This is a genomic window from Streptomyces sp. DSM 116795 (genome assembly GCF_055792905.1).
Genome location: NZ_CM147707.1, coordinates 3,147,607 through 3,205,277, shown reverse-complemented (window position 1 = coordinate 3,205,277; position 57,671 = coordinate 3,147,607). Strand labels below are relative to the sequence as shown.

Genomic DNA, 57,671 nt, shown 5'->3' with positions numbered 1-57,671 from the left:
AGATCGGCGGCGAGCTCGCCATCAAGGTGTGTCAGCTGCGTACGCAGGTCTCTTTCCCGTTTTTGCTTGTTGCTCTCGACCTTGGCCAGTTTTTGCTGATGTTCGCGGGTAATTCGCTGGCCTTTGTGGTCAGCTTGTGCTGCGCGTTTCTGCTCCGCCTCTTCGAAGGAGTTGCGCTCCCGGGAGAGCCGCTTTGTTGCCGCCTCTGGGTGCTGTGCCGCCCACTTCTGGTTCTTGAGCTCAAGCACCTGCTGCTTCAATTCACGGAATTCCGGCCGGGAGCGTTGCGCACTGCGGAAGAATGTCAACCCCGCCGAGGCCGACGCACAGGCCGGGATGATACCGACGGAGAGGATGTTCAGGGCAGCCAGCACGGGGACAGCAAGGGAAAGAAGTAACACCGGCAGGGCCAGCAGATCGCGGACTCTACGCCGGTGGTGAGTCCCTAGACGGTCGGGGGTAGGAGAGATCGTGCCAGAGGAGGAGTCGGGCGACCCAACGCGATCACGCAGCCAATCCGGTAGGCCGCTGCTGGTCGCTGCCCCGGCGCTCGTCGAATGTGATGCCGTACCGCTGCCGTTCACGCGGGTCGAGACGCGGGGTATGGCGTTCATCGGCACGGTGACGAGGTCCGCGATCTGCTGAGCCGACTTGGCAACGTCCGGGTTTGGGTGACTGAGGAGCCGTGCGAAGCGACGTGATACCGCCGGGGCCTTGTAATCGTCCTCAGACAGCAAGAGGTACTCGCCGGAAGGCTCATGAAGATTGGCCCAGAGTCCGGGATCTGCTGCCACGGCTTTGAGCGCGGCGCAGATGATCCAGCTGGAGAAGCGGTCCATGTCCGGGCCGAAATCCCCAGAGCCACGCAGAGGGGACTGGTAGTTGCGGTGCCCGTCTTCTGTGCCCTGTCTTCCGGCCAATGCGGGGACGTACATGCCGTCGTAGTCCACGAGGCGGAAGGTGAGGTCAGGAGCGACGAGGAGGTTGCCGTGCTGGAGGTCGCCGTGGGCGATGCCGTGGGTGTGCAAATCGTCGATCAGCGCTTCGAAACGCACCGCAAGCTGGCCCACTTGAGCGCTGTCACGGTGATGGTGGTCGAGCCAGGAGGCCAGGCCCTGCCCCTGGGCCCACTCCATTTTGAGGATTGGGTAGCGTTCACCGCTCACGAGGATCTCGTCGGCCAGGTACTCGAACCCGACGTTCCACGGCTGTGACAGACGGGACGCCGGAAGGCTCGTCAGTTGCCTGCTGATTGCCCGATAGCGATCGTTCTGGTCGGGGACATGGCGCGTAAAGCACTTCACGGCGTAGCGGTCTCCGTTGCCGGGTGCGGTCAGCGAGAAGACGCTGGCAAAATTGCCGGAGATTGCCTTGGGCAGGCCCAGGCCAGTGAGCGTCGGCTCGGCGCTGCGCAGATCTGGGTGCCGGAAGCACACCGTGGGGTTCTGCAGGGCTGTCGCGTACTCAGAGCCGGTTGGGTATCTGCGGAAGGCACCGGATGCATTCGTGGGCACCGAGCGTCACCGTCCCTGGGCCTCGATGTGGACCAGTGCCACGTCGTCGTTGCGGAGGGCGCCCCGGTCTCTCTGATCTTGCACCCAGGCCTCGAACCGCTCCCCCTGGCCAGGGTTGCGTGCGTGCTCGGTGAGCACGTCAACCGCCTTCCCCGGCCGGGGCTGAGTGAGGAACCAGGCGGCCAATGCGTCGGTGGCCAGCAGCACAATGTCACCACTGATGCAGGTGCCAACGAGGAACTGCGTCCGAGCGGCCAGGAGTTCCGTGTCGCGGTTATTGCTCCCAAACAGCTCAGGCCGGTTGCCGAAGTCGTCGGCGGTAGCAATGGGATGCGCGGTGAGGAGGCATCCGTCGCGGATGTGGAACAGGCAGGAGTCGCCCAACGCCGCGGCTTGCCATGTCCACTGGGCAAGGTCTGGGTCTGGGGTGAAGGCAGCAGTCAGGAGCGTCGCGTGGGCGCCGGCGTTCAGCTTCGTCTCCTCGTACCACTGCAACGGCTGCCCGCGGTCCGATCGCCGATCGGTGTACTCCTTCAGCCAGCCGGCCCACCCCTCCACGAGGTCGGCAGCGAAGACTTCGAACCGTGCCGGGGAGACGAACAGGCCGTCCGGCTGGGTGGCTGAGCGGGCTGCTTGACCAGCAAGCATCCGCGCCCACTCGCCGGACAGCAGGCTCTCGGTCGCACCATCGCACACTGCTGCTGTGACGACTCCCTCCATCAAGAAGTCGTACGGTTCGTGAGGCAGGACACAGAGAGCGTCCTCGCACTCGTCTCGGGTGATCCCGGCTTTGGGCACCACGAAACTAGTGACGTAGAGACCTTTGTGGCTCACCGCAGTTCGGTGGCACGGGTGCCGATGTCCAGGAACTGCACGACCGAGGTGATGTCGGCGTTGTACACAAACCCTCGGGTGTTCTCGCTGACCGAGTGTCCCTGTGATGCCGCGTAGGAGCGCATGTGGCTCGGCAGTGTGCTGGACATGGCGAAGAGTTGGCGCGCGTAGGCGTCTGGCAGTCCCGCCTCGGAGTCGGGGAAGACTGTCGGCTCGCCTCCGGAGTCGGATACGTGCAGGTTGAAGAGGAGAACACCGCCGTCAGCAGTAGCCTGGGAGCTGACCTCGCCGGCGCCTTCGGTGGGGTTGCCGTCGTTGGCTTCGCCGTCCGTGAGGTTGAGCACGATGGGAGGGAAACAGCCCGGATAGCGCTGCACCCAGTCTCGTGTCAACTGCGCCGCGTAGTGCAGAGCACGGTTCATGGGGGTGCCGCCGTGGGCCACTGGATCCATCCAGACAGGGAACTTCACCGGGGTCTCCACGAGTCCCCCGGCTCCGTCCGGCACCTTCTTGACCCGCTCTTCCATGCGGGCCGGGAAGTCCGCGACCTGGCTGAGCGGTACCAAGTCGCGCCCCGCGAGTTCGCCCGCGAAGGCGGAGCCGACCGTAGAGCCGTACCCGAGAACGGCCACGTGGAAGTAGTCGCGCACTCCCTCTTCCTTGGCGCACTTCACGGACAGCTCGGTCAGTAGGCGGTTGATGGCATCGGCGACGATGTCGGCCTTGCGCTGGGTGGTACTCCCGTCACCGATCGGGTCGCTCATGGAGGTGGACTGGTCCACGAGGAAGATGATCGCGGTGGGGTTGGCGCGGCTGATCTCGGCGGTGTAGGGCATAGCGGAGCTCCGTTGGATGCGGGACGTGGTGACGGGTGGCGAGGAAGAGCGACGATCGACCGGCACAGGGAGACGGCCTGACACCTCGGCCTGGGCATATTCCGCACTCGCGGCGAGAGGTTGCTCTGCCGATGAGATCGGGCTCACGATCCGCCTTTCCCTGTCAGGGCAAGGGTCGTGCTGACCACTGTGGAGATCAGCGTTGCGATGCCGCCGAGGCTGGCGAGGCCCGTCACTGGGCTGGCGAAAAGCTGTGCCGCGCAACTTCGAAGCCGGGGGTGCACGAAGAACGTACGCATACGCTGCCACTTGTGTTGCTGCAGGTGGCACCCGCGCATTACGCCTCTGGCGTTGTTGCGGCAAGGCATGCCCGCCGCACGAATCGGGGCACCGCATGGGTTGGGGGCCTGGAAGAGAAACCACAGCAGGCTTAGTGCTGAGAGCGTGGCTATCCCACCGCGTCCGAAGTCGGAGGTCAACCAGCCGGTTATTGCCAGGACTAACGCGATCAGGCCCCAGTAGGGAAGGATCTTTTTCCACATGATCGAGCAACGCTATAGCTGCCAATTCCCATACACAAGACTTCAATTGAGCGTTGTGTGCCAGTTCTGCCGAGAAGAGGCAACGACTCGCAGCGGTTTGCGGTTGGCTTGGCGTCTTGAGTGTGGATGTGAAGGTTGCCCTCGATGCCAACGGCGAATTCAAGCCAGGGCGGGGCGGGTGGACGCCGAGTTGCGGCCGATGGAAGCCTTGGACGGTCCCCCTGTGCCCACAGCTCGTGGACGGCGGTGCTTTGATGGCGCCTACGGGTCACGATCGCGTGGCGGGCCGCGGGATCTCGAGAGGCACGAGATCGTTGATTCGCTCTGCGTTGGCAAGGCGGCTACGGCGAGATGAGCGCAGCAGGTGCCGTCGCGAATGTGAGGAGTCAGCATCGGGGGTTTGGCCAGCCCCATCTCCAGTCAACACGCCTGGCGCGGCGCGGATGTCAGAGGTCGGTGCTCCAATGCCCTTTCACCGCAAGGAACTGTGCAGGACATCGACAGGAGAACGGCCATGTTGTTCGGAGGCGCCGCGCCTGGGGTGACCACCATACACACGCTCGTGGAGATCCGGGGCGGGCAGGATTGCTGGACGAGAGCCGAGGATGAGTTTGCCCGCCGCGGTTGGCGGGTCCACGAGCCGACGCGGCGCGAGCGGCACATCGCACGGCGTGCACACGGGGCACCTCGGGACGCACGCTTCCGCTGGGTGGACATATCGGTTCCGGGCTCGCGCTGGCGTGCTGACAAGGAGGCTGCCTCGAAGGTGGCAGACGCCGGCCGGAAGGCCGATGTCATCCTCTATGACAGGCGGTTCTGGCGCCTTGAAAGCGACCGGACCGTGCAGCCCACCTGGCGCGTCTACTCCACGCGACACCGGAGTCGCACCTTGCCGCCGGTCAACGCCTCGCGCTGGTCCCGCCCGCTGTGGTGGACACGCGGAGCGCTGTACCGAGCAGCGGTGGGTCTCGGTCTGTACGACCTGGACGGCGAGCGCGTGCACGGCAGTAAGGAAGCCGCGCTACACACCGCGCGGGAACTGTCGCCCGACGGTCCTCGCACCGATGTCGACGTCCGTCCGCTGGACGGACTTGGCCGCCCCGGCACGCCTCTGCACGGGGAGAACCTCACCAACCGGACCGCGACGGTTTTCGCCGCCACGCTGATCGCGGCCGGCCTCCTGCTGTGCGTCGCCCGTGAAGCACCTGCGGCGGGCATGGTGCTGTTTGGCGCACTGGCTCTCGGCTGCATTGCGATCGGCTGGTGGCGCGTGCTGGCGCTGCCGCTTGGCCGCACGCGCACCGAGACGGTGCTCGTTGCCGCGATCATCACCTTGCCGGTGCTCGCCAGCACCGTCGGCGCCCCGGGGCTGACCGGGGGGTACTCCCGAAGCCACGCCCTCGTATTGGGTCTGTCCGCCTACTACATCGCCGGGCTCATCCTGCTGGTCCAGCGCTGGCGCTGGCAGGCACTGCTTGTCGGCGCGTTCCCTGTGCTGGCTACTTTCGTCGTGTCTGCACTGCCCGTCACGCGAACGCTCCTGCACGACATGTATGCCGACGAACTGTCACTTACTCCGGCAGAGACCGCTGTCAGCACAATCTGGCAGCTCGCCGCGGCTGTCGAGCTGCTGTGGCCACTGCTCCTGGCGCTCCTGGGCGTCGGCGCGGGCTGGGGCCTTCTGAGGTACTTCCACTACGTACGCCGGCTTTGGCGTTCTCAACCTGCTGTGCGTGACAGCCATCGCGGTGCTTGCAGCGCTGCAGGCGTTCAACTACACACTCGACTCCCCGGCGCAGGCTTCGGCCGCCGTGAAGCGCGCTGCCGCACAACGAACAGTCGCGCCCGGGTACTTCGGGGTGAAGCCGGAGTGGACCTGCGTGACGCCGACCGTGCCGCAGCGCGAACTCAACGAGAAGGGTGGGGTGTTGAACTCGAGTCGTCCGTACCTCTCCTTCGGTGTCGTTGACGGAGACGCTGTCCTGTGGAACGTGAAGGCAGCGAAGCCCCTGCGCATACCTGGCAAGCAGGTACGGCTGACGCCCGCCGACGGCGGGGCACGTCCCCTGCGCACGTGCCCGGTGAACACGGCGGGCAAGAGCCCTGCCGAAGACGCCTCTCTGCGCCGAACACCCCTCGTCGCGTGAGGACATGCGCGCCGCCGGGTTGGCACGGCGCGCGTTACGGCTGGGCTGCGGATTCTGTGTGTCTGTGCTCTCCTGACGTGCAGCCGCATCCGTAGTCGCAACACACCCTCCCCAATGTTCGCCCTGCGGATCACCGCCCAGGGGCACCCGATCCGGATGGTGACGCACCGTCCGCTCACGCATCGCTCACGCATCGGCGCCCTCTCACCGGCGGGTTTAGCGGGGTCCCTCGGCCTCTCGGCGACGGCCAAACCGTGGAGCTCCACGGTTTGGCCCGTACTTGTCGCCGCGGAAGGCTCGCATCACCATCTAGAGCCGTCCGCGCTCCTTCAAGACGGTCAGCCAAACGGTCATGGAGGCGACGAACGCTGCTCCCCCCGTCTTGGCGGCCTCGACGGGCCTGTCCCCTCCCCAGCTCATCACGATGCCCGTCGCCAGCGCGATGGCGAGGGAGCAGAAGAGCGCTGCCAGCAACCAAGCAGACCGGGCACTCGAGGAATCCTGAGACGGTTCCGTGCTCAATCTCCCTGCTCCTTCCTCGCTGTCCCCGGCTGCACCACGGACGCCGCCCTCTGCAGGACGCACTCGGCGAGCGCCGTCCGCGAATGCTCGGCAGCCTCGGCGAACTCGCGGTGCGCGATGATCTGCTGGTCGTACGCCCTGAACTGGCCCCCGATACGGACCTGTTCGTCCACCGCCGGGAGCGGCACCGGAAGCCGGCCAAGCGCAGCGGCGCTGATGGACCCGATAGAGGTGGTGGCCGTGGAGCGGTTCCGGATCCATTCCTCGACAGCCGGCAGGGAAAGGAAAGCCAGCAGGTACTCCGGTAGGACCTCTTGCTCCGGATGCTCCGACGGACGGATGCGGAGCAGGTTGCTGCCAAGAATCCAGCCGTGCTGCGCGGGCTCCACCAGCGCTGAGGGACCCGTCGTGCCCGTGCGCACACACAGGATGTCGCCAGCGACGACCCGGTACGCCCGCAGGGTGCGCTCGGCATGCTTGCGCAGCACCATCACTTGACCCGGCGCGACGACTCGGCGGTCCCGCAGAAGCTTCGGCTGCACCACGGGCACGTCGCCGTCCTCCGAACGGGCTCGCTTAATGAGAGAGGGGGAGGGACCTGCCTGGATATCGCAGAGTTCGCCCAGCGGCCGCTCCTCCCACTGATTACTCCCGACAGCACCGTTCACGGAGTGCACGAACCCCTGCTCCCGCTGCACATTCGCTACCTGCCGGTCCGCCTCGAGCATGAGGTGCTGTGCACGACGCAGCATCAGGTCGCGCTGCCCGTACTCCGCTTCCAACTCGTCGGCGTCGCGCCCGGCAGACGCCGTTTGCACCACGTAGTCGGCCGGATTGAGCGAGTAGTCCCGCTCACCGATATCGGTCGCCTCAGCCGTCGCGGAGAGGACGGAGGTTTCCGGGGGCGGAGGGGAGTACTCCTGGTCTGTGTGCCAGGCCCCCACGGATTGCACGATCGCCGACGTGTCCTCCTCGGTGAGTACACGCCGGGTGCGCGAATCCATGACTCCTGTTCGACGCGCGTCGACGAACAGGACCTCCGGGCGCGGACTCGGCGTCTTCCTGAGGAGCCACACGGACACCGGGATGGTCGTACCGCGGAACAGCTTCGCCGGAAGCGCGATGACACACTCCAAGACCCCCTGCTCCACCAGGTTCCGCCGGATGTCACGCTCCTGCCAACTGGCAGAGGAGAGCGCATTGTTGGGCATCAGCATGGCAGCGCGTCCTCCAGGACCGAGCCTGCCGAGCACGTGCTGGACCCAGGCGAAGTATCCGCTCCCCGGGGGTGGTTGACCGTAGGGCCACTGCCCCGGCGAGCTGTCCCGCGGGGAGGATGCGTCCGCACTGAAGGGAGGATTGAGAAGGATCCGGTCCGCGGTCGCCGACGGCTGGTCCAGCTCGTTCCATGGTGCGGCGCCGCCCGTCTCGAGTCGTGCCTGCACGCCGTTCAACAGGAGGTGCATGCCGGCGAGCCGCAGGGTGTCCTCATGCGAGCCGGTACCGCGCACGGTCAACGAAGCGGTGGACCCTCCAACATCGCGCACCGACTCGACTGCGGCCGCGAGCAGTTCGCCGCCCCTCAGATACGGATCGCAGATTGTGAGCCGCTCGCCCCCCTCGCACACCAGCAGCTCGGCCATCATGCGGGCCACAGCACGCGGAGTGAAGAACTCACCGCTCTTCAGCCCAGCCTGCTCCTCGAAGTGCTCGAGCAGCAACGGGAAGTCATCGGCCCCCAGCTCGCCGGCAAGGCGGATGACCTGCTGGACGTCCGCGTACGAGCTGGGCCGGAGCCGGTCGAGGGAGCGCCCGACTCCCGGCAGGATCCCAAAGCCTCGCAACGCGTCATCAGCAGCGTCTCCAACGCGCTTGAGCAGCCGTCGGGCCTCATCCGGGCTCTGCCGCGGCGCGGCGGCGCGCAACAGTCCGCCCCACCGAGCCGGTCTGCACGCCCGGAGGACGGCGACGGACGCGAGCAGTGTCACATAGTCCGTCTGAGCGCCACCGTCGCCCTGAATCCTCTCCGACACCGGTCCTATGAGTTCAGCGACGGTCCGCCCGGAATCCTGCGCCTTCCGCGTGCCTGGAGCCGAGGGGACCGCGTTATGCCGCCGCAAACCGGCGGCCTCCCGACTGCGGCGCGCCCTGTCTCCGTAGGTGGTTCCGTGCTGTTCCCCGTCAGCCAGGAACCTGGGCGGGATCGCGCGGCCGTCGAGGAACGCCATGACCTGGCTAAGGGGGAAGCATTCCATGCCTCCCGAGTGGATGGCTGGGGGGAAGTCCTGATGGCGATGTTGCCAATTGCTAACAGCCGGGCGTCTCACGCCCGCAAGCCGCGCGACATCGGCGCCGGTGAGAAGTGGATCTGCGGTGTTCATGGCCACGACGGTAGGCAGTCAAGCCGAAGTGAACAAGTGCGCAGCACACTGCGCATCACCATTGCGGAGCGCAACACCGCGCATGCAACTGAGATCTCAGCTGGTAGATCTGATGCTGAACTGCATCTTTACCGAGGTGGAGGCTCCTGTCATCGATTGCGCATGAGTGTTTTCTGTTAACACCCCTTGTATGTCCGCGGGTGGTCGGTGGCCTGCACCCCCTCCGGGAGACAGCAAGACGCTAAGGATCCTGCGTCACACAAGGTGGGATCCGACCTCCAGGCGAGCACCTGAGAAGCCATCGTCTTTCCGGAAGTGATCACTTCGAGGCTGGCTGGTCGAGCAGCCCCGGGATCCCTCGGTGTCGCCGCCGTGCCAGTCACCGGCTCATGGCGGTGATCAACCACCACAGCAACATGGGTCTGTTGCAGGTTTGGGTGACAGGTTGACCTGCCCCACCGTTTGGGCTCCGGTCTCGGTGGCTAACTGGCAGCCGGGAGGGTGTCGTTGTCGGAGAGTAGTTCGTACTCGGTGGGGGTGCGGTAGCCGAGTGCTGAGTGTCGTCTCTGGCGGTTGTGGAAGATCTCGATGTACTCGAAGATCGCGTTGGCCAGTTCGACTCTGGTCTTCCATCGCCTGCGGTTGAGTAGCTCGATCTGCATCGAGGACCAGAAGCTCTCCATCATCGCGTTGTCCAGTCCGTCGCCGACCGTACCGAAGGAGGGCAGGAGGCCGGCGGAGCGGACCTTGTCGCCGAAGACCCAGGAGGTGAATTGCGTGCCGTGGTCGGCGTGGACGATGCCGCCGGGTTCGGGTCGGCGGTTGCGGATGGCCATGTCGAGGGCGTTGACCACGAGCGTGGAGTCCTGGCGGGAGTCGATGGACCAGCCGACGATTCTGCGGCTGTAGGCGTCGAGGACCGCGGCGCAGTAGAGCCACCCTTCCCGGGTCCGGTGCTGGGTGATGTCGGTGACCCACAGTTCGCCTGGCCGGATCCGGTGGAACTTGCGATTGACCAGGTCCTCGGCCGTGGCGACGCCACGCAGACGTCTGGCCCGGGTGGGCCCGGGCAGCCCGTGGATCCCGGTCTGCGTCATCAGGACCGAGACGGTCCGCTGGCACACCTGGATGCCCATGGCCATGGTGAGCTCGGCGTGGATCCTGCGGTAGCCGTAGGTGCCTCGGGAGGCGACGTGGACCTCGCGGATGAGGCCCGCCAGCCACTCGCGGCGCAGCTGCCTGGGCGTGCTGGGTGTGCGCTTGTGCTTGTAGTAGGACTGCCGCGCGACCCCGAGAATGCGGCAGCACCTGTCGAGGGGAGCCCCGGCATCGACGAGTTGGTCGATCACCGGGTAGAGCCTTTTGGGCGCGGCTCGTCCTCGCCCAGGAACTTCGCCGCCTGCCGGACGATCCCCAACTCAGTTTCCAGCTCACGGATCCGCCGACGAGCAGCCCGCAACTGTGCAGACTCACTCGACGGCGTTCCCGGTCGCCGCCCATTGTCGATGTCGTCCTGCCGCAACCCTTCGACAACGTGACGGGATGGATGCCGAGCTCGACCGCGGTCTGCTTGGCCTGCTTGCCGGCACGGACCAGCGCGATGGCACGCGCCCGGAACTCCGGCGGATAGGGACGAGGCATGACTGCCAGCCTTTCGTGAAGGACTGTCAGATAGCCACCAGAGCTGGAACCCCGGACGTGGGGCAGGTCAAGATGTCACCCGATCGTGCAGCAGACCCCTGTTCGGTGGCGCGCAGTCCATCCGCGACCTGCATGGCCCCCAGGCTGGCTCGTGACAGCGGCGGTGATCTGCGAGCCTTACTCAGTCAGGCTCCTGTCCCTCCACCGCGTCGTGAGGGGCGCGATCGGGCAAGTTGGAGGGGCCTCCAAGGCCAGTATCGTCGGCGCATGCCCAATACACACCTCATGATCATCAGTGACCACGGTGCATTGAGCTGGGTGGTAACCGAGCAGAAGATGGCCTTCCCCGCTGGCCGCTCCAGACTCGCCCAGTCCGTCAAGGAAGGCGACGAAGTCTTCCTCTATACGACCCGCGGGTGCTTCGGCAACCCAACTCGCGACCGCGGGCGCCTGATGGGGCTCGCAACCGTCTCGAGTCCGGTTCACGTGTTGCCTGAGCCGCTGCATCTCGGTGAACGTGTCTTCCCTGAGGGATGCGCCCTCGACATTCAGACTCTGGCCGACTGGCGTGAAGGGCTAGTGCTTAGCGACCTTGTGCCGCAGCTAGAGGTATTCCCCGACCCTAGGGCATGGAGCGTACGCATGCGCAGGGCTGTCCTCACGCTCCCAGTCGCTGATGCGAAGCTGCTCCGTACCACTGTCGCACCTCTACTTCGTCCATATCCCGAAGTAGCTGAAGCATACCGCCAAGCATAGAACTCCTGCTACTTGACGGTACTCAGCTCTAGTTGCGATGGGTTAGCTTGGCTACGCAGCTACTCGAGGATGTCCAAGGCCGGGAGCGAGTCGATAATCTTTACCGTCTTTACGCTTACCGTCACGATCCGCTTGAGGAGGTCGATGATGTAGCGCGGGTCGTCGGACCAGTCATTGGGATCGTTGGTAATTTCCGATGCCTTGTCGACCTTGACCTGGTACCGGTCGACGATCCACTCGATCGCGGAGCGGGCTCCGAGCTGGTAGCTGTACGCCTCCTCCGGGATGTTGGAGAGAGTCACGCGGTGGTTGTAGATGATCGTCGAACGGTCCTGCTGCCCCTTCACCTTGGGGATTCTCATTTTCGAGACTCGGTAGAGCTCACGCTGCGGGGTACCGGCTGCGTCACCGGATACGGTCTCGACGATGCCTGCATAGGGCTCGGCTTGCTCGTAATTGATGTGCAGGTCGGCGAGCTTGCGACCAGCCTGGGCGAAGCCACGGAAGTCGCGCACCTTGGGGATGCGAGGCAGGGACTTCTTTAGGTCAGCGGCGAAGGCTGTGCGGAAGTCGAGGGAGTGAAGCAGGCCGTAGCAGTAGAAGAAGAGGTCGTCCCTGGTGATCTCCGGGTCTCCGTACGTTTCCCGGTAGTCCCGGAGCGCAGCGTCGGTGATGTTGTCCACGTGCTCATAGCCCACCTCTTCGCCCAGGGCAGCGAAGAGGCCCTCATCACTACCGAGTTCACGGTAGGTGTAGCGAGGGAAGAATTGGCCATTGCTGGAACCCCAGTACGCCAGATCAGGAAGATGATCAACTGCGTGCACCGAGAAGGGTTTGTCTGACCCCACGCCGGTCACGTAGAAGCCAAAGTTCTCATGACCCGGAGTCGGGAACATCTGCGGCAGCTTGCCCGGTCGATGGTTCAAGTCCCGATCGAAGTAGACCGCGTGCCGATTGAAGGGCCGGTACATACCGGTGACCATGCGGCCCGAGTCGTATCCGATCGCCTTGCCTTGGGCCATCTTGGAGATCAGGCTTGACGACCAACTAATCCACTGGGGGGCGCGGTCGATGTACATCTCCGCATCGGAAGGTTTCGGATTGGCGATACCTTCCGTCTCGCAGTAATCACGGAAGCCCGTGCGCTGGGTATTGTAGAAGTCGATCATCGACTCCATATTTTCGCCGAGTTTCTGCTCGGAGTAGTTATATACCCAAGCATCCCTGTTTGTCTGAAGTCCCGGGGAGTAGCCTCCAAAGATGGCGGCCTGCCCACCCTTCACAACCTTGTCGCCCAACGCTCGAAAATCGCCGTACCGCTGGTCTCTCTGGTTAATCCAGTCTCCTTCGGCGTTCGGCGCCAGTTTCTTCCAATCCACCGTGTCGAGGGCTTGTGAGCCGAGGGTGCGGAGTTTGTTCTCGCGGGTGAGGTAATCCCCGATGTCGCGGTAATGCAAGGCACATCCAGCCTCCGCACCGTAGTTTCTGCCACACTTCACTAGAAGAAGGATCGCGACAGTGTTCCGACTGCCGGATCCGAAGATCTTGCCGCCTTCCTTCCGAGAGAGTTCGCCAGCTGTGCGCTGGTTGCCTCGCAGGTTGTAGCAGTAAATAGCGTCGAATTCATCGACCAGAGATTTGCGTAGTCCGTCGGCGGTGTTGCCATCGATATATCCGCCGTTGGAGACGAATGCAACGACACCCTCATCCTGAATTCGGTCGGAGGCCCAGCGGATGGCGCGGATATAAGAGTCGTACAGAGAGTTCTTGTTCGTAGCCGTCGAGAGAGTGGCGTACGTCTGCTGGATTCGCTCGTCAAGCACCTCGTACTTCACGTTTTGATTGTCGTCGTTCTGACTGTCTTGCCCCACCGAGTAGGGGGGGTTGCCGACAACTACGGTGATGCCTTGCTTCTGCTGCTTCTTGGCACGCTCGCTATTCCCCTCTAGGACGTCCATTCCGTCGAGTTTCGTCGTGCCCTCGGCGAGCTGGAATGTGTCGGTGAGGACGATGCCTTCGAAGGGCTGGTAGTCGCCGCCGGCGAGGTCATGGAAGGCGGCCTCGATGTTGACCGCGGCGATGTAGTAGGCGAGGAGCACGATCTCGTTGGCGTGCAGCTCACTCGTGTACTTGCGCAGCAGGTCTTCCGGCTTGATGACGCCGGACTGGAGGAGGCGTACTGGGAAGGTGCCTGTGCCGACGAAGGGGTCGATGATCTGGACGCCCTCGTCCGAGAGGGAGCGGCCGAGGTGCTTGGCCAGGGCCTGTTCGGTGGCGCGGATGATGAAGTCGACGACCTCAATGGGGGTATAGACGATGCCGAGCGAGTCGGCGGTTTTGGGCAGGGCGGTCTTAAAGAACTTGTCGTACAGCTCAACGATGACGCGCTGGCGGCCCTCATGGTTGTCGATGCCCTCGGCACGAACCTTCACCGAATTGTAGAAGCCCTCCAGGGTCTTGGCCTCGGCATCCAGGCCCTGGTCGTCAAGGATGTCGAGCATCCGCTGCATGGCTTTGGACACGGGGTTGTGCTCGGCGAATCCGTAGTCCTTGAACAGGGCGTCGAAGACCGGCTTGGTGACGATGTGCTGGGCGAGCATGTCGATGGCATCGGGGTCGGTGACGCCGGGGTTTATGGTCGCGCGCAGTTCGCCGACGAACTCTTGGAAGGCGGCCTGCTTCTCGGGAATCGCCAGAGCGGCCTTAATGCGAGTGACGTGGCGGTCGGCGATCTGGGCGATGTCCTTGGCCCAGTCTTCCCAGTAGTGGCGTTCGCCGACCTTGTCGACGATGCGAGCGTAGATGGCGTCCCGCCAGTCGCTGACGGAGAAGAGGGCGTCCTGGATGTGCTGGGCGCTCTGGGCTTCCTTGTCCTTGGCGGCCTGGGCGCTGTCGGCGGTGCTGGAGCCGTCCTGGTCGCCGATCGTCTCGTCGTTGGGCCCGATGCTGCCGATGCCGATTTTGTTGTCGGGCTTGTTCTTGTTGAGTTCGATCTGGTTGACGGTCGCATTGAAGCGGTCGTCATGGGCGCGCAGCGCCTGGAGGACCTGCCAGACAGTCTTGAAGCGCTCGTTCTTCTGGAGGGCCGCCTCCGGTGACATGCCCGCGGGGATAGCGACGGGCAGGATGATGTAGCCGTAATTCTTGCCGGGGGCCAGGCGCATCACGCGGCCGACGGACTGGACGACGTCGACCACCGAGTTGCGGGGGTGTAGGAAGAGGACGGCGTCCAGGCTCGGGACGTCGACGCCCTCGGAGAGGCAACGAGCGTTGGAGAGGATGCGGGCCTGGTTCTGCCCCGGGTCTTGCTTGAGCCAGTCCAGGAGCCTGTTGCGCTGCAGGGTGTTGAACGTGCCGTCGACGTGGTCGACCTCGCAGTGCAGCACGTCGTCGTCAGCGTCGTCGTAGGCGTCGACGACCTCGTTGAAGCGGGCGGCGATCGACTTGGAGTCGGCGATAGAGCGGGCGAAGGCCACCGCCCGCTTCATGGGGGCCTCCTCCTCGGCGAAGCCGGAGCCATCGGCGAAGGTGCCAGTGCGCTTAGCCATGGCGTTCCAGCAACCGATGATCTTCGCCGCGTCATTGAGGTTGAGCTCGGAGGATCCGCCGGCAATGCCCTGCTGGAGAGTCTCGGCGACGACGCCCTCGTCAATGGTGAGGATGAGGACCTTGTAGTCGGTGAGCAATCCCTGTTCGACAGCCTGACCAAAGCCGAGCCGGTGGAATTCGGGGCCGAACATCTGCTCGTTGTCCATCGAGGCTAGGACCGCATCAGCGTTCTTCGCGTCGGCCTTGGCGTCCTCGTTGTAGATGCGTGGTGTGGCCGTCATGTAGAGGCGGCGCTCCGCGCCGAGGTAGTCGTCGTTGTGGACACGAACGAAAGCCGACTCGTCGTGGCCGACCAGTGTGACGCCGGTTGTGCGATGTGCCTCGTCGCACAGGATGAGGTCGAAGCGGGGCAGTGCCTTCTTCTGTGCATCAGCGACGGCGGCGATCGAGTGGTAGGTAGAGAACACCACCGTCAGCCCTGGTGCCGCCTCCACCCTGGCCGTCTGTTTGATCAGCTGGTCGGGGTCCGTGGTGGCGGGCAGGGCCAGGTCGTGGGCGGCCATGTCCTCGTCGTCGCCCCTGGTCTGCTGCTTGCCGACCTTGGTGTCCGAGCACACAGCGAAGGAGCGCAACGGCACCTCTGCTTCGAACGACCATTCGCGCAGCGTCTGAGAGAGTAGAGCGATAGATGGCACCAGGAAGAGAACAGTGGTGTGCTCCCCCTCCCCAGCCTGTGCACGCTCCTGTTGGAGTCGTTCTGCGATCTTCAGGCCGGTGAAGGTCTTGCCTGTCCCGCAAGCCATGATCAGCTTGCCTCGATTGTGGCCTGCGAAGCCGGCGAAGACATCGTCGATCGCCGCGACTTGGTGCCTGCGAGGAGTTTTCTTGTCTTGCAGGGACAGCTCGAACGGTGCGTCCTGGGCCGGCAGGTGCCACTCGACAGGGCTGTTAGCGATGTCCGACAGACCGAGGCGGGTGACCGGGATCTGTTGGTCGGCTAGTGCGGCCTCGGCGTTGGACCCCCACTTCTCAGTCGTGGAGATGATCATTCGACGGGTGAAGCCGCCCTTGCCGGAGGCCGTGAAGAAGGAGTCAATATCCTCCTTCCGGATGGTGTGGTGCGGTTCATAGAATTTGCACTGGATCGCGCAGAATCCCCCTGTCTCTCGGTCCTGCGCCACCAAGTCGATACCGGTATCACGCTTGTCGTGCTCTGCGCCGGGCCAATCGGCCCACATCCATACCCGACTGAACTGCTCGTTCCACTGCGGGTCGGTACTGAGGTACTGGAGCATCAGCTCCTCGAAACGAGTCCCGCGTTCGCGGTTTTGTCCAATGGAGCCGTTACGGATGGCCCTGATGACGTCGTGCACCGATGTAGTCGTGCTCACTGCGCTTCGCTTCCCGTCACTGCCGGAGGCGGACGACGCCGCACACCGGGGAGATCACACACAAGGATGTTCCAGAACCCTAATGGCAGTCCGCGCCAGGTGCATTGGCCGATTGCGCGGTGGCGGAAACTGATCGTCCATGGAGGAGAGTTCACGGGGCCGCCGATCGGGCAACGTGACTCAGGGTTCGTGAATCGACCAGGCCAACTACTGTCCGCTGGCCCATCTCGTGGCAACGAGCGGCCCACAGTCCAAGGCACGGCGGGTGAATCAACCATGCTCGAATCGGTTCTTGGGAGTGCCCCGTTGGTTCATGACGAATGGTGATCCGTCTGCGTTGAGGCTTCTGCCAGCATCTCGATCTGGTCATCGCTGAAGAGGCCGAAGGGGATGCCCATGGCACACACTACGTGAGTGGCGCCGAGATGCTGCCAGGTGAGGAGGCGAGAACGGATCTCATCCGGCGTGCCGATCAGGCCGCGGCTGCGCCAGGCTTCAAAGGCCACGGCATCCAAGTGGCCAGCAGGTACCCATTGTTGGAGGCGCCGCCAGCGTCGCAGCAGGTCGTCTTCGTCCTTTCCAATAACCGTGGTCAGTCCAACCGACCGTAGCAGCGGCGCCTGGCTGTTCGGGCTTCGCTGTCCTGCGGCGCTGAGCACGGTATCCAGGCGTCGGGTGAAGTCATCGGGGCTTGGGTCCCAGGCCAGATTCCAGCCGTCAGCTACCCGGCCGGCGACGGAGAGGATGCCGGAGCGTTTGCCCCCGATCCAGATCGGCGGGGCCGAGTAACCCAGGCTGGTGCGAAGCAGGTTGGCCGTTGCCTCGACGGCTGCGAGGCGTGCAGTGCTGGACGGGAAGGGCACGTTCGCGTCTTCGAATTCGGCGGCGTGCCACCCTGCTCCGAGGCCCACGTCGATTCGCGGGCCTGCGATGTCCGACGCCGTGGCGATCTGGTGTGCCAGCAGGGCCGGTTCGCGCAGCGGTGCTGGGGTGACCAGCGAGCCGAGCCGGATGCGCTGGGTGACTGTGGCGAGGGCCGTGAGCAGGGTCCAGCAGTCGGGGGATCGCCTGCGGCGGCCGTCGCCTGCGTCGAGCCATAGGTGGTCGGAGACCCACAGCTCGTGGAATCCGGCAGCTTCGGCCCGTTCTGCGTAGGCGAGGGCGGCGCGTGTTCGGGCGCTGCCAGCGGTGTTGGGGTCGGGGAAGAGTCCGTCGTAGTGGGGTAGTGCGAGCCCGAGCGTGATCATGTGCGGCTCCCCGAACTCGGCTGCGGTGGCGCGAATGGGCTGAGCAGTGGGTGCGCCGTGTCGCGGATGAGGCGGATCGCTTCCCCGAGGAGTGGCGCGAGGAGATGCTTCCGGCCTGTGGTGGCGGAGTTGGGGATTTCCCGCAGTAGAAGCATCGCTGTGTGCCGTGCCAGGGCGGTGAGGTCCTGCTCGTGGTGGGTGGCGCTGGTCATGTGGGAGAAGGCATCGACGGTGGGAGCGGTCCAGGCTGTCGGAAGCGTCGTCCCGGGGGCCTCGTATTGCAAGGTGAGGGCGTTCGAGCCGAGTGTGGCGTCGCCGTGACGACGGCCGTGTCAGGGTCGATGCCACGGTCGGCGAGGATCGCGCCGAGCCGTTCGCCCAGGGCGCGGGCGGGGCGTGATTCCTGCAGGGTGGTGGTCACAGCTGACCTCCGTAGGCTTCCTCGACGTCGGCGGGGTCGGGGTTGGTCCACGGCTGGTGTTGCGACGGAGTCGACGGGGTGGCGTTCATGACCTCGTTGACCAGGCTGGGCAGCACGCCTGGGCTCAGCCCTTTGGTGCGAAGGCGCTCCAGCGCGGGGCGGATGTAGGCGGGGTCGAAGCCCTCATCCAGCAACTTGCGTATTGCCCGGCCGAGGTGCCCCAAGACATCGCGGGGCGGGCGGTGGGCACAGGCGGCGGTGTACTCGGCCAGGAGCTGCTGAGCCGAGATGGTCTTGGCGGCGGGGGCCGCGCCCCCCACCGGAGGTGATCCTAGATCCCTGTTCCTAGATCCAAGATCCGGACAGTGAGGACTCACTGAGCCCTCGGTGATGTCTCCCTGCGGCCTCACGGAGGACTCACTGTATGTGCTTTGACCTGTGGATTCGCGATTCACTGAGGCCTCGCTGCTGCCTCGTGAGTCCTCACTGAGCCTTCCGTGAGGGGGCAGTGAGGCGTGGGTGCCGTCTCCCTGCAGAGACCTGGAGGGCTCCAGCGGACGGTGGTCATCGTGGTGGGGGCAGGAGGGGTGGCGGACGCCGCTGGGTCGATTGATCTTCTGATGGAGGGAGAAGGTGACGATGTGCAGGTACCGCTTGCCGTCGTCTCCCTCGTACCGGCAGATCAGGTTTGCGCCGGAGAGCTGGGTGAGGTCGTCCTCCACTCCCATGGGCCCGTGTTCGGGTCGCAGGGACCACAACAGCCCGGCGATGACGGCTGCTTGGTCGCGGAAGCGTCCGTCGTCGTCGGCCTGCGTCAGTAGACCGAAGAAGGTCCGTTCGGCACTGATGCTCACCTCGGCGAGGGATTCAGAGGCGAACGCTTCGGGCTTGATGGTGCGTATCCGTGCCATGGTTACCGCCCCGCATTCGGATGCGGGAGATGGCAGATGGGGGATGCGGCTAGGACTGCGGGGGCAGTAGGATTGGCCATAAGTGTTCCTCATCGGTGGTCGATGGGCTGGTACCCACGGCTCACCATTCGTCGCGGAAGGGCGAATTGATAGGGGACTATCGGCTCCCGGCCTGCTACGCCGGGGGCCGATTCTTTGTTCGTGGGTGTCCAAGACAGCCACACCCACACGCACAAGTCCAGTGGTAGCCCTACCGTCAAAGGATTCCGGGCGGGAGTACCACTGTCCCTGGAGTCATTTGTAAGGGACGATTCCCGGTTGGCAAAAAAATCCGTCCACAGGTGGAGCCAGAAGGATCACATCGTGAAGTCGTTGCGCATCGGCGTCGACTGACGGTACGACTACGACGCAGTTCAGACACGGTGCGGACGGGGCGAGAGCACTCGATCGGCAGCTTGAGTGTCTGATTCGGTTCTCCATCGATCAAGCTGGCGTGCGCCTTTATAGCCGACGATCGCCGGTTCTCCAAACCGGGGATCGCACGCTACAACAGACGCATGGCCACCCGAACTTTGGGAATCGGCCCGGCGGGAATCCGGGCTGCCCGAACAATCGAAATTCTCCGCAAGCAGCGCGGCCTCGCCAGCGCCAGCTTGCCGAACGCGTCACCGCTCTCGGGCGTCCGACGTCCAACACGATGGTCTCCCGCATCGAACGCGCACAGCGGCGCTGCGATGTGGACGATCTCGTCGCCATCGCACGCGCCCTCCTCGTATCACCCGTCGCCCTTCTGCAGGAGTCGTCCCCTTCATGAGCCGGTTCACGCGTGCCGCTCGCCTTTTCGCGGACCAACACCAAGAGCGACGCCCAGAGTTGCCGGACTCGAACGCCCAGAGAGGAATCAACTTGCACCGATCTCCCACGCGCCTTGCCCTGACTGGCTTCGCCTTCCCACGTCATCTGGGAGGTGCACGATGACTGGCCACGAAGTCTCCCCGCACACGCCCGAGTTGCCGCGCCTCCACCGCCCCGAGGAAATCGCCGATGCTCTGGGTTGCTCTGCATGGTGGGTCAAAGACCGGGCTCGGCGCCGCCTGATCCCGTCCACTCGGGTCGGCCGGGCGTACCGGTTCACCGCCGAGCACTTCACGGAGATCATCCGTCTCCATGAGGAGTGGCCGGCTCAAGCGACGCAGCGTGCCGCACCTGGCGGCACACGCCGTTCGCTCACGTCGCACCCTGTCGCATCAGAGCGCCGGTCGCCTGCAAGGACAACACCGCGTTTGAAGGCCAGGCCGCCACGACGCTCCGTCCAGGGCCCGTACGAGACAGCTGCGTAGGACGTCGAAACGGGAGGGGAAGAAGAGTGGGCTTCGCGGAGAAGCGCGGCAACTACTGGCGCGGGCGCTACAAGACCGCACCCGGCAAGCACAACACGGTGGTTGACGACATGGGGAAAGCGATCAAGTTCGCGACCAAGCGCGAGGCGAAACGAGCCGCCGACGAGGCAGAGATCAAGTACCGACGCGGAGCGTGGCGCGACCCCGCCCTGGGGCAGGAGACCTTCGGCGAGTACGCGAACCGCTGGTACGACAGCCAGGACCTCGCCGCGTCAACCATGCAGAACTACCGCCGCCACATCGAAGAGCATCTGCTCCCCGAGTTCGATGACAGGGCGCTCGTCAGCATCCACCGCACCGATGTCGCGCTCTGGGAGAAGAAGGCCAAGGCCGAGTACGCCGCCTCCAGCGTGAAGACGTGGCGGGCGACGCTCCACCTCATCCTGGCCGACGCCGTTGACGAGGGCCTCATCGAAGCGAACCCCGCCACCAAGCGAAGGGGGAGGGGGAAGCGCGCCGGTCGTTCCAGTGACCGCGGCCCCGAGAAAGTCTTCACCGATCCTCTCGGCGCCTTGCTCATCGCTGAGCGGGCCGCCCTTCTCTCCGGCCGTGACGACGAGTTCGTCGCCGTGATCCTCAAGGCGTACACGGGCATGCGGTGGGGTGAAATCGTGGGCCTGGAGACCGAGTTCGTCCGGTCTCGCGCCGTCCGTGTCGAGTGGCAACTGTACGAACTCGACTCAGGCGAGATGGTGCGCTGCCCGCCCAAAGACGACAGTTACCGAACCATCGACATCCCCGGCTGGCTCTCGGCCCTGGTCGCCGACCACATCGCCCGCACCAAGCCGACCGCCTGCCCCTGCCATGGCGAGACGTATGTCTTCCGAGGCCAGGGCACGGCTCGCACCGGCGGGCACCAAGGCGCGAAACTCGTGGACGTCGCGCGCCGTGCCGGAGTCTCCGCTGGAACGGTGTCCAACGTCCTCAACCACCCCGACCGCGTAACCGAAGCCGTGCAGAGCGGGGTGGAAGAAGCGATCACGGAACTCGGCTTCATACGCGGCGGCGCTGCGATAGGCAGTGCGCCACATTGGCGCCGAAACGGCTTCGCCACCTGGCTGTTCGCGCCGGCTACCTCGGGTTGGTACCCGAAGAAGGCTCCGCAAGCCGCGCGACCGGTACCTCTGCTCGGGGAGCCATGGCCCGGCGTTCCGGTGCGAGGGCGGAACTCCCAGGGGCGGGCCGATGCCTGCTGGGCCCCGGTCGCGAAGGGACTCACCCCGCACGGTCTGCGCCATTGTCATCGGACCCACATGGAAGACGTCGGCACGGAGAGGGTCCTCATGAACGAGCGCATGGGGCACATCGACGGTTCCATCTCCGGGCGCTACGCCCACGTCACCCCTGGCATGCGCAAGCGCCTGCTCCTCAGCCTCACCGAGCAGTGGGAGGCTTCGCTCGACGCCCGTTTGGAGATGTGTTCTCGCTCGCCGGTGGGAGCACTTGACGCTCTTTTGCAGGCGCGCGTTTTGGCCCGTTCGTAGGCGGGGTGAAGGCTGTAGGGACGATGTGGTCTGCACCGTGCACCTCTGGGTGCCTGAAGTGGACACTGTCGCCGTCGGCACGGACGACCCCGCCTCTCCGCACTCCTCAACGCCCCTGCAGTGTAAGACCGATAGCGATGCTCCTCAGGCGGCTTCTCCGTGACCGGGTACGACGTCAACGAGTCTGAAGCTCTTCTAGCAGCTGAGCCGCTTCGAGTTGGGCGGGCTCCAGCCTGGGGTCCTCGGGTTGCGCGGAGGGCCGGCAATCTTCGAGCAGGCGAACAGCAGCATCACCTGGCCATCACGACTGTTCAGGTCGCTGCTGCGTTCAGCGCGGACGCGGGCGGCCAGCTCCGGCACTCCGAGCGACTGAGCCCACAACGACGCGGAGTCCAGCCCTCGGGGGGCCATTCCCCAGTCCTCCCAGTCGAACAGACAGAATTGAGGCCCAGTCACATTGGCCCAGTTCAGGTCCGCATGGGCTGCCGCCCACTGAGCAATGGCCGTATCCGGGGCATCAGGAAAGGCACTTCGGATGACCTCGGAGACGTGGGCCTGTGTGATGAAAACGGTGTCCGGCGTGGCGACGCGGTAGGTGGTCTGGCCTGCTAGCGCGTCCAGGGAAGCGTTCAGTTCTCGCCACCACTCACCCTGCAGCTTCGGATCGGCCGTCACTACCCCGGCAGGTTTCACCGGTTGATCGGGCAGGAGCCCGGTCTCATCGGCTCGCCACATCGCCGCCTCGTCCTCCCCTCGCCAGGACAGCCCCGAGTACCAGACGGGTTGGGCAACACCTTCCAGAAGCGCGGCCTGCTCGACGCCATTCCAGCCCTGTTCGCGGATCCGGCCCAACACTCGCCTCTCGACGCGCACCCATGTGCCTCGGTCTGTCCTCGCGCCAACCGAGCGGCGCTTACGTACGAGGGTGTCCCGGTCCAAGTGGCAATGAAGTGAGCGCTCCACGCGGTCCAAAACGTCATCGACCGCCTCAACCCGCAAATCGAGGGAGGCAGTAGAGGGGACCGAGAGCGACATGCCGTGACCGTAGCAGTGGACCCTGGGCTATTCCGCTGCCGGCTCTCCGCCGAAGCGCTCGCGGTAGATCTCCAGGTCCTCGTCCGTGATCTTCTGGAAGAGCACTGGCGGGACCGTGAATTCGGTACCCGCCGGCACGGACGACAGGGACCGTGCCTCTTCGGCGTTCACCCACAGAGCCGTGTCATCGGGCAGGGCGAAGGCGCTGCGCATGACCTTCGCCGTGGCAGGGATGAAGGGTTCGGAGACCACGGAGTAGAGGTGGATCAGCTTCATGGCGGTGTGCAGCGTCAGTGCGGCCGCGTCCTTGTCCGTCTTGATCTCCAGCCAGGGCGCCTTCTCCTCCAGGTACGCGTTCCCCGCGCTCCACAGCGCCCGAAGCGCGGCGGCCGCCTTGCGGAAATGGAGCGCGTCCATGTGCGCTTCGTACTCTGCGAGCAGGTTGACGATCTCCCGGCCCAACTTTGCCTCTGCCTCCCCAGGCTCCGCGCCTGCCGGCGCCGCGTCGCCGAAGCGCTTGCGGGAGAAGGACAGGACACGGTTGACGAAGTTGCCGAGCGTGTCCGCGAGGTCCTTGTTGACGACGGAGGAGAAGAACTCCCAGGTGAAGGATGCGTCGTCCGATTCGGGAGCGGCGGCCATCAGGAAGTACCGCCAGTAGTCGGCCGGGAGCAGCTCCAGGGCCGCGTCGGTGAAGATGCCGCGCTTCTGGGAGGTGGAGAACTTACCGCCGTAGTAGGTCAGCCAGTTGAACGATTTGACGAAGTCGACCTTCTTCCACGGTTCGCGGGTGCCCAGCTGGGTGGCCGGGAACATCACCGTGTGGAAGGGGACGTTGTCCTTGGCCATGAACTGCGTGTAGCGCAGGGCCTTGTCGGGCTCGTACCAGTAGGACTTCCAGTCGCGGCTGTCGGGTTGCTCGTCCGCCCACTCCTTGGTCGCGCCGATGTATTCGATCGGTGCGTCGAACCAGACGTAGAAGACCTTGCCCTCGGCTGCCAACTCCGGCCATGTGTCCGCAGGGACGGGAACGCCCCAGTCCAAGTCCCGGGTGATGGAGCGGTCCTGGAGTCCCTCTGTGAGCCACTTGTGGGCGATGGAGGAGGACAGCACCGGCCACTCGTCGGTGTGCGCGTCGACGAACGTCTGGACCTCGCCGGCCAGCTGCGACTGGAGCAGGAAGAGGTGCTTGGTCTCCCGCACCTCCAGGTCAGTGCCGCCGCTGATTGCCGACCGGGGCTCGATCAGATCGGTGGGGTCGAGAACGCGGGTGCAGTTCTCGCACTGATCGCCGCGGGCCTTGTCATAGCCGCAGTGCGGGCAGGCGCCGATGATGTAGCGGTCGGGCAGGAAACGCCCGTCCGTCTCGGAGTACATCTGCCGGACGGCCCGTTCTTCGATGAAGCCGTTCTTGTGCAGCTGTCGAGCGAAGCACTGAGTGATCTCGACGTTCTGTGGCGAGGAGCTGCGGCCGAAGTAGTCGAAGGCGAGGTCGAAGCCCTCATAGATCGCCCGCTGCTTTTCGTACTGCTGGGCGCAGAAGTCCGCGACGGGCAGGCCTGCTTCCTTCGCCGCCAGCTCGGCGGGGGTGCCGTGCTCATCTGTCGCGCAGATGTAGAGCACATCGTGGCCGCGCTGTCGCATGTAGCGCGCGTACACATCGGCCGGGAGCATCGACCCGACCATGTTCCCCAGGTGCTTGATTCCGTTGATGTACGGCAGCGCGCTGGTGATGAGGTGTCGAGCCATCCTCGGATGCTCCAATTGATCTTGCGGCCCCAGTGGGGGCCACGCCGGGTGCAGACAGACCGGCCACAAGGGCGCCATCCACGTCGCTGGTGCGTACGACACGTCCAACAGCCGAGCACTTCGTGATGACGCACTACTACGGGCCGCCTCGATGCTAACGACTGCCCGGCATACGCCGGAATTCGGTTTTCCGCGCGACGACGCCAATGGGAACGGCCGTCCGGAAGCAGGCGGCCAAGCGAGCTCCGGACGGCCGAAGAGCCACACGACGACTTGCGCCCCGTGACCCAGATCAGTCTAAGAGCGCTATCGGCGCCGCAACTGCCGGTGGCGCCACGGACCCCGGCTTCGGCGACGTTCCGCACCCACAAGCCCTCAGTGGCGGTTTCCACGACCTTTTCCCGGATGTCATTCGCCCCCAACCGCTCTGGTCCGCGCGAAGTGTTGAATCGCATCGGAAACACTGCTGATCGAAGCCGCTTCAAGCCCAACTCGACGGAGTCACGCTGGGCACGGCCGTGCGTCTACGACGGCAGCGTGAACTGCACCGAGCTGGGGCAACTCGTGAGGCGGGCGTCCAGCGCACCCAATGCCTCGGAGTCGTGCTGTCCGCTGGGACATTCGGCGGTTGGTCACTCAGCCAGACCGTTTGCCCAACTGCAGTCACTCGAGCCACGAGACGTCGCTGTGCGGGTTCGCTGCGGGGGCTGCAATGTCGTCGCGATGGCTGCATGTGCCCGCTCTGGGAGCCGACTCAAATGAGGTCGGCTCCCATATGGCTCCCAAAGCGGCCCTGGGAACGTCTCAGGGGCCCGACCCGCTGTGCGGATCAGGCCCCTGACCTGCGATCTCATCTGTCGGGGTGGCGGGATTTGAACCCACGACCTCTTCGTCCCGAACGAAGCGCGCTGCCAAGCTGCGCCACACCCCGATGCAACGCGCACCACTCTAGCCCAGCAGGGGGCTGAGGCGAAATCCGGATTCGGGGGGACGGGCCGCCCCGAGCAGGGGCGACCGCCCGGTTGTGCCGGGGCTCGGCGGCCGTTGCGCGCGACCGGTACGCCACCCGGCTGGGTACCCCGGTGACGCGCCGCGCGCTTCACCGTACGGAGCCCTCAGTCGCCGGCCGTGAGTGTCAGCAGCGTCGCCTCCGGCGGGCATGCGAAGCGCACCGGGGTGTAGCGGTTGGCGCCGCAGCCGGCCGAGACGTGGAGGTAGGAGCGGTTGCCGCCGGCGAGGTGGCTGGAGAGGCCCTTGACGCGGTCCGTGTCCAGGTCGCAGTTGGTGATGAGAGCCCCGTAGAACGGGACGCACAGCTGCCCCCCGTGGGTGTGCCCGGCGAGGATCAGCGGATAGCCGTCGGCGGTGAAGGCGTCCAGGGAGCGCAGATACGGGGCGTGGACGAGTGCGAGCGCGAGGTCGGCGTCCCGCTCGGGGCCGCCGATGACGGCGCTGTAGCGGTCCCGCCTGATGTGCGGGTCGTCCAGGCCGGTCAGGGCGATCTCCTGGCCGCCCTCCAGCTTGAGCCGGCCGCGGGTGTTGCTCAGGCCGACCCAGCCCGCCGCGTCGAAGGCGTCGCGCAGGCCCTCCCATGGGTTGTGGACGGCGCCGACGGCCGGTGCGTTGCCGTTGAGGCCGTGCCGGCCGCTGGCCTTCTCGATCAGGTAGCGGGCGGGGTTGCGCAGCTTCGGGCCGTAGTAGTCGTTGGAGCCGAAGACGTACGCCCCGGGGAAGTCCATGAGCGGGCCCAGGGCGTCCAGCACGTCGGGCACGGCCTCGGGGTCCGAGAGGTTGTCTCCCGTGTTGATCACGAAATCGGGGCGCAGGCCGGCGAGCGACCGGAGCCAGCGCTGCTTCTTGCGCTGCCCGCTCACCATGTGGACGTCCGAGATCTGCAAGGCGCGCAGCGGCTGCATACCGGGCGGCAGCACGGGGACCGTCACCCGTCGCAGGCGGAAGGACCGGGGCTCGACGAGCGTCGAATAGCCCACGCAGGCCGCGCCGAGAGCCGTCAGAGTGAGGGGGAGTCCGTATCGCGCGCGCATGAGCCCATGGTCGCAGACCCTGCGTTCCCCTCGCACTCCGTGCCCGCTGATGCACCCACCGATGCGGTGCCCTCCCGGGAGCGTGAGAGATGATGGGCGCCGGAATCTCTGGAGGACACGAAAACGCTATGACTACGCTCAAGTCCCGGCTGCAGGAAGACCTGACCGCAGCGATCAAGGAGCGTGACGAGCTGCGCTCCGCCACCCTCCGCATGACTCTGGCCGCGATCACCACGGAGGAGGTCTCCGGCAAGTCCGCTCGCGAACTGACGGACGACGAGGTGCAGAAGGTGATCACGCGGGAGGCGAAGAAGCGCCGCGAGGCAGCGGAGGCGTTCGCCGGCGGCGGCCGCGGCGAGCAGGCCGAACGGGAGCGTGCCGAGGGCGAAGTGCTCGCCGACTACCTGCCGAAGCAGCTGACGGACGAGGAACTGGACGCGCTCGTCGGGGAGTCCGTCGCTCAGGCGCAGGCCCAGGGAGCCGAGGGCCCCCGCGCGATGGGTGCCGTCATGAAGATCGTCAACCCGAAGGTGCAGGGGCGGGCCGAGGGCGGCCGCGTCGCCGCGGCGGTCAAGAAGCGGCTGGCGTCGGGCTAGCCGAGCGGGTCGCGACCTCCGCGACCTCCGCACTTCCGCTGCCTCCGCAGCGTCAACCGCCTCAACCGCGTCCGCAGCGTCAACCGCCTCCGACGCCCCGCCCCCGGCCTCCCGCACGGAACCCGCCTACGTACGAGTCGGCACCCGGTCATGCGCACAATCACGCCCTGAGGGCGCTCCCGACAGAGCGCCCTCTGCCGCGAGTTGGACGAATCGGCCGAGCCGGCTACGGGCCGAGCCGGTCCTGCCACCCGGGCCGAGCCGGCTACGGGCCGAACCGGTCCTGCCACCCGGGCCGAGTCCGGTCAGAAGCCCGCCCCGCCGAACCGGCCGCCAGAGCCGCCGCCCCGCCCGTTGTTGCCGTTGCCGCCCGTCTCCGTACCGGTGTTCGTGCCCGCGTCGGCGCCGCCGAGTGCGCCCGCGTCCGCGCCGCCGTCCTGGCCGAGGGTGGCGCCGGAGTCCGCGCCGCCGTTGCCGCCGCCGCCGATGAAGTCCGGCGGCAGGGTGATGTCCGGCCACGGGCTGTCGTCGTCCGGGGGCTTCGGCTTGTCCTTGCCCTTGTCGTCGTCGATCGGGACGAGGTTGAAGCGCGGCGCGGGCTCGCCGTCCAGGGCGCCCGCCATCGCGTCCCGCCAGATCGGGCCCGGCACTTCACCGCCGAAGACCTTGTCGTGCGGCACGCCGCCGATGGTGATGTCCGTCATCTGCGTCTTGTGTGCGGGGTCGCCGACCCAGACCGCGCCCGACATGTTCGGGGTGTAGCCCACGAACCATGCCGCGTAACGCTGGTCCGTCGTACCGGTCTTGCCCGCGCTGTCGCGCCCGCTGAGGCCGGCCTTCTTGCCCGTACCGTCCTCGACGACGCCCCGTAGCAGCGAGTTGACGGTGTCGGCGGTCCGCTGGCTCATCGCGCGCTCGCACGAAGTCTTCGGCACCGGCAGCTTCTTGCCGCGTGCGTCGGTGATCGACTCCACCGCGACGGGTGTGCAGTGCACGCCGCGGTTGGCGAAGGTGGCGTACCCCTCGGCCATCGTCAGCGGCGACATTTCCTGCGTCCCGAGGGTGATCGAGGGGACCTGGTCGATCTCCTTGCCGTCGGCGCGCTGGACGCCCATCTTCTCGGCCATCTCCGTGACGGGGCAGATCCCGGTCTCGCCGATGAGGGAGACGAAGTAGGTGTTCACCGACTTCGCGGTGGCCTCCTTCATCTCGTACGGGCCCACCTCGCTCCGGTTCTCGTTCTCCACCGGGGCGCTGCCGCTCCACTGTCCGCCGCACGTACTCACCGGCGACGGATACTGCATCTTGTACGGCGCCGGGTACTTCTTGTACACGCTCATGCCGCGTTCCAGCGCCGCGGCCGCGATCACCGGTTTGAAAGTGGAGCCCGGCTGGTAGCCGGCGCCGCCGCCCATGTCGTCGTCGACGGACAGGTTGATCTGCGTCTCGTTCTCGCTGAAGCCGTACGGGCGCGACTGGCCCATGCCCAGGATGCGGCCGGTGCCGGGTTCGACGATCGAGGTCGCCGTCGCGACCTTGTCGGACTTGTACACGTGCTTCTTCACTGACGCCTCGACCGACTTCTGCGCCTTCGGGTCCAGCGTCGTCCTGATCGTCAGGCCGCCCTGGTTCCAGCGCTTGGCGCGCGCCTTGTCCGTCTCGCCGAACTCCTCGTTGTTGAGGAAGACTTCGCGCACGTAGTCGCAGAAGAAGCCGGCGCCGTGCGTCGCTGTGATGCAGCCGTTCCGGGGCTTGCTCATGTCGAGACCGAGGGGCTTGTCCTGCGCGGCGCGGGCTTCCTTGGCCGAGATGTGGCCGAGGGCCTCCATGCGCGAGATCACCGTGTCCCGCCGCTCCTTGGCCGCGTCCTCCTGCTGCACCGGATCGTAGCGGGCGGGGGACTGCACTATGCCCGCGAGCAGGGCGGACTCCTCAAGTGCGAGGTCGTTCGCGGACTTCGAGAAGTAGCGCTGGGAGGCCGCCTCGACCCCGTATGCCTGCTGCCCGAAGAAGGTGATGTTCAGGTAGTTCTCAAGGATCTTCTTCTTGCCGAGGCTCTCCTCGACCTTGATCGCGTACTTGAGTTCCTTGATCTTCCGGCCGACCGTCTGCCGGGTGGCCTGCGCGACCTTGTCCGGATCGTCGCCCGCCTCCTCCACGAAGACGTTCTTCACGTACTGCTGCGTGAGCGAGGAGGCGCCCTCCTCGACCCCGCCGTTGCGGGCGTTGCGGTTGAGCGCGCGCAGAATGCCCTTGAGGTCGACGGCTCCGTGCTTGTAGAAGCGCGCGTCCTCGATCGCGATGATCGCCTTGCGCATGGACGGGGAGATCTCGTCCAGACCGACGACGGTACGGTCCCGCGAGTAGACCTTCGCGATCTCGCCGCCCTCGGAGTCGAGGATGGTGGTGCGCTGACTCAGCGGCGGACGCTTGAGGTTGGCGGGAAGCTCGTCGAAGCCCTGGACGGTGTTCTTCGTGACGAGACCCAGGCCGCCGGCCGCGGGCAGCGCCAGGCCGGCGAGCACCGCACCCGCCAGCACGCTGACGCCGAGGAACTTGGCGCCCTGCTGGAAGGCGGACTCACCGCCGCCTGAACGCTTCTTCACCATGGGCGGCAGCCTACGTTCTCAATCGCCGGACAGGGGAGCCTCAGTTCGCCTAAGCTGGCGGACGCAGCGAACCTCACACCGTCACTGTGGCCTCGCTCCACCGCGACCTACCGCTCACCTTTGTGAGTGATGAGGTCTTGTCCGGAACAGCGCCAAGTGCCGTGAAGAGTCCGGCAAGTTCTTCCCCACCGCACCGCCGTGTACGTCTGTGTCTCCGCGAAAGCGCAGTTTGGGTTCAAGTGGGTGCAAGTCGGCCCAAGTTGAGCTCAATTCGAGTCCAGGTTGTTACCGGCCCACTCCGGTGGGTGATCTGCCGCGCACGCATAGTCCGTTCGGGCCATCCAAGATTGGGCCCGCAGGGGGTGTTGCACCCTGCCTGCCTTCCGTAACGTCACCATCTGGCAACGGCGAATATGCCGCTTGCCGCCGTGGGGGAGCCTCGATTCGGGAGAGGACGGCGCCGGCTATGGGCTGGGTAACCGACTGGAGTGCGCAGGCAGCCTGCCGCACTACCGATCCGGATGAACTGTTCGTGCAAGGGGCGGCTCAGAACCGCGCCAAGGCCGTATGCACCGGGTGCCCTGTGCGCACCGAGTGCCTGGCCGACGCCTTGGACAACCGTGTTGAGTTCGGTGTCTGGGGCGGGATGACCGAGCGGGAGCGGAGGGCGCTGCTGCGCCGCCGTCCCACGGTCACCTCATGGCGCCGCCTGCTTGAGACCGCACGCTTGGAGTATGAGCGTGACACGGGCGGAGTTCTGCCTCTGGACCTTGAGGAGGCGAAGGACTACGCCGTCAATGTGGTGAAGGACTACGCAGCGGCGGGGTAGACGACCCCAGGTGTGACTCGGTACAGGACGGGTGCGGCGGACCCAAAGTCCGCAGGCCGCACGGTGGTCGGCCGCGGTGCCGTCGCCGTCACGGCTCGCTCGCCGTCGTCCGTCGTGCCGTACACGCACCGCCGAGGTATGTCACCCACCGCACGCTCCCCGCGGCTCCCACTCCGCATGACATGCCGCGACGCATGACATGCCGCGACGCACCGTCCGCACCGCTCGGGTCGCCCGACTCCGGGCGGGAGGTGCGGCGCGCGGCTGTTCATCTGCTGCGCAGGCGTTCAGAGTTCGGAGCACTCTGGGTTCGGAGCGCTCTGAACTGAGAGCGCCAAGTCCTGGCTAACAGAGCGCTGCTCTGGAGGCACAGCCGTGTGGTTGCGCTGCCTCCCGCCGCGTAAAGGCCGCCCGGTGTACGGGACTTCGGCAGTCAGCGGGCGAGAAGCTCACCGATGGTGCGCAGCCCCGCCAGGTCGTGTACGTCGCCCGCCAGCGCGTCCACTTCGGCCACCGGCACCTCGGGGTGGAGTGCGGCGAAGCGGTCGCGCGTGCGCCGCTCGCGGCCCAGCAGCCGCATGCGTTCGGCATGCAACCGCAGCAGCGCAGCGGCGAGTTGTTCTGTCTGTCTGATATGACCGTTGCGTCCCGTCGGCGCCTCTGCGGATTCGGGCCGCATGGTGGAGTCCGGGACGTCCGGTGAGCCGCGCCCGGGGGAGTGGGCGCCGTGTTTGTTTCCCTTCCCGGGCCCTCGATCGACAATGCCGCCCTCTTCAAGATTTTCCGCGAGGGCCAGTGCCCGCTCCGCGCCGACCGACGAGGCGCCGCTGCCGTGTACGCGGTTGAGCACAAGCCCGGCCAGCGGCATCCGCTCCTCCGCGAGCCGTTCCACGAAGTAGGCGGCCTCGCGCAGCGCGTCCCGTTCCGGGGCCGCCACCACGAGAAAGGCCGTGCCAGGCGCCTGCAGCAGCTGGTAGGTGGCGTCCGCACGCGTACGGAAGCCCCCGAACATGGTGTCCATCGCTGCCACGAACGTCTGCACGTCCCGCAACAGGCCGGTGCCCAGAAGCTTGTTGAGCGCGCCCGTGAACATGGACAGCCCGGCCATCCCCAGGTTCACGAACTTCATCCCCGCGCGTCCGCCGGCCTTCGCCGGCGCCATGAGCATCTTGATGAACCGGCCGTCCAGGAACGAGCCAAGCCGTTTCGGCGCGTCCAGGAAGTCCAGAGCCGAGCGCGACGGCGGAGTGTCCACGACGATCAGATCCCACTCCCCGCGGGAACTGAGCTGGCCCAGCTTCTCCATCGCCATGTACTCCTGCGTTCCCGCGAAGCCGGCCGACAGCGACTCGTAGAAGGGGTTGGCCATGATGGCGCGGGCGCGCTCTGGTTCCGCGTGTGCCTCGACGATCTCGTCGAAGGTCCGCTTCATGTCGAGCATCATGGCGTGCAGTTCGCCGCCTGCCTCCCCGTCGACACCGGGTACGGGCCTCGGGGTGTTGTCCAGTTCGGTGAGCCCCATGGACTGAGCGAGGCGCCGTGCGGGGTCGATGGTGAGCACGACGGTCTTTCGTCCCCGCTCTGCCGCCCGTACGCCGATCGCGGCGGCTGTCGTCGTCTTGCCTACGCCGCCCGCACCGCAGCAGACGATGATCCGGGTCTCCGGGTCGTCGATCAACGGATCGACGTGCAGCGCCACTTCGGACGCCAGCGGGTTGCCGGCGTCCGGCCTGGTGTCCGGCCTGGTGTCCGGCCTGGCGGCTGTCCGGGTGTCCGACCCGGCGTCCGGCCTCGTGTCCGTTCTGCTGTCGGTCATGCCGTCTCCTGGCGTGGTGGCAACTTCTCGCGCAGGTCCGCCGCGAGCTGGTACAGCCCGGCGAGTTCGACGCCCTCGGGGAGCAGGTCGAGTTCGTAGACGGGCATGTCCAGCTTCGCCAGCGCGGAGCGCTGCTCCTGCTCCAGTGCCACGCGTTCCGCGTGCTCGTGCGCCTGCTCGAGGAGCGGCCCGACGAGCCGGTCGGCACGCGAGAGGCCGGCGCGTGCCAGTGCGTCGGCCAGCTCGCCGTCCGTGCTGCGGCCGGCGTGGTGCAGCAGCTCCTCGTCGAGCAGTTGCTGCCGCACCATGTTCACGAGCGCCGCGCCGACCGGCAGTCCCGCCTCGCGAAGTTCGGCCACCCCGTCGACGGTCTCCTGCACGGGCATCTCCTCCAGGAGAGTCACCAAGTGCACCGCCGTCTCGGGCGACTTCAGCACCCGCATCACGGCCTGCGCCTGGTTGTGGACGGGGCCGACCTTCGCCAGCCCGGCGACCTCCTCGTTCACACCGAGGAAGCGGGTGATGCGGCCGGTCGGCGGCGCGTCCATCACCACCGCGTCGTACAGGCGCCGTTCCTGCTTGTCCCGGCGGCGCACCGCCTCGCACGCCTTGCCCGTCAGCAGTACGTCCCGCAGCCCGGGCGCGATGGTCGTCGCGAAGTCGATGGCGCCGAGCTTCTTCAGCGCACGTCCCGCGCTGCCCAGCTTGTAGAACATCTGGAGGTAGTCCAGCAGCGCCCGTTCGGGATCGATGGCGAGCGCGTAGACCTCGCCGCCGTCGTGTGCGACAGCGATCTTGCGCTCCTCGTACGGAAGCGGTTCCGTCTCGAAGAGCTGAGCGATGCCCTGCCGCCCCTCGACCTCGACGAGGAGCGTGCGCCTCCCTCCACTGGCCAGGGCCAACGCGAGTGCCGCGGCGACCGTCGTCTTGCCGGTGCCGCCCTTGCCCGTGACAACATGCAGCCTGCTCACTCCCGGGAGCCTAACCAGCAAGTCGACGGACTACGCTCGGCACCATGACGAAGTGGGAATACGCGACAGTGCCGCTGCTCGTGCACGCGACCAAGCAGATCCTCGACACCTGGGGAGAGGACGGCTGGGAGCTCGTCCAAGTCGTCCCCGGCCCTACCGGCTCCGAACAGCTGGTGGCATATCTCAAGCGGGAGAAGCAGTGAGCGGCGAAGTCGCCTCCCGGCTCGCCGAACTCGGCATCACGCTGCCGGAAGTAGCCACCCCCGCGGGCGCGTACGTGCCCGCGGTGCGCAGCGGACGGTACGTCTACACCGCGGGCCAGGTCCCGTTCGTCGAGGGCAAGCTGCCGCTCACGGGCAAGGTCGGCGGCGAGGTCACGCCCGAGGAGGCCAAGGACCTGGCGCGTACGTGCGCGCTGAACGCACTGGCGGCCGTGAGCTCGGCGGCGGGCGGGCTCGAACGCGTCGTACGGGTCGTGAAGGTCACCGGATTCGTCGCCTCCGCTCCGGACTTCACCGCGCAGCCCGCCGTCATCAACGGCGCCAGCGAGTTGCTCGGTGAGGTCTTCGGCGACAAGGGCGTGCACGCGCGCAGCGCCGTCGGCGTCGCCGTGCTGCCGATGGACGCGCCGGTCGAGGTCGAGATCCAGGTCGAGCTGGTCGACTGGGCGGAGTGACGGACGGGCTGACGGACGGACGGGCGGACGGGCTGAGTGACGGGCGGAGCGCGTCCCCGAGCGCGGCTCCTCCCGGTCGCCCGGACCCCACCCGGCGACGCCCGGGGGAGGGGGCCCGTAGCATCCGTCCATGTCGTCCTCCACGAACGGTCAGTGGTATCCGCCGGAATGGCCGGAGCGAATCCGCGCCCTGGCCGCGGGTGAGCTCACGCCGGTGACCCCGCGACTGTCCGCCACGGTCATGCTGCTGCGCGACGGCGGCGGAGCGGCGGAGGGGCCCGAGGTGCACCTGCTGCGCAGGCGTACGTCCATGGCCTTCGCCGGCGGCGCGTACGCCTACCCGGGCGGCGTCGTCGATCCGCGCGACGAGCACTGGCGCGGCAGCGGCACCGCCGGCGGCACCGGCCACGGCGGGGACCGCAGGCCCGGCGAGGGCTGGGCCGGGCCGTCCCGCAAGGAATGGGCCGAGCGGTTCGGAACGGACGAGGCCACAGCACAGGCCATTGTCTGCGCCGCGGTGCGCGAGACGTTCGAGGAGACGGGTGTGCTGCTCGCCGGGCCGGACGCCGCGAGCGTCGTCGACGACACGACCGGCGAGGACTGGGAGCGCGACCGCGCGGCGCTCGCCGGGCACGAACTCTCCTTCGCCGACTTCCTGGAACAGCGCGGGCTGGTGCTCCGCAGCGATCTGCTCGGAGGCTGGGCGCACTGGATCACACCGGAGTTCGAGAAGCGCCGCTATGACACCTGGTTCTTCGTCGCCGTGCTGCCCGAGGGCCAGCGCACGCGCAACGCGTCCACCGAGGCGGACCGCACGGTCTGGACCCGTCCCGGTGAGGCCGCCGCGGGCTACGACAGGGGCGAGATGCTGATGATGCCGCCCACGATCGCGATGCTGCGCCAGCTCGCGCCGTACCGTACGGCGGCCGAGGCGCTGGCTGCGAGCTCGCGGCGCGACCTGTCGCCGGTGCTGGCGCAGGCCCGCATGGAGGACGGCCAGGTGGTGCTGAGCTGGCCGGGATACGACGAGTTCACCAAGCGGGTGGACACCGCGGCGCCGGCCGGTGGCGGCGACAGCGCGGGAACCACCGGAACCGGCGCCACTGGAACCGGAACCGGACCCGAAACCGGAACCGACGGACCCGAGGGGAGCAGCCCCGCATGACGGACGCCGCATCCTTGCCCGGCCAGCCGCGCGGCGGCGTCATCAGCGGCCAGGCAACCGCACGGGCCCACTGCGTCCTCGCGCCCAACGCGTCCCCGATGACCCTGGACGGCACCAACACCTGGATCGTCGCCGAACCGGACTCCGACTCCGCGGTCGTCATCGACCCCGGACCGCTCGACGAGGGGCATCTGAGCGATGTCCTCGCCACCGCCGGGCGCCTGGGCAAGCGCGTGGCCCTCACCCTCCTCACGCACGGCCACCCCGATCACGCCGAGGGCGCGGCACGCTTCGCCGAGCTGTCCGGCACGTCCGTACGGGCGCTCGATCCCGCGCTGCGCCTGGGCGACGAGGGCCTGGCCGCCGGGGACGTCGTACGCACGGGCGGACTGGAACTGCGCGTCGTGCCCACCCCGGGGCACACCGCGGACTCGCTCTGCTTCCACCTCCCCGACGAGGGGGCCGTGCTGACGGGCGACACGGTGCTCGGCCGCGGCACGACGGTCGTCGCACACCCCGACGGACGGCTCGGCGAATACCTCGAATCACTCCGCCGTCTCCGCTCCCTGACCGTCGACGACGGGGTGGCGACGGTGCTGCCGGGGCACGGGCCCGTGCTGGAGGACGCACAGGGCGTCATCGACTTCTACCTCGCACACCGCGCCGACCGCCTCGCCCAGGTCGAGCACGCGGTCGAGCGGGGATTCCGTACGGCACCGGAGGTCGTCGCGCACGTGTACGCGGACGTCGACCGGTCGCTGTGGCCCGCCGCCGAACTGTCCGTACGGGCGCAGCTCGTCTACCTGCGGGAACGCGGCGCCGCCTAGCAGTGCACAGGAACGTCTGAGGGGCGCCCTCCGAAGAGGACGCCCCTCAGGTGCAAAGGCTTCGGCGGCGCTAGGCGGGCGCTCGGCGGGCTCAGCGGCTCCGCTTCGCCAGCCGCTCGATGTCGAGCAGGATCACCGCACGTGCCTCCAGGCGCAGCCAGCCGCGGCCCGCGAAGTCGGCGAGCGCTTTGTTGACGGTCTCGCGCGAGGCGCCGACGAGCTGCGCCAGCTCCTCCTGCGTGAGGTCGTGCACGACGTGGATGCCCTCTTCCGACTGCACGCCGAAGCGGCGCGAAAGGTCGAGCAGCTGCTTCGCCACCCGGCCGGGGACGTCGGAGAATACGAGGTCGGACATCGAGTCGTTGGTACGGCGCAGCCTGCGTGCGATGGCGCGGAGCAGGGCGGAGGCCACCTCGGGGCGTACGTTCAGCCAGGGCTGGAGGTCGCCGTGGCCCAGGCCGAGCAGCTTCACCTCGGTGAGTGCCGAGGCCGTGGCCGTACGCGGGCCCGGGTCGAAGAGGGACAGCTCGCCGATGAGCTCGCCGGGGCCGAGCACGGCCAGCATGTTCTCCCGGCCGTCAGGGGAGGTGCGGTGGAGCTTGACCTTCCCTTCGGTCACTACATAGAGACGGTCGCCCGGGTCGCCCTCGTGAAAGAGGGCCTCACTGCGCGCGAGCGTGGTCTCCGACATGGAGGCGCGCAGCTCAGCGGCTTGCTCCTCATCGAGCGCCGCGAAGAGCGGGGCGCGCCGCAGAACGTCGTCCACGAGTTCTCTCCTTGTCGACCTGGCCCAATGGGATCCCCAGGGGCCTCACAAGGCTCCCATGGGCCGAGGGACGGCGTCTCCCCAGGCCCCGGGGCCGTCTCAGTCCGCGGGGCCGAGGGATGGAACCTCACGGAACCTCCCAGGCCCGAAGGGCCGAGGGGGCCTCGAACCCCATGATGCCGGACGGTGAAACAGTGCGATCAGTCACAAGTTTGACGCACGCCCCCCGCCCTCCCGAAGGCAGGGGGCCGATTGGGCCGGGAATTGCCTTCGTGCGGGGCGGATGTCAGCGGTCCCCTCTACGCTGGCCGGGTGTCGACAACCCAGTGATGACCCGGTGAGCGCACGCAGAGCGGGACCGGGCGGGTGACCGCGATGGGAGATTCCGCTGTGGGCGAACAGGAGCCCGTCAAGAGGGCAAGCCGGGCAAAAGGGGCGGGCCGGGCGTCCGTTTCCGGCGTGACGGACGCGACGGCGGGTGCCGGCGAGCCCGTGACGACCACCCCGGCCAAGAGGGCCACGGCGAAGAAGACGTCCGCGAACCAGGCACCCGCGAAGAAGACGTCCGCGAAGACGGCACCCGCGAAGGAGGCGGCTTCCGGCAAGTCCGCGGTCCGGCCCGCGAGCAAGGCCGCGAAGCCCGAGTCCCGGCTGGCCATGGTCCGCCGCGCCCGCCGCATCAACCGCGAGCTGGGCGAGGTGTACTACTACGCGCACCCTGAGCTCGACTTCGAGAACCCCTTCCAGCTCCTGGTCGCCACCGTCCTCTCCGCCCAGACCACGGACCTCCGGGTCAACCAGACGACGCCCGCCGTCTTCGCCGCCTACCCGACCCCCGAGGACATGGCGGCCGCCGACCCGGAGAAGCTGGAGGAGCTGCTGCGTCCCACCGGATTCTTCCGTGCGAAGGCGAAGTCCGTGCTCGGGCTGTCGGCGGCGATCCGTGACAGGTTCGGCGGTGAGGTGCCGGGCAACATAAAGGACCTGGTGTCGCTGCCGGGGGTCGGGCGGAAGACCGCGTTCGTCGTGCTCGGCAACGCCTTCGGCGTCCCCGGGCTGACCGTCGACACCCACTTCGGGCGTCTCGTGCGCCGCTGGAAGCTCACAGAGCAGACCGACGCGGACAAGGTCGAGGCCGAGATCGCCGAGATCATCCCCAAGAGCGAGTGGACGATGTTCTCGCACCGGACGATCTTCCATGGCCGCCGCATCTGCCACTCCCGCAAACCGGCCTGCGGCGCCTGCCCCATCGCGGCGCTGTGCCCCTCGTACGGAGAGGGCGAACTCGACCCGGAGAAGGCGAAGAAGCTGCTCAAGTACGAGATGGGCGGGCTGCCGGGCCAGCGCCTCAAGCCTCCGGCCGACTACCCGGGACGCCCCGCGCCCCCGCTCGGCGGCAACGGCAACGGCGTCAGCAGCAGCGTCAGCAGCGGCAACTCCGAGGGCGCCGACGGGGCCGCCCGGTGAGCCGTCCCCGTACGAATCCCGACCTGAACCCGAAAGCGGACCTGACCCCGAATCCCGACCCGATCCTGAGCGCCGATCCGAACCTGAACCCCGGCCCGGATCCGGACCCGGCCCGGCACGCCCCCGCCCCCGCCCCCCGAGTCGAGTTCAGCGACCGCGGGCTGCCGGGCTGGCTCACCCCCGTCGTGCGGGCAGCCGACACGGTCGAGCCGCGCCAGTTGAGCCGCTTCCTTCCGCCCGAGGACGGCGCCGGCCGGCCCTCGGCCGTGCTCGTACTGTTCGGTGACGGCGCCGACGGCCCCGAACTCCTGCTGATGGAACGGGCCTCCAGCCTCCGTTCGCACGCGGGCCAGCCCTCTTTCCCCGGCGGCGCCATCGACCCCGAGGATGGCGACCCGGACGGCGAGGGGCCGTTGCGCGCGGCGTTGCGTGAGGCCGAGGAGGAGACGGGGCTCGATCCGTCCGGCGTGCAGATCTTCGCGACGCTTCCCGCGCTCTACATCCCTGTGAGCGGTTTCGTCGTCACGCCCGTACTCGGGTGGTGGCGGCGCCCGACGCCCGTGTCGCCGGTGGATCCGGGCGAGACGGCACGGGTGTTCACCGTCCCCGTGTCCGAGCTGACCGACCCGGACAACCGCGTGACGGCCGTCCACCCCTCCGGATACATGAGTCCGGCGTTCAGCGTGGGCCCCGCGCTGGTGTGGGGATTCACCGCGGGCGTCATCGACCGGCTGCTGCACTACGCGGGCTGGGAGCGGCCCTGGGACCGGGAGCGGCGCGTATCGATCGACCGAAAGGCATGAAGCAGGAGCGAGCCCGCGGCCCCGCGGACCCGCCTCCCCCGCAACACCCCCTGTCCACTTCCGGCTCCGCTCCCGGTCGTACGAACCGACCGCGACGGATGTCCATCTCCTCCCGCATGAGACGGTGGCTCCCGTGAACGTGCTGGACTTCCTGCTCCTGCTTGCCGCCGTCTGGTTCGCCGTCATCGGTTACCGGCAGGGCTTCGTCGTCGGAATCCTGTCCGTGACCGGCTTCCTCGGCGGCGGGCTCGTCGCCGTCCTCGTGCTGCCCCCGCTGTGGAACGGGCTGACTGACGGTACGCCTCCAGGGACGTTCGGCGTGGTGGCGGCGGTCGTCATCGTCATCGTCTGCGCCTCGGTCGGCCAGGCGTTCACCACGCACCTCGGCAACAAGCTGCGGCAGTACATCACCTTGTCGCCGGCGCGTGCCCTGGACGCCACCGGCGGTGCGCTCGTCAACGTGCTGGCGATGCTGCTCGTGGCGTGGCTCATCGGCTCGGCCCTGGCCGGTACGTCGCTGCCGACGCTCAGCAAGCAGGTGCGCAACTCCAGTGTGCTGCTGGGGGTTTCGCGGGTGCTGCCGCCGGAGGCCGACAGCTGGTTCAACGACTTCTCCTCGACGCTCGCGCAGAACGGCCTCCCGCAGGTCTTCTCGCCGTTCTCCAACGAGCCGATCAGGGCGGTCCCCGCCCCCGACCCGAAGCTGGCGAAGAGCCCCGTCGCAGCCGAGGCGAGGGGCAGCATCGCGAAGGTCGTCGGCAGCGCGACGCGCTGCGGAAAGGTGCTGGAGGGCACGGGGTTCGTCTTCAGTCGGCAACGTGTGATGACCAACGCCCATGTTGTGGGCGGCGTCGAGGAGCCGACGGTGCAGATCGGCGGCGTCGGCCGGATCCACGACGCGCGGGTCGTCCTCTACGATCCGAAGCGCGACATCGCGGTCCTGGACGTGCCGACGCTGAACGCCCCCGCCCTGGAGTTCGCGTCGAAGGACGCCGGCCGGGGAGACGGTGCGATCGTCGCGGGCTTCCCGGAGAACGGCGGGTTCGATGTGCGCTCCGCGCGCGTACGGGACCGCGTCGGCGCCGACGGCCCGGACATCTACCACCGCGACAGGGTGCGCCGCGACATCTACTCCCTCTACACGACCATCCGCCAGGGCAACTCGGGCGGTCCGCTGCTCACACCCCAAGGCAAGGTCTACGGCGTCATCTTCGCCAAGTCGCTCGACAACTCCCGTACGGGATACGCCCTCACCGCGGACGAGGTGCGCAGCGACGCACGGCGCGGCCGCGTCGCCGAACGGCAGGCCGACAGCCAGGGTTGTGCGATGTGAGTACGGGAGCGCGTGCCGCTGTGGCGTGCGCAGGCGCAGCAACGGGCGGGCGTGCGCGGGTCCCAAGCCGCAGGCGGCGTCGGCCTCAGCCGGCTTCCGGGGCCTCAGCCGGCCCCCGGTCTCAGCCGCGCGGGTGTCTCAGCCGTGCCCCGAACCAGCGCGCCCTGCGGCTGAGCAGCCGGGGGATTCCGGGCTCGGCGACCGCGCCGAGTCTGTCCGGTCGTAAGCGCCACACACGCTGTCCGGGGATCGGCCCCCTCCGCGCGCTGCGGCCACGTGCCAGGTCACGGTAGTCGTGCGTCCAGCCCATACAGCGGACTCTGCCCCGTACCGAAGCCGGTAACCACCTGACGGGTCATCAAACGGTTATGCGCGCGGCACGTGTTGCCCGTGTTGACGGCGTACGCGGCTGTTCCGGAAAACGGTGCGGTGACGGGTGCCCCGCTCAGCGGTCGGGCTCGGGATCGTTGAGCCAGCCGATGAGCTCCGCGGAGAAGGCCGCCGGGTCCTCCTCATGCGGCCAGTGGCCGATCCCGTCCAACAGCCGCCAGCGGTACGGGGCTTCGACGTACTGTCCCGATCCGGCCGAACTGCGCGTGCGCAGCACGGGATCCAGCGCTCCGTGCACCTGCATCGTCGGCACCCGTACGGGCCGCTTCATGCGGCGGTTGAACTGGAAGCCGTCCGGACGCGCCATCGACCGTACGAGCCAGCGGTAGGGCTCGACCGAGCAGTGCGCAGTCGACGGCACGCACATGGCCTGCTCGTACCGAGCGACCGCCTCCTCCACGTCGGGCTGTTCCAGCAGCCGGGGCCCGCCCCACTCCCGTACCAGCTTGCCCACCAACTCGCCGCCATTTGCGGTGAGTTGACGCTCCGGTACGAAGGGCCGCTGAAAGCCCCAGACGTACGATCCGGCCGCCGTCTGGCGCATGTCCTTGAGCATCGCCGCCCGCCAGCGCCGCGGGTGGGGCATCGAGGAGACGGCAAGACGCCGTATCAGCTTCGGCCGCATCACAGCCGCCGTCCAGGCCAGGTAGCCGCCCAAGTCGTGGCCCACCAGCGCGGCGTCGGGCTCGCCGAGCGAGCGGATGACGCCCGTGACGTCGAGGGCGAGGTTGGCCGGATCGTAGCCGCGGGGCGTGCGGTCGCTGCCGCCGACACCGCGCAGATCCATCGCGACGGCGCGGAACCCGGCGTCAGCAAGCGCTGTCAACTGGTGCCTCCACGTCCACCAGTAGTGCGGGAATCCGTGCAGCAGGAGCACAAGAGGTCCGTCACCCATCTCAGCGATGTGGAAGCGGGCTCCGTTCGCGGCGACATCCCGGTGCGTCCAGGGGCCTTCGGGACGGATCAGGTTCGCTGGGCCTGCTGGATGGGTCATGTGTCGAGCCTGTCACACTTCGCGACGTGTCAATGCCGCGCTCATGGCGGGCGCAGGGGCCGCCGGGCGAGATGCGGGACGTCGCGCGGCGACGGTGCTCACACCGGGCGTACCGCTCGCGAGGCATGAGCGCTCACGCGGCAAGAGCGCTCATGACGCAGCTGCGCTCACGCGGCAGTGGTGCTCTCCGGCTGCTTCGCGGGCCTCGTACGCGGATGCGGCTTGGTCCGCGAGAGCACGGAGGCCGTCTCCTTCGCGGAGGCGATCGACTTCTCAGGGGGCTTGATCCGCTTGAACTTGCGCATCGCGAGCAGCAGCAGGATCAGCGCGAGGACGATGTAGGCGCCGCCCACGATCAGGAACGACCAGGCCAGCCCGAGACCTAGGTTGTGGATCCCGTAGGCCGCGGCGAAGCTCAGCACGGGCAGCGAGAAGAGCAGCAGCACACCGGCGACCGTCGCCGCGCCCCCGCCCACGATCCCCCGCTTCACGTCCTGCCGGATCTCGGCCTTGGCCAGCGCGATCTCGTCGTGCACCAGTCCGGACAACTCGGCGGTGGCCGAGGCGACCAACTGGCCGAGGCTGCGGCCGTCGTCGGCAGAACTCATCGGTGTCTTCCTCTCTCCGTCTCTCCGCGGGCCCGGCCGGGCCGGCGGACTGTCGAACCGTGGAACTTCGCACCCTGGAACTTCGAACCGTCGAACCGCGAACCGTTCCTGCCCGTCGGTCCGATCATGCCGGACCATCGTGCGGCACGTGTGCCCAGGAGGCCACTACCGCAAGCTCCGGCGACCGCCCCGGTGTTGACGAAGCGTACGGCGGCGGCCGCCCCGAACACCCGGAGGGGCACCCGGCGGTGCCGGATGCCCCTCCACACTCACCGGGCGTCTCTCCTGCGTCCGCCGTGCTCGCGGTACGCCCTCGGCGCTGTCGGCCCTGTCGGTCGTCCCTCGGGTCTCAGTCCTCGCTCGCCGCGCTCGGCAGCTTGTCCTGGATGAGCTCCATGACCGAGGAGTCCGTCAGCGTGCTGACGTCTCCGAGCGCGCGGTTCTCCGCGACGTCCCGCAGCAGCCGCCGCATGATCTTGCCGGAGCGGGTCTTGGGCAGCTCCGCGACCGGCAGGATCTTCTTCGGCTTGGCGATCGGGCCGAGCTGCTTGGCCACGTGCCCGCGCAGCTCCTCCACCAGCCCCTCGTCCTCGGCGGCCGAGCCGCGCAGGATGACGAACGCGCAGATGGCCTGCGTCGTCTGCGGGTCCGTCGCACCGACGACCGCCGCCTCGGCGACCTTCGGGTGCGAGACGAGCGACGACTCGACCTCCGTCGTGGAGATGTTGTGCCCGGAGACGAGCATGACGTCGTCGACGCGGCCGAGCAGCCAGATGTCGCCGTCGTCGTCCTTCTTCGCGCCGTCGCCCGCGAAGTACTTGTTCTCGAACCGCGACCAGTAGGTGTCCAGGAACCGCTGGTCGTCGCCCCAGATGGTGCGCAGCATCGACGGCCAGGGCTCGGTGAGCACCATGTAGCCGCCTCCGCCGTCGGGAACCTCGTTCGCGTCGTCGTCCACGACCGTCGCGGAGATCCCCGGCAGCGCCTGCTGCGCCGAGCCCGGCTTGGTGTCGGTTACCCCCGGCAGCGGGCTGACCATGACGCCGCCGGTCTCCGTCTGCCACCACGTGTCGACGACGGGCGTGCGGTCACCGCCGATGTGGTGGCGGTACCAGACCCACGCCTCCGGGTTGATCGGTTCGCCGACGGAGCCCAGGATCCGCAGCGACGACAGGTCGAACTTGGCCGGGATGTCGTCGCCCCACTTCATGCAGGCGCGGATCGCTGTCGGAGCGGTGTAGAGGAGGGAGACCTTGTACTTCTGGACGATCTCCCACCAGCGGCCCTTGTGCGGGGTGTCGGGCGTGCCTTCGTAGAGCACCTCGGTGGCGCCGTTCGCGAGCGGCCCGTAGACGATGTAGGAGTGGCCGGTGACCCAGCCGACGTCGGCCGTGCACCAGTAGACGTCCTTCTCCGGCTTGAGGTCGAAGACCGCGTGGTGGGTCCAGGCGACCTGCGTCAGATAGCCGCCGGTGGTGTGCAGGATGCCCTTCGGCTTACCGGTGGTGCCGGAGGTGTAGAGGATGAAGAGCGGGTGCTCGGCGTCGAAGTCCTGCGGCGTGTGCTGGTCGCTCTGGCGGTCGACGACGTCGTGCCACCACACGTCGCGGCCCTCGTTCCAGTCGATGTCGTCCTGGCCGGTGCGCCGGACGACCAGCACATTGCGGACCTTCTCGGTGCCCGGCCTGGTCAGCGCCTCGTCGACGGCGGGCTTGAGTGCGCTGGCACCGCCCTTGCGGTAGCCGCCGTCGGCAGTGATGACGACGCGGGCGTCGGCGTCCTCGATACGGGTGGCCAGCGCGTCGGCGGAGAAGCCGCCGAAGACCACGGAGTGCGGGGCGCCGATACGGGCGCACGCCAGCATCGCCACCACGGTCTCCGGGATCATCGGCAGATAGACGGCGACGCGGTCGCCGGCCTGCACGCCCAGCTCCGTCAGGGCGTTCGCCGCCTTGGAGACCTCGCGCTGCAGGTCGGCGTAGGTGAGGCTGCGGGAGTCGCCGGGCTCACCCTCGAAGTGCAGGGCGACACGGTCGCCGTTGCCCGCTTCGACGTGCCGGTCCACGCAGTTGTACGCGACGTTGAGCTTGCCGTCCTTGAACCACTGGGCGAACGGCGGGTTGGACCAGTCGAGGGTCTCGGTCGGCTCTTTGCCCCAGCTCAGACGGCGTGCCTGCTCGGCCCAGAAGCCCAGCCGATCAGCACTCGCCTGCTCGTACGCCTGGGCGGTGACGTTGGCTTCGGCAGCCAGATCGGCGGGCGGGGCGAACCTCCGCTCTTCCTTGAGCAGATTGGCCAGGCTTTCGTTGCTCACGACATCTCCCTTTCCCAGGGTGTCTGTTGTGTCCAGGTCCCAAGGCCCTGATCCTCCCCGGACCTTGGACTCCGGCCCAGGGTCACGCCCTAGCTCATCAGCCGTTTGGCCCATGTGACAAGAGCTTGCGGAGAAATTGGTTTAGACCTCTCGTGAGTGTGCTCGGCCGCCGGTCGGCCCAGGTGCGCCGCGTGCGGCCCGTAGCCCCGGCGTCGCGGGCCGCGGCGCCGGCGAGGAGCGCCCGCCGCTGAGTCCGACGGGTGAAGGGGTCACCCCAAAACCTCGCCCGAGTTGCCCTTTATGCCGGAGATGCAACGGTTGACTCACGTACCGGAGTTGATCCGTTACGTAGAGCAATCGACAAGGGCGAGGTGATCCGATGACAGCCACCCGACAGTGGCTCGTGGGCATATCGGCGGCAATGGCGCTCACCACTGTGATGAGCGGCTGCGCCGGCGACACCACGGGAAGCCCGGCGAGCAAGGGCCACCCGGCCCCCGAACAGAAGCCCGAGCAGCAGGCCCGCGTCATCGGGGACGGTTCGACCTCCATAACCGGGCGGCAGCCGAACCAGCCGACTCCCAGGAAGCTCCGCAAGGGCAAGAAGCCGCCTCAGTTCGTGGTCTTCTCCTGGGACGGAGCCGGAGAGGACGCCAAGAAGCTCTTCTCCCGCTTCCGCAAGGCAGGCAAGCGGTACGGGGCGTCGCAGTCGTTCTTCCTGAGCGGCATATACACGCTCCCCGAGGCCAAGTCCCAGCGCTACTCGCCCCCCAACCACGCGAGCGGCGCCTCCGACATCGGCTACCTCAAGGACAAGAACATACGGGCCACCCTGCGCCAGGTACGCAAGGCATGGCTCGAGGGAAACGAGATAGGCACCCACTTCAACGGCCATTTCTGCGGCCCCAAGGGTGTCGGCAGCTGGTCCGCGGACCAGTGGAAGAGCGAGATACGCCAGGCCAAGTGGTTCGTGCAGAACTGGAAGACGACCACGGGCTTCAAGCGTGAGGATCCTCTTCCCTTCGACTACGACAAGGAACTCGTCGGCGGGCGCACCCCCTGCCTCCAGGGCCAGGAGAATCTGGTCCGAGCGGCCCGCGACATGGGTTTCCGCTACGACTCCAGCGGCAACGGGACCCAGGTCTGGCCCAAGAAGAAGGGCGGCCTGTGGGACATTCCGCTGCAGGAAGTCCCCATGCCGGGGCGCAAGTTCGAGACCCTGTCCATGGACTACAACTTCCTGGCGAACCAGTCGGTGACCGTCGATGGCCCGCCCGCGAAGCACGCGTCCTACGGGCAGCAGATGCGTAACGGGCTGATGCAGGGCTTCGAGCGCGCCTACAAGGGCAACCGAGCGCCGATGATCATCGGCAACCACTTCGAGGACTGGAACGGCGGCGTGTACATGGACGCCGTCGAGCAGGTCATGAAGTCGGTCTGCACGAAGCGCGATGTCCGCTGCGTCTCGTTCAAGCAGCTCGTCGACTGGCTCGACGAACAGGACCCGAAGGTGCTGGCCAAGATGCGCACACTCGGGGTCGGCGAGCGGCCCGAGGGCGGCTGGAAGCCGTTCCTGAAGAACGCCCGGACGACGCGACTGCTCTCCGACTGACGCGACCGGCGGTACGCCGCCGGACCCGGCCCTGCCGGCACGGCTGTGGACGGACGGTGCTTCAACCTCCGTCCACAGCCTGCCTGTTGGCTGCAGTGCCCGCGTGCCCGGGCGGCGCGGGACTCCTCGCACTCGTCAGACGGACGCAGGCGCCCGCTGCTCCCCGAGCACGAAACCGGGGTCGACCTGGGCGGCCAGATCCGCGCCGGTCTTCTCGTTGCCCCAGCTCTCGGCGTTGCGCAGATGGAAGTGGACCATCTGCCGCGTGTAGCGCTCCCAGTCGCGCCGCTCGTACGCCCCGTCCGCCGCCTCCTGAAGTACGTCCAACGCCCGGCGGTTGGCGGTCTCCAGTTCCGGGAGCGGCCGCGGCCGCCCCTTCTCCATCGCGCGCACCCAGTCGGAGTGGCCGAAGGCGGTCAGCAGGTCGTCCCCGGCCTCTTCCCGCAGGAAGTCCAAGTCGTCCTCGCTGTGCACCTTGTTGCCCACGACGGCCAACGGGACGCCGAAGTCCCGCGCGTACTCCTTGTACTGGCGGTAGACGGAGACGCCCTTGCGGGTCGGTTCGGCGACGAGGAACGTCATGTCGAAGCGTGTGAACATCCCGGACGCGAAGGAGTCGCTGCCCGCGGTCATGTCGACGACCACGAACTCGCCGCGCCCGTCGACAAGATGGTTCAGGAAGAGCTCCACGGCGCCGGTCTTGGAGTGGTAGCACGCGACACCCAGGTCGGCCTCGGTGAAGGGCCCCGTGGCCATCAGCCGCACCTCGTCACCCTCCAGGGGGAGGGTGCGCGCGCAGGCCTCGTAGAGCGGGTTCTGCTCGGTGATCCGCAGCAGGCGCGAACCCTCTCCGGGCGGCGTCGTCTTGATCATCGTCTCGGACGAGGCGATGCGTGGATTCGAGCCGCGCAGCCACTCCTTGATGAGCGGGAGCTGCGCGCCCATGGAGGGGAGCGCAGCCGCTTCGGCCTCGTCCATTCCCAGCGCGGCGCCGAGGTGCTGATTGATGTCCGCATCCACCGCGACCACCGGCACGTGCGCCGCGGCCAGCTGACGGATGAACAGTGAGGACAGCGTCGTCTTGCCACTGCCGCCCTTGCCAACGAAAGCGATTTTCATGAACAAGAGCGTAGGGGTGCGGGCGGAGGGGGAGCCGGGACGGGGTGACGAGGACCACTCGTTCGTGCGACGTGGGTTGCGGTGCGGCCTCCGCGTAGGGTCATGCGCATGAGTAGTGCCGCTGACCCCCTGGCTCCCCTGGGGGCGTTGCCCGGCGTCCAGGACGCCGTGGATTCCGTGAGGAAGTCCGTCGACCGGATCTACGGACACCGCGTGATGCGCCGCCGCAGCAGTGAGGTGAGCGCGGAGGCGGCGCTGCGCGGAGCACGGGCGTCCGCCGCGCTCGAAGGCGCCGACTGGGCGCTGGAGGAGCTGCGTCGGCGTACGGACTTCGGAGCCGACGGCGAGCCCCGTACGGTCGGAGCCGCACTCCGGACGACGGCCGAAGCAGGTCAACTCCTCGACGTATGGGGGCAGTCGCCGCTGCGGGTGCTGGCCCGGCTGCATCTCGTCGCGGCGGGAGGAGCAGGGCCCGACGAGACGGTGGGCCGGCCGCGCCTCAAGGGTGAGCCGGTGACCGGGCCCCGCCGGGAGAAGGAGCCGCCGGACGCGGACGAGGTCGCGGCACGGCTGGACGCCCTCGCCCGGATCGTGGCGGACGGGAGCGAGGCGCCCGCGCTGGTGCTCGCCGCCGTCGTGCACGGGGAACTGGCCACGCTGCGGCCGTTCGGCTCGTACAACGGCCTGGTGGCCCGCGCGGCCGAGCGGGTCGTCCTGGTCGGCAGCGGCCTCGACCCCAAGTCGATCTGTCCGGCCGAGGTCGGCCAGGCCGAGCAGGGGCGTGACGCGTACGAGCGGGCGCTCGACGGCTACGCCTCGGGGACGCCCGAGGGCATGGCCGCATGGATCGGGCACTGCGGGACGGCCCTCGAACTCGGTGTGCGTGAGACCACGGCGGTGTGCGAGGCGCTGCAGCGCGGGGCCGCATAGCGCGCGAGTGCCGTGAGAGAGCCCTGCGGGGCGGGTGCGGAGATGCGCGGCGCGGAGCGGAACCGGGGCCGAGGTCCGCAAGGGTGGCGCCGGGGGCGCAGAGTTGCGGCGGCACCGTCGTGGACAGTGCCGCCGCTGGCACGGATCCCGGGTTACCAGTGCGTGCTCTCATAGTTCCCGTCAGGCCGGAACTTCGCCCGTCTCCTGGCGGGTCAACCCTTTACGCGGGCTCAGCGTCGCGTGGGTGCCCGGTATTCATGCAAGGCGGTCCGTGGGGCCTTGTGCGTACCGGCAAACTCTCTGTTGCCGCTGGTCTCGCGGGCCGTCAATTCCTTTGTACTGCGCGCCGCGACGATGTGGAACCCCTGGCCTCTGATCTTTACCTTTGCCGTCAAACACGCTCGAACCGGGCGCCCCTGCGCTGGCTCGTGTACCAGACCAGTCCGGCAGTGGCGGCGGCCGCTCCCACTGCGGCCGCGGCGATGGCCAGCGCCGGCCGGGACGGCATGGACAGGCTGGGAATGCGTTCCTTGAGCCGGACCGGGCGGGAGAAGGTCAGGACCGGCCAGTCACGGCCGAGTGCCTCCTTGCGCAGCGCCCGGTCCGGATTGACCGCGCAGGGATTGCCGACGGCCTCCAGCATGGGGATGTCTGTGACCGAGTCGCTGTAGGCGTAACACCGGCTCAGGTCGTACCCCTCGGACTCCGCGAGCGAAGCGATCGCCTCCGCCTTGGCCGGGCCGTATGCGTAGTACTCGATCTCGCCCGAGTAGCAGCCTTCCTCGACGACCATCCGGGTTGCCACGACGCGGTCCGCACCGATCAACTCCCCGATCGGCTCGACGACTTCGGCGCCCGAGGTCGAGACGATGACGACGTCGCGCCCGGCGAGGTGGTGCTCCTCGATGAGGGAGGCCGCCTCGTCGTAGATGATGGGGTCGATGAGGTCGTGGATCGTCTCGGCGACGATGTCCTTCACCTGCTCCACGTTCCACCCGCGGCACAGGGCGGATAGATACTCGCGCATCCGCTCCATCTGATCGTGGTCCGCGCCCCCGAGGAGATATACGAACTGGGCGTAGGCAGTGCGTAGTACCGCACGGCGATTGATCAGGCCACCCTGGTAGAAGGATCTGCCGAAGGCGAGCGTGCTCGACTTCGCAATGACCGTCTTGTCCAGATCGAAGAACGCGGCTGTGCGGCGCATCGCTAGGTTTTCCACGAAGCCGAGCATAGGCGCCAACCATTCGGCGTAAGCTGGGGCGCGTGGGTTTGCCTGAGAAGGCCCTCGGGTACACCATGGAAGTCACGGATCGTTCGCGACCGTGCTAACCCGGCCCGACTCCTCCCCCCCCGAGTCGGCCCTGGGGACGACCCCCGCTCTCCCCCCCGGCGGGGGTCGTCGCATGTCCAAGGCCCTTTCTGCCTTTCAGTGATCATTCTTCGTCTCCTCGGCGATCTTCGAGGGCCCAGCGTCCCGTCTCTCCGCTTCGTGACTGAGTGTAATCGACGGAATGCTCTCCGGAAGTCGCCAGGATGGGTGACGGAGTTATTCACAACCCTAGGTGTGTCCACAGTTTTGGCCCATGATCACCAAGCTTTTCGCGTTCACCGCACAGTGATTCCCGACAGGGCCCGCAAGCGTTTGCGGGAGTGAGCCTGTGAACCGCGAAGGGGGTCTGGAACGTGGCCGAAACCATTCTGATTGTCACCGAGGACGAAGAACTCCTTGACGATCTGCTGAGACTGTGTGCGGCCGCCGGGGCAGAAGCGGAAGTTGTGCACGGAGCGCCGCAGGATCGGATGGCATGGGCGGGATGGAGCGGCGCGAAGGCATGGGAGAAGGCCCCGCTGGTCCTCGTCGGTGACGACTGCGCGGGCGCCCACGCGCTGGGCGGCGCTCCCGGCTCGGAGCCATCCGGAATCCTGCGCAGGGCAGGAGTGCTGCTCGTCGGCAAGGACTTGGACAACCCAGGTGTGTGGGAGCGCGGCGCCCGCATCGGAGCCGAGGGCGTCGTCATGCTGCCCGATGCCGAGAGCTGGCTCGCGGGCCGGATCGCCGATGCGTCCGAGTGCGTCGGACGGCCTGCCCTGACGGTCGGAGTCCTGGGCGGGCGCGGCGGCGCCGGAGCCTCGACGCTGGCCTGTGCCCTGGCCGTCACGGCCGCACGGGAGGGGCAGCGCACGATGCTCGTCGACGGAGACGCCCTCGGCGGCGGTCTCGACGTGCTGCTCGGCGGAGAACGGACGGAGGGACTGCGATGGCCGGCGTTCGCGGAGTCGCGGGGGCGGGTCGGCGGCGGTGCGCTCGAGGAATCACTGCCGAGACTGCACGACTTGAGCGTGCTCAGCTGGGACCGGGGGGACTCCGTGCTGATCCCCGCGGACGCGATGAAGTCCGTGCTCTCCGCCGCGCGTCGGCGCGGTGGCGTGGTCGTCGTCGACCTGCCGAGGCGTGTGGACGAGACGGTCGCCGAGGCCCTGGCACAGACGGATCTCGGGCTGCTGCTGGTGCCCGCGGAGTTGCGTGCCGTGGCTGCGGCGCACCGTGTCGCCTCGCGTACGCAGATGGTGCTGCGTGATCTGAGGGCGGTCGTGCGCACGCCTGGCGGCCCCGGTGGTTCGCGGGGCTATGGACCCGGGCTCGACGAGGGCGAGGTCGCGAGGCTGCTGCGTCTGCCGCTCGCGGGCGAACTCCCTTGGGAACCCGGGCTGTTGGAGGCAGCAGAGCGCGGAGTGCCGCCGGGCACGCGTACGAGCGGAGTGCTGGCCCGCTTCTGCCGGGACTTCTGGGCGCAGGCGCTGAGCGGCGGAGTGAGCGGCGGGGGTGTCTCCGTATGAGGGTGAGGCAGGAGCCGGTGGCGGCGAGCGGGCAGGGTTCGGGTGCGGAGGCCGAGCCGGGTGGAGGCTCGGCGTCGGAGGGCTCCGGCGCGGTCACCGGCGGGGCTCGGGAGCGGACCCTGCTCGACGCGGTGCGCAGAAGGCTCGCCGAGACGGGAGCCGAGCCGACGCCGGCGCGGGTGGCCGCGGCTCTGCGCGCCCATGGACGGCTGCTGGGTGACAGCGCGGTGCTGGGCGTGGTGGAGGCCCTGCGCTCGGAGATGGTGGGCACCGGCCCGCTGGAGCCGCTGCTGGCGGAGCCGGATGTCACAGACGTGCTTGTCACCCGCCCGGACGAAGTGTGGGTCGACCGCGGCAGGGGTCTGGAACGTACCGATGTGCGCTTCCCTGACGCGGCATCAGTGCGGCGGCTGGCCCAGCGGCTCGCCACCTCGGCGGGGCGGCGGCTGGACGATGCGAGGCCGTGGGTGGACGCCCGGCTCCCGGACGGCACCCGGTTGCATGCCGTGCTTCCGCCGGTGGCTGTGGGCTCGACGTGCCTTTCGCTGAGGGTGGTGCGCCACAAGGCGTTCAGCCTCCGTGAGCTTGCCGACGCGGGGACGGTCCCGCCGGGCGGCGAGCGGCTTCTGCGGGCGGTGCTGGAGTCGAGACTCTCGTTCCTGATCAGTGGTGGTACGGGCTCGGGCAAGACGACACTGCTCAGTTCGCTGCTGGGGCTCGTGGGCCCGGAGGAACGGATCGTCCTCGCCGAGGACTCGGCGGAACTCCGCCCCGACCACCCCCATGTCGTACGTCTCGAGGCGCGGCCCGCGAATCAGGAGGGAGCAGGGCGGGTGGCCCTGGACGATCTGGTGCGGCAGGCGCTGCGCATGCGTCCGGACCGGCTGGTCGTCGGCGAGGTCCGCGGAGCCGAAGTGACCGATCTGCTGGCGGCGTTGAACACCGGGCATGAGGGTGGCTGCGGCACCGTGCACGCGAATGCCGCCGGCGATGTTCCCGCCCGTCTGGAGGCTCTCGGCACGACGGCCGGGTTGGACAGGACCGCACTCCACAGCCAGCTTGCCGCGGCGCTCGATGTGCTGGTGCACCTGGTTCGGGACTCGTCCGGGAAGCGGCGTATCGCGGAGATCCATGTGCTGGATAGGGACCGGGAGGGGCTTGTCACAACCGTTCCGGCAGTGGCCTGGGGCGAGTTCGGATTCGTGGAGAAGCGCGGTGCGGCGCGGCTGTGGGAGATGTGCGGCCGAGGCCGGAGCAGTCCCGGCGACGAAGGAGAGCAGCGCGGACCCGTCCTTCCCGTACGTACGGCGGATCCGGGCCTCACGCAGCAGGGGGGATCGCGGTGACGGGGGCAGCGGGGCATTCGGTGGCGGGCGCCGAGGCGGCGCCCATGTACGCGGCGATGGTGTGTGCGGGCGCGGCGGCGTGGCTGATGGCGGGCGGTGACGACGGCGTGCGCCGGGCGAGGCTGCTGCTGGCCGGGGCGGGCCAGGCGGCGGAACCGGGTCCGAGGCTGCCCTTGAGGCTCGCCGGATTCGTGGCGTTCTTACGCGGGCGGTTCGGAGGGCCGGACGCACACGCGTGGTGGTGCGCGTTGGGCGGTGCACTTCTGGGTCTGCTGGGGGAGTCCTGGCTTCCTCCGGTGGCTGGGGCCGTCGCGGTTCCGGTCGTACGGAGGCGGCTGCGCAGGCGGGAGCGAGGCAAGGCGAAGGAGCGCAGGGCCACGGCCGTGGTGGAGCTCTGCGGTGCCGTCTCGGGTGAACTGCGCGCGGGGAGAAGCCCGGATCGGGCTCTGCTGTCGGCGGGCGGCATCGCGCTGAGGGAGCTGGGGGACGGCGGCGCGGCGGTGCTGGCGGCGGCCCGGTTCGGCGGTGACGTCCCAGGTGCGATGCGGGAGGCGGCACGAAGTCCCGGTGCTGAGGGGCTGCGTGGCGTGGCGGCCTGCTGGCAGGTGGCCGTCGAGGGAGGCGCGGGCCTGGCCACAGGCCTCGACAAGGTCTCCGATGCGTTGCGGGCGGAGCGGGACGGACGTGAGGAGCTGCGGTCGCTTCTGGCGGGGCCCCGGTCGACGGCCGTCGTGCTCGCGCTGCTTCCGGCGTTCGGGCTGCTGCTCGGTACTGCGATGGGTGCCGCTCCGATGCGGGTGCTGCTCCACGGCCAGGCCGGACTGGCCTGCCTCGTCGCCGGGGGGCTTCTGGAGTGGGCGGGCATCGCCTGGGTCGCCAGGATCGTACGGACGGCGGAGGGACGCACCGATGTGCGTCAGGGGGAGCGCGGGGAGCAGCGGACATGAGCGGAAGTGGCTCTTACGGCCTCATCGGCTGGACGTTGATGTGGGTGACCCTGCTGGGAAGCGCGGGGTGCGCCGTGTCTTCCTCGTGGGAGCGGTGGCGCGGACGCCGAGTGCGGCACCGGACGCGGGCTTTGCTTGCACGGCCCGGGGCCGCGCGTACGAGAGGGAAGTGGCGCTCCCTCACGGGGGTGGTCACGTGGTCGGCCCGGAGATTCGGACGGCGGAGGCTGCGCGAGGCGGCAGCGGCGCTGGGGGTGGGTGCGTTCCTCGCGGTCGTGGTCGGCGGGGCCGCCGGTTGGGTCCTCGCCTGCGTGGGTGCGTACGGAGTCCGGTGGTGGATGCGCCGCAGGTCGGTCGGCGAGGCCGGAGCTGAAGAGACGGACGCGGCCCGTGCCGCCGCCGAACAGCTGCCGCTGGCAGCCGAGTTGATGGCGGCATGCCTGGCCGCAGGGTCGGACCCGGCGCAGGCCTCCGATGCGGTCGGCCGTTCGCTGGGCGGGCCGATCGGGATACGCCTGAGCCGTACGGCCACCGAGCTGCGGCTCGGAGCCGAACCGGCCGCGGCGTGGGCGCACTTCGCCTCCCTGCCGGACAGCGAGGGCTTCGTCCGCAGCATGGAACGGGCCGGTACGGCGGGTGCCCCGGCCGTGGACCAGGTGACGCGGCTGACCCGGGAGCTCCGCGCCCGCCGCGCTCGCGACGCGTCGGCCCGCGCCCGACGTGCCGCCGTCCTGGTGACCGGGCCCCTGGGGCTGTGCTTCCTGCCGGCCTTCCTGGCGGTCGGGGTGGCCCCGGTGGTGATCGGCCTCGCGGGCTCGCTGTTGTGAGACCGACCGGCGACGGCACCGATCGGTACCGAGACCGTCGGTACCGCGACGGGCGAAGCCCGAGCGCGCACGACCCAGAAGTACGCACGACCCGAGAAGTACGCACGACCGGAGCACGCACGACCCGAGAAGACGCACAGCCCAAGAAGCACGCACGGGTGAAGAACAGTTCAGAGGACCAGCCCAGAAGTACGAACGAACGACAGCAGGGGGAACCATGTCCGGGAAGTTCCGTCGGGCCGCGTGCACCGCGCTCAGCCCGCTCACGTCCGCCGTCCGCCGCCGACTGCGCCGGACCGGCGGGCAGTTGACGTCCGACGCGGGGATGAGCACCGCGGAGTACGCGGTCGGCACAGTCGCCGCGTGCGGCTTTGCCGCGGTGCTCTACAAGGTCGTGACCAGCGGTTCGGTCAGCGCCGGGATGCGACAGCTGATCGAGAGGGCGCTCGATGCCCAGTTCTGACGGCGGCTATGTGACTGCCGAGACCGCGGTGGTGATCCCCGCCCTCGTCCTGCTCTTCGGAATGCTGCTGTGGGGTGAGATGGCGGCGGCAGCACATATCCAGTGCGTCGACGGTGCCAGGGCGGGTGCGCGTGCGGCGGCGCGGGGCGAAGCGGAGGCGGCGGTGCGCTCCGCCGTGCGGTCGGCGGCGCCCAGGGGAGCCACGGTGGAGACGGCCAGGGAAGGGCAGTTGGTGCATGTTCGCGTACGGGCACGCACCGTCGGCCCGGGGCCGCTGACCCTCGGGCTCAGCGCCGAGGCGGTGGCCATGGCCGAGGAGGGAACTGGGGGACTCGCGTATGCCGGGCGGTGACCGGGGTTCAGCCACTGTGTGGGCGGCCCTCAGCGGGGTGGTGCTGTGCGGCGCCCTGGCCGTGGTGCTGGGCCTCGGCCAGGCCGTCTCCGCACGGCACCGTGCGGGAGCGGGGGCCGATCTGTCGGCGTTGGCAGCCGCCGACCGGGCCCTCGAAGGGCGGGCGAAGGCCTGTGCCGCCGCCGAAGTGGTCGCCCGTGCCCAGGACGCCCGGCTGGTGCGGTGCGCCGTCACCGGCGAGATCGCGGATGTCTCCGCGCAAGTGCGGTTCGGGCCGTATGCGCCCACGGTCCGGGCCCGGGCGGGGCCGCCCGCGGCAGGGTCGGGCTTCGATGCGGGTGCTCTCGGCGCCGCCGGGGCTCTCGCCGAAGCGGGCCCCGTGCGTACGACACCGCCGGGGCGCTCAGGCGGCGGAGGCCAGCAGCTCCGTGAGGAGACGGACGGCTCCCCGCTTGTGAAGGGGATCGTTCCCGTTGCCGCACTTGGGCGACTGGATGCACGAGGGGCACCCGGCCTCGCACTCGCAGGCTGCGACGGCGTCCCGCGTGGCGGTGAGCCACTCTCGCGCCGTACGGAAGGCACGTTCGGCGAAGCCCGCACCGCCCGGCTGCCCGTCGTAGACGAAGACGGTCGGCAGCAGGGTGTCGGGATGCAGCGCGATGGAGACTCCGCCGATGTCCCAGCGGTCGCATGTGGCGAAGAGCGGCAGCAGACCGATGGCTGCGTGCTCGGCGGCGTGCAGCGCACCGGGGAGCACCGAGGGCTCGATCGCCGCGGCCTCCAGCTGGTCCTCGGAGAGCGTCCACCAGACGGCACGGGTGCGCAGAGTACGCGGGGGAAGGTCGAGTTTGGTCTCTCCCATGACCTCGCCCGTGATGATGCGGCGGCGCAGATAGGAGACGACCTGGTTGGTCACCTCCACGGTGCCGTAGCACAACCGGGCCTCGCCCCAAGGGATTTCCTCGTCGGTCTCGAGCACGGAAACGGACGTGGTGTCCCTGGCCATCGTCGTCCAGGGCGGGGTGGCTTCCTCCACCAGAGCCACGGAGTTCTCGAGATCGAGGTCCCGGACCACATAGGTGCGCCCCTGATGCAGGTGGACGGCGCCTTCGTGGACGGTGGAGTGAGCCGCTCCCGCGTCCACCGTGCCCAGGAGCCTGCCTGTGCCGTCCTCGACGACCTGGACGGGTGTGCCGCCCGAGCCGCGGATGTCGGCGAGGTCGCAAGCTCGCTCCTTGAGCGTCCAGTACCAGGAGGCTCCGCGCCGGCGAAGGAGCTTGCGCTCCTCCAACTGGCGCAGGAGGTCGGCGAAGCCCGGCCCGAAGAGCCCGGAGTCGGCCTCGCCGAGCGGAACCTCGGCAGCGGCGGCACACAGATGGGGAGCCAGGACATACGGGTTGTCCGGGTCGAGGACCGTCGATTCGACCGGTGCCCGGAAGAGCGAATCGGGGTGGTGCACGAGATACGTGTCGAGCGGATCGTCGCGGGCGACTAGTACGGCGAGTGCGCCCTCCCCTGTGCGGCCCGCACGGCCCGCCTGCTGCCACACCGACGCCCGTGTGCCCGGATAGCCGGTGATGAGCACCGCGTCCAGACCTGAGACGTCGACGCCGAGTTCGAGGGCGTTGGTGGCGGCAAGGCCGAGGAGCTCGCCCGTGTGCAGGCTGCGTTCGAGGGCGCGGCGCTCCTCCGGCAGGTAGCCGCCCCGGTACGCCGCGACGCGGCCGCTCAGCGAACGGTCCACGGCAGCGAGACGGTCCTGCGCGATGAGGGAGATGAGTTCCGCGCCGCGCCGGGAGCGTACGAAGGCGACGGTGCGTACACCCTCGACGGCCAGGTCCGTGAGCAGTTCCGCGGACTCGGCGGTGGCGGTGCGTCTCACCGGGGCGCCGCGCTCGCCTTCCAGGTCGGTCAGCGGCGGTTCCCACAGCGCGAAGACCAACTCGCCCCGGGGGGACGCGTCTTCGGTCACCTCCGCAACGGGGACTCCGGTCAGGCGGGTTGCGGCCTCGCCCGGTTCGGCGGCGGTCGCCGAGGCGAGGAGGAAGACGGGATCGGAGCCGTAGCGCGCGCACACCCGGCGCAGCCTCCGTATGACCTGGGCGACGTGGGATCCGAAAACCCCGCGGTAGGTGTGGCATTCGTCGATGACGACGTAGCGCAGTGAGCGCAGGAAGGAGGCCCAGCGGGCGTGGGCCGGGAGTATTCCGCGGTGCAGCATGTCCGGGTTGGTGAGCACGTAGTTGGAGAAGACCCGTACCCACTCGCGCTCTTCGACGGGTGTGTCCCCGTCGAAGACGGCAGGACGTACGGAGGTGCCCAGCGGCGCGGCCACTTCGGCGACGGCCCGGCGCTGGTCCGCGGCGAGCGCCTTGGTCGGCGCGAGGTACAGGGCGGTGCTCCCGCGTCCGCCCCGGCGCTCCGTCCGGCCCTGCCCCCCTGCCGAGGCCCGTGCCTCGCCCCGGGCCGTGCCCGCGCTGCCTCCGGCACGTCCGGCACCCCCGTCACCTCCGGCACCTCCGACATCCCCGGTACCGCCGTCCGCACCGTCGAGGAGCGCGCTCAGAACAGGCAGGAGATACGAGAGGGACTTGCCGGAGGCGGTGCCTGTGGCGATGATCACTGACTCGCCGCGGAGAGCATGCCGGGCAGCGCGTGCCTGGTG

General features: G+C 68.2%; 43 protein-coding genes, 1 tRNA gene and 4 pseudogenes (2 of these 48 only partly in view). 23 read left to right on the top strand and 25 right to left on the bottom strand.

Annotation, left to right across the window (positions count from 1 at the left end):
- From ACSMXX_RS13730 to ACSMXX_RS13715, 4 genes are all read right to left on the bottom strand, one after another.
- Positions 1 to 1,514, bottom strand: partial view of a protein kinase family protein gene (locus ACSMXX_RS13730; protein WP_473184303.1) — the 5' portion only. The gene continues 676 nt to the left of window position 1, outside the view; 1,514 of the gene's 2,190 nt are visible here — the first part of the coding sequence; it begins with the start codon at positions 1,512 to 1,514; its stop codon lies off the left edge, out of view.
- A gap of 6 nt (positions 1,515 to 1,520) precedes the next feature.
- Positions 1,521 to 2,234 (bottom strand): hypothetical protein, encoded by a 714-nt coding sequence (locus ACSMXX_RS13725; RefSeq protein WP_473184302.1) that lies wholly within the window; start codon positions 2,232 to 2,234, stop codon positions 1,521 to 1,523.
- Positions 2,235 to 2,344: 110 nt separating this feature from the next.
- Entirely contained in the window at positions 2,345 to 3,184 is an 840-nt protein-coding gene (locus ACSMXX_RS13720) for a VWA domain-containing protein (protein WP_473184301.1), read from the bottom strand.
- A gap of 143 nt (positions 3,185 to 3,327) precedes the next feature.
- Positions 3,328 to 3,726 (bottom strand): hypothetical protein, encoded by a 399-nt coding sequence (locus tag ACSMXX_RS13715; RefSeq protein WP_473184300.1) that lies wholly within the window; start codon positions 3,724 to 3,726, stop codon positions 3,328 to 3,330.
- Between the two features lie 487 nt (positions 3,727 to 4,213).
- On the opposite strand from ACSMXX_RS13715, the gene ACSMXX_RS13710 reads away from it, so the two are divergent.
- Both ACSMXX_RS13710 and ACSMXX_RS13705 read left to right on the top strand, forming a co-directional pair.
- Complete coding sequence (locus tag ACSMXX_RS13710; protein ID WP_473184299.1) at positions 4,214 to 5,695, top strand: hypothetical protein; 1,482 nt, start codon at positions 4,214 to 4,216, stop codon at positions 5,693 to 5,695.
- A gap of 22 nt (positions 5,696 to 5,717) precedes the next feature.
- Positions 5,718 to 5,873, top strand: coding sequence for a hypothetical protein (locus ACSMXX_RS13705; RefSeq protein ID WP_473184298.1), 156 nt, complete (start codon positions 5,718 to 5,720; stop codon positions 5,871 to 5,873).
- Positions 5,874 to 6,182: 309 nt separating this feature from the next.
- Here ACSMXX_RS13705 and ACSMXX_RS13700 read toward each other — a convergent pair whose 3' ends face one another.
- From ACSMXX_RS13700 to ACSMXX_RS13670, 7 genes and pseudogenes are all read right to left on the bottom strand, one after another.
- The gene (locus ACSMXX_RS13700; RefSeq protein ID WP_169138353.1) at positions 6,183 to 6,347 is read right to left on the bottom strand and encodes a hypothetical protein; all 165 of its coding nucleotides are present in this window, start codon (positions 6,345 to 6,347) and stop codon (positions 6,183 to 6,185) included.
- A 44-nt stretch (positions 6,348 to 6,391) separates the two neighbouring features.
- On the bottom strand, positions 6,392 to 8,776 hold the full coding sequence (locus ACSMXX_RS13695) for an N-6 DNA methylase (RefSeq protein WP_473184297.1): 2,385 nt from the start codon (positions 8,774 to 8,776) through the stop codon (positions 6,392 to 6,394).
- 482 nt (positions 8,777 to 9,258) lie between these two features.
- Positions 9,259 to 10,417, bottom strand: a pseudogene (locus ACSMXX_RS13690) (IS3 family transposase).
- Between the two features lie 815 nt (positions 10,418 to 11,232).
- A complete protein-coding gene (locus ACSMXX_RS13685) occupies positions 11,233 to 16,095 on the bottom strand; it encodes a DEAD/DEAH box helicase (protein WP_473184296.1) in 4,863 nt (1,620 codons plus the stop codon).
- A 329-nt stretch (positions 16,096 to 16,424) separates the two neighbouring features.
- A complete protein-coding gene (locus ACSMXX_RS13680) occupies positions 16,425 to 17,360 on the bottom strand; it encodes an LLM class flavin-dependent oxidoreductase (protein WP_473184295.1) in 936 nt (311 codons plus the stop codon).
- Positions 17,357 to 17,572 (bottom strand): hypothetical protein, encoded by a 216-nt coding sequence (locus tag ACSMXX_RS13675; protein ID WP_473184294.1) that lies wholly within the window; start codon positions 17,570 to 17,572, stop codon positions 17,357 to 17,359. Before ACSMXX_RS13675 ends, ACSMXX_RS13680 begins: the two co-directional genes overlap by 4 nt.
- Before the next feature lie 205 nt (positions 17,573 to 17,777).
- Positions 17,778 to 18,692, bottom strand: coding sequence for a hypothetical protein (locus tag ACSMXX_RS13670; RefSeq protein ID WP_473184293.1), 915 nt, complete (start codon positions 18,690 to 18,692; stop codon positions 17,778 to 17,780).
- A gap of 557 nt (positions 18,693 to 19,249) precedes the next feature.
- Here ACSMXX_RS13670 and ACSMXX_RS13665 point away from each other — a divergent pair.
- From ACSMXX_RS13665 to ACSMXX_RS13655, 3 genes and pseudogenes are all read left to right on the top strand, one after another.
- Positions 19,250 to 19,506 (top strand): annotated as a pseudogene (locus ACSMXX_RS13665) (helix-turn-helix domain-containing protein).
- Between the two features lie 160 nt (positions 19,507 to 19,666).
- Positions 19,667 to 20,032, top strand: a complete 366-nt coding sequence (locus tag ACSMXX_RS13660) for a DNA-binding protein (protein ID WP_473184292.1) — start codon at positions 19,667 to 19,669, stop codon at positions 20,030 to 20,032.
- Positions 20,033 to 20,058: 26 nt separating this feature from the next.
- A complete protein-coding gene (locus ACSMXX_RS13655; RefSeq protein WP_473184291.1) occupies positions 20,059 to 21,576 on the top strand; it encodes a LacI family DNA-binding transcriptional regulator in 1,518 nt (505 codons plus the stop codon).
- Positions 21,577 to 21,751: 175 nt separating this feature from the next.
- Here ACSMXX_RS13655 and ACSMXX_RS13650 read toward each other — a convergent pair.
- From ACSMXX_RS13650 to ACSMXX_RS13635, 4 genes and pseudogenes are all read right to left on the bottom strand, one after another.
- Positions 21,752 to 22,611 (bottom strand): annotated as a pseudogene (locus ACSMXX_RS13650) (hypothetical protein).
- Between the two features lie 27 nt (positions 22,612 to 22,638).
- Positions 22,639 to 24,360 (bottom strand): methionine--tRNA ligase, encoded by a 1,722-nt coding sequence (metG, locus tag ACSMXX_RS13645; protein ID WP_473184290.1) that lies wholly within the window; start codon positions 24,358 to 24,360, stop codon positions 22,639 to 22,641.
- An 857-nt stretch (positions 24,361 to 25,217) separates the two neighbouring features.
- Positions 25,218 to 25,291, bottom strand: a tRNA-Pro gene (locus ACSMXX_RS13640).
- 184 nt (positions 25,292 to 25,475) lie between these two features.
- Entirely contained in the window at positions 25,476 to 26,405 is a 930-nt protein-coding gene (locus ACSMXX_RS13635; protein WP_473184289.1) for a metallophosphoesterase, read from the bottom strand.
- Positions 26,406 to 26,533: 128 nt separating this feature from the next.
- Here ACSMXX_RS13635 and ACSMXX_RS13630 point away from each other — a divergent pair, with 128 nt between their 5' ends.
- Positions 26,534 to 27,001 carry a GatB/YqeY domain-containing protein gene (locus ACSMXX_RS13630; protein WP_473184288.1) on the top strand — a complete coding sequence of 156 codons (468 nt, stop codon included), beginning with the start codon at positions 26,534 to 26,536 and terminating at the stop codon, positions 26,999 to 27,001.
- Between the two features lie 305 nt (positions 27,002 to 27,306).
- Here the strand turns inward: ACSMXX_RS13630 and ACSMXX_RS13625 are convergent, their stop codons facing one another.
- A complete protein-coding gene (locus ACSMXX_RS13625) occupies positions 27,307 to 29,610 on the bottom strand; it encodes a transglycosylase domain-containing protein (protein ID WP_473184287.1) in 2,304 nt (767 codons plus the stop codon).
- Positions 29,611 to 30,076: 466 nt separating this feature from the next.
- Between ACSMXX_RS13625 and ACSMXX_RS13620 the strand changes: the two genes are divergently transcribed.
- Positions 30,077 to 30,439, top strand: coding sequence for a WhiB family transcriptional regulator (locus ACSMXX_RS13620; RefSeq protein WP_473184286.1), 363 nt, complete (start codon positions 30,077 to 30,079; stop codon positions 30,437 to 30,439).
- 433 nt (positions 30,440 to 30,872) lie between these two features.
- Here the strand turns inward: ACSMXX_RS13620 and bagB are convergent, their stop codons facing one another.
- Both bagB and bagA read right to left on the bottom strand, forming a co-directional pair.
- On the bottom strand, positions 30,873 to 32,255 hold the full coding sequence (bagB, locus tag ACSMXX_RS13615) for an ATPase BagB (protein ID WP_473184285.1): 1,383 nt from the start codon (positions 32,253 to 32,255) through the stop codon (positions 30,873 to 30,875).
- Positions 32,252 to 33,226, bottom strand: a complete 975-nt coding sequence (gene bagA / locus ACSMXX_RS13610) for an ATPase BagA (RefSeq protein WP_473184284.1) — start codon at positions 33,224 to 33,226, stop codon at positions 32,252 to 32,254. The genes bagB and bagA overlap by 4 nt, the downstream gene beginning before the upstream one ends.
- A 44-nt stretch (positions 33,227 to 33,270) precedes the next feature.
- Between bagA and ACSMXX_RS13605 the strand changes: the two genes are divergently transcribed.
- From ACSMXX_RS13605 to ACSMXX_RS13590, 4 genes are all read left to right on the top strand, one after another.
- On the top strand, positions 33,271 to 33,429 hold the full coding sequence (locus ACSMXX_RS13605; protein ID WP_107374329.1) for a DUF4177 domain-containing protein: 159 nt from the start codon (positions 33,271 to 33,273) through the stop codon (positions 33,427 to 33,429).
- Positions 33,426 to 33,902 (top strand): RidA family protein, encoded by a 477-nt coding sequence (locus ACSMXX_RS13600; protein WP_473184283.1) that lies wholly within the window; start codon positions 33,426 to 33,428, stop codon positions 33,900 to 33,902. Before ACSMXX_RS13605 ends, ACSMXX_RS13600 begins: the two co-directional genes overlap by 4 nt.
- A 130-nt stretch (positions 33,903 to 34,032) precedes the next feature.
- Positions 34,033 to 35,067 (top strand): NUDIX hydrolase, encoded by a 1,035-nt coding sequence (locus ACSMXX_RS13595; RefSeq protein ID WP_473184282.1) that lies wholly within the window; start codon positions 34,033 to 34,035, stop codon positions 35,065 to 35,067.
- Positions 35,064 to 35,894 carry an MBL fold metallo-hydrolase gene (locus tag ACSMXX_RS13590; RefSeq protein WP_473184281.1) on the top strand — a complete coding sequence of 277 codons (831 nt, stop codon included), beginning with the start codon at positions 35,064 to 35,066 and terminating at the stop codon, positions 35,892 to 35,894. The genes ACSMXX_RS13595 and ACSMXX_RS13590 overlap by 4 nt, the downstream gene beginning before the upstream one ends.
- 91 nt (positions 35,895 to 35,985) lie before the next feature.
- Here ACSMXX_RS13590 and ACSMXX_RS13585 read toward each other — a convergent pair whose 3' ends face one another.
- On the bottom strand, positions 35,986 to 36,660 hold the full coding sequence (locus ACSMXX_RS13585) for a Crp/Fnr family transcriptional regulator (protein WP_028438501.1): 675 nt from the start codon (positions 36,658 to 36,660) through the stop codon (positions 35,986 to 35,988).
- A 375-nt stretch (positions 36,661 to 37,035) separates the two neighbouring features.
- Here ACSMXX_RS13585 and nth point away from each other — a divergent pair, with 375 nt between their 5' ends.
- The 3 genes from nth (at position 37,036) to ACSMXX_RS13570 (ending at position 40,263) form a co-directional block, all read left to right on the top strand.
- Complete coding sequence (gene nth / locus ACSMXX_RS13580; RefSeq protein ID WP_473184280.1) at positions 37,036 to 38,127, top strand: endonuclease III; 1,092 nt, start codon at positions 37,036 to 37,038, stop codon at positions 38,125 to 38,127.
- A 161-nt stretch (positions 38,128 to 38,288) separates the two neighbouring features.
- Entirely contained in the window at positions 38,289 to 38,930 is a 642-nt protein-coding gene (locus ACSMXX_RS13575; protein WP_473184771.1) for an NUDIX hydrolase, read from the top strand.
- A 133-nt stretch (positions 38,931 to 39,063) separates the two neighbouring features.
- Positions 39,064 to 40,263, top strand: coding sequence for a MarP family serine protease (locus ACSMXX_RS13570; protein WP_473184279.1), 1,200 nt, complete (start codon positions 39,064 to 39,066; stop codon positions 40,261 to 40,263).
- A gap of 445 nt (positions 40,264 to 40,708) precedes the next feature.
- On the opposite strand, the gene ACSMXX_RS13565 is transcribed toward ACSMXX_RS13570, so the two are convergent.
- The 3 genes from ACSMXX_RS13565 to acs form a co-directional block, all read right to left on the bottom strand.
- Positions 40,709 to 41,647, bottom strand: a complete 939-nt coding sequence (locus tag ACSMXX_RS13565) for an alpha/beta fold hydrolase (RefSeq protein ID WP_473184278.1) — start codon at positions 41,645 to 41,647, stop codon at positions 40,709 to 40,711.
- A 167-nt stretch (positions 41,648 to 41,814) separates the two neighbouring features.
- Entirely contained in the window at positions 41,815 to 42,255 is a 441-nt protein-coding gene (locus tag ACSMXX_RS13560) for a phage holin family protein (protein ID WP_070009377.1), read from the bottom strand.
- A 349-nt stretch (positions 42,256 to 42,604) separates the two neighbouring features.
- Positions 42,605 to 44,569 carry an acetate--CoA ligase gene (acs, locus tag ACSMXX_RS13555; protein WP_473184277.1) on the bottom strand — a complete coding sequence of 655 codons (1,965 nt, stop codon included), beginning with the start codon at positions 44,567 to 44,569 and terminating at the stop codon, positions 42,605 to 42,607.
- Positions 44,570 to 44,948: 379 nt separating this feature from the next.
- Between acs and ACSMXX_RS13550 the strand changes: the two genes are divergently transcribed.
- The gene (locus ACSMXX_RS13550) at positions 44,949 to 46,181 is read left to right on the top strand and encodes a polysaccharide deacetylase family protein (RefSeq protein ID WP_473184276.1); all 1,233 of its coding nucleotides are present in this window, start codon (positions 44,949 to 44,951) and stop codon (positions 46,179 to 46,181) included.
- 135 nt (positions 46,182 to 46,316) lie between these two features.
- Here the strand turns inward: ACSMXX_RS13550 and ACSMXX_RS13545 are convergent, their stop codons facing one another.
- Positions 46,317 to 47,300, bottom strand: coding sequence for an ATP-binding protein (locus ACSMXX_RS13545; protein WP_473184275.1), 984 nt, complete (start codon positions 47,298 to 47,300; stop codon positions 46,317 to 46,319).
- A 108-nt stretch (positions 47,301 to 47,408) separates the two neighbouring features.
- Between ACSMXX_RS13545 and ACSMXX_RS13540 the strand changes: the two genes are divergently transcribed.
- On the top strand, positions 47,409 to 48,230 hold the full coding sequence (locus tag ACSMXX_RS13540) for a Fic family protein (RefSeq protein WP_473184274.1): 822 nt from the start codon (positions 47,409 to 47,411) through the stop codon (positions 48,228 to 48,230).
- A gap of 391 nt (positions 48,231 to 48,621) precedes the next feature.
- Here the strand turns inward: ACSMXX_RS13540 and ACSMXX_RS13535 are convergent, their stop codons facing one another.
- A complete protein-coding gene (locus ACSMXX_RS13535; RefSeq protein ID WP_473184273.1) occupies positions 48,622 to 49,464 on the bottom strand; it encodes an HAD family hydrolase in 843 nt (280 codons plus the stop codon).
- Positions 49,465 to 49,916: 452 nt separating this feature from the next.
- Here ACSMXX_RS13535 and ssd point away from each other — a divergent pair, with 452 nt between their 5' ends.
- The 7 genes and pseudogenes from ssd to ACSMXX_RS13500 form a co-directional block, all read left to right on the top strand.
- Positions 49,917 to 51,071: a septum site-determining protein Ssd gene (gene ssd, locus ACSMXX_RS13530; RefSeq protein WP_473184272.1), complete on the top strand. Its 1,155-nt coding sequence runs from the start codon at positions 49,917 to 49,919 to the stop codon at positions 51,069 to 51,071.
- Positions 51,068 to 52,417: a TadA family conjugal transfer-associated ATPase gene (locus ACSMXX_RS13525; protein ID WP_473184271.1), complete on the top strand. Its 1,350-nt coding sequence runs from the start codon at positions 51,068 to 51,070 to the stop codon at positions 52,415 to 52,417. Before ssd ends, ACSMXX_RS13525 begins: the two co-directional genes overlap by 4 nt.
- A gap of 44 nt (positions 52,418 to 52,461) precedes the next feature.
- Entirely contained in the window at positions 52,462 to 53,364 is a 903-nt protein-coding gene (locus tag ACSMXX_RS13520) for a type II secretion system F family protein (protein ID WP_473184770.1), read from the top strand.
- 188 nt (positions 53,365 to 53,552) lie between these two features.
- The gene (locus ACSMXX_RS13515; protein ID WP_473184270.1) at positions 53,553 to 54,191 is read left to right on the top strand and encodes a type II secretion system F family protein; all 639 of its coding nucleotides are present in this window, start codon (positions 53,553 to 53,555) and stop codon (positions 54,189 to 54,191) included.
- A 217-nt stretch (positions 54,192 to 54,408) separates the two neighbouring features.
- On the top strand, positions 54,409 to 54,654 hold the full coding sequence (locus ACSMXX_RS13510) for a DUF4244 domain-containing protein (RefSeq protein ID WP_473184269.1): 246 nt from the start codon (positions 54,409 to 54,411) through the stop codon (positions 54,652 to 54,654).
- Positions 54,641 to 55,006, top strand: coding sequence for a TadE family type IV pilus minor pilin (locus ACSMXX_RS13505; protein WP_473184268.1), 366 nt, complete (start codon positions 54,641 to 54,643; stop codon positions 55,004 to 55,006). The genes ACSMXX_RS13510 and ACSMXX_RS13505 overlap by 14 nt, the downstream gene beginning before the upstream one ends.
- A pseudogene (locus tag ACSMXX_RS13500) lies at positions 54,993 to 55,256 on the top strand (Rv3654c family TadE-like protein); the annotation flags it as partial. The gene ACSMXX_RS13505 and the pseudogene ACSMXX_RS13500, both read left to right, overlap by 14 nt.
- A gap of 153 nt (positions 55,257 to 55,409) precedes the next feature.
- Here ACSMXX_RS13500 and ACSMXX_RS13495 read toward each other — a convergent pair.
- Positions 55,410 to 57,671, bottom strand: the 3' portion of a protein-coding gene (locus ACSMXX_RS13495) for a DEAD/DEAH box helicase (RefSeq protein ID WP_473184267.1). Its footprint extends 288 nt past the window's final position; the window shows 2,262 of its 2,550 coding nt (coding positions 289-2,550); the start codon falls outside the window, past its right edge — the gene reads right to left on this strand; the stop codon is at positions 55,410 to 55,412.

Excerpts from the sequence above, each read along its gene's own strand:
- ACSMXX_RS13560 (WP_070009377.1), bottom strand. The coding sequence starts at position 42,255 with ATGAGTTCTGCCGACGACGGCCGCAGCCTCGGCCAGTTGGTCGCCTCG.
- ACSMXX_RS13510 (WP_473184269.1), top strand. The coding sequence starts at position 54,409 with ATGTCCGGGAAGTTCCGTCGGGCCGCGTGCACCGCGCTCAGCCCGCTC.
- ACSMXX_RS13670 (WP_473184293.1), bottom strand. The coding sequence starts at position 18,692 with ATGGCACGGATACGCACCATCAAGCCCGAAGCGTTCGCCTCTGAATCC.
- ACSMXX_RS13660 (WP_473184292.1), top strand. The coding sequence starts at position 19,667 with ATGACTGGCCACGAAGTCTCCCCGCACACGCCCGAGTTGCCGCGCCTC.
- ACSMXX_RS13715 (WP_473184300.1), bottom strand. The coding sequence starts at position 3,726 with ATGTGGAAAAAGATCCTTCCCTACTGGGGCCTGATCGCGTTAGTCCTG.
- ACSMXX_RS13620 (WP_473184286.1), top strand. The coding sequence starts at position 30,077 with ATGGGCTGGGTAACCGACTGGAGTGCGCAGGCAGCCTGCCGCACTACC.
- ACSMXX_RS13505 (WP_473184268.1), top strand. The coding sequence starts at position 54,641 with ATGCCCAGTTCTGACGGCGGCTATGTGACTGCCGAGACCGCGGTGGTG.
- ACSMXX_RS13725 (WP_473184302.1), bottom strand. The coding sequence starts at position 2,234 with ATGGAGGGAGTCGTCACAGCAGCAGTGTGCGATGGTGCGACCGAGAGC.
- ACSMXX_RS13535 (WP_473184273.1), bottom strand. The coding sequence starts at position 49,464 with ATGCTCGGCTTCGTGGAAAACCTAGCGATGCGCCGCACAGCCGCGTTC.
- ACSMXX_RS13635 (WP_473184289.1), bottom strand. The coding sequence starts at position 26,405 with ATGCGCGCGCGATACGGACTCCCCCTCACTCTGACGGCTCTCGGCGCG.
- nth (WP_473184280.1), top strand. The coding sequence starts at position 37,036 with ATGGGAGATTCCGCTGTGGGCGAACAGGAGCCCGTCAAGAGGGCAAGC.
- ACSMXX_RS13625 (WP_473184287.1), bottom strand. The coding sequence starts at position 29,610 with ATGGTGAAGAAGCGTTCAGGCGGCGGTGAGTCCGCCTTCCAGCAGGGC.
- ACSMXX_RS13675 (WP_473184294.1), bottom strand. The coding sequence starts at position 17,572 with ATGACCAGCGCCACCCACCACGAGCAGGACCTCACCGCCCTGGCACGG.
- ACSMXX_RS13565 (WP_473184278.1), bottom strand. The coding sequence starts at position 41,647 with ATGACCCATCCAGCAGGCCCAGCGAACCTGATCCGTCCCGAAGGCCCC.
- ACSMXX_RS13630 (WP_473184288.1), top strand. The coding sequence starts at position 26,534 with ATGACTACGCTCAAGTCCCGGCTGCAGGAAGACCTGACCGCAGCGATC.
- ACSMXX_RS13590 (WP_473184281.1), top strand. The coding sequence starts at position 35,064 with ATGACGGACGCCGCATCCTTGCCCGGCCAGCCGCGCGGCGGCGTCATC.
- ACSMXX_RS13545 (WP_473184275.1), bottom strand. The coding sequence starts at position 47,300 with ATGAAAATCGCTTTCGTTGGCAAGGGCGGCAGTGGCAAGACGACGCTG.
- ACSMXX_RS13525 (WP_473184271.1), top strand. The coding sequence starts at position 51,068 with ATGAGGGTGAGGCAGGAGCCGGTGGCGGCGAGCGGGCAGGGTTCGGGT.
- ACSMXX_RS13595 (WP_473184282.1), top strand. The coding sequence starts at position 34,033 with ATGTCGTCCTCCACGAACGGTCAGTGGTATCCGCCGGAATGGCCGGAG.
- ACSMXX_RS13540 (WP_473184274.1), top strand. The coding sequence starts at position 47,409 with ATGAGTAGTGCCGCTGACCCCCTGGCTCCCCTGGGGGCGTTGCCCGGC.
- ACSMXX_RS13605 (WP_107374329.1), top strand. The coding sequence starts at position 33,271 with ATGACGAAGTGGGAATACGCGACAGTGCCGCTGCTCGTGCACGCGACC.
- bagB (WP_473184285.1), bottom strand. The coding sequence starts at position 32,255 with ATGACCGACAGCAGAACGGACACGAGGCCGGACGCCGGGTCGGACACC.
- ACSMXX_RS13550 (WP_473184276.1), top strand. The coding sequence starts at position 44,949 with ATGACAGCCACCCGACAGTGGCTCGTGGGCATATCGGCGGCAATGGCG.
- metG (WP_473184290.1), bottom strand. The coding sequence starts at position 24,360 with ATGGCTCGACACCTCATCACCAGCGCGCTGCCGTACATCAACGGAATC.
- ACSMXX_RS13680 (WP_473184295.1), bottom strand. The coding sequence starts at position 17,360 with ATGATCACGCTCGGGCTCGCACTACCCCACTACGACGGACTCTTCCCC.
- ACSMXX_RS13720 (WP_473184301.1), bottom strand. The coding sequence starts at position 3,184 with ATGCCCTACACCGCCGAGATCAGCCGCGCCAACCCCACCGCGATCATC.
- ACSMXX_RS13695 (WP_473184297.1), bottom strand. The coding sequence starts at position 8,776 with ATGAACACCGCAGATCCACTTCTCACCGGCGCCGATGTCGCGCGGCTT.
- ACSMXX_RS13520 (WP_473184770.1), top strand. The coding sequence starts at position 52,462 with ATGTACGCGGCGATGGTGTGTGCGGGCGCGGCGGCGTGGCTGATGGCG.